The following is a 57,671-nucleotide window of genomic DNA, read 5'->3' on the forward strand; positions in this document are numbered from 1 at the left end:
AAATGGCACAAGAAAACCTTTGTTTATTGCTTCTGCCAAACCAATCTCATACGGAACATTGTAATCACATAACGCAAAAATGTCCCGCCCATCCATTCTTTCAGGCGTAGCAGTCAATCCCAGCAAAAATTTCGGCTGAAAATATGACATTATCCTCTGATAATAGTCCGTAACTGCATGATGAAATTCATCAATCACAATATAATCAAATGCATCCCTTTCAAAATATTCTGGTGCAAGATATTTTTCTTGCCCCAATGTAGCCACTGACGCAAAAATCAAGTCGCTGGATGTGTCTTTAAGACTACCCATAAAATAACCTCTGGTCTTTTCGCTATGGACATGGCCAAAAGATTCTACTGCCTGATGTAATATTTCTTCTCTATGCGCTATAAAAAGCACCCGCTTAAATTCTCTTGAATCAAATGCGGCTAAATAGGTTTTTCCGATGCCTGTTGCTGCTTGAACTAAGCCCTTGCAACCGCCATCCTGCCGCAATTTTTGAAGTGCATAAAGTGCTTCTATCTGTGCTCCCCTGGGTTCATATAACGGTATTATGGTATTGCCCTCATGTTCAAAACGCTTGAAATCCTGATAAATAGCTGGTTTATGCCAGCTTTTTGAATATTGAAGCAATCTTTCATCGTCCAATTCATAGCTGTGCTCATTCCACAATTCTTGAAATGTGTCCTTAAACTTTTTGAAATTTTCCGGCTCAACATCACTTCTAAAATTATAGTTCCACTCTATTCCGTTAGTAAGAGCCGAACGGGAAATGTTTGAGCTACCCACAAAAATTATACAGCAATCATCAAATTCAAACATATAGGCTTTAGGATGGAAGGAGCGAGTATTATCATCATACATGCGAAGCTCCACGTAATCTCCTAATTTTTGCTTAACAATATAAAGGGCCTCCGGCTGGGTAATATTTAAATACCGCCCTGTAAGAATCCTAATATTTACGCCGCGCTCAGTTGCCTTTTTTAAATCATCAATTATCAACTTTATACCCGATGTCATAAGAAATGATACAACTATATCAATTTTATTGGCATTTCTGATACACATCTTTAACTGATATAGGAGCTGATTACCCACTCCATCTGCTCCTGTACTTACATTTGAATATGTTACCTCGGCTGCTTCTTTGACCAGATATGTTTCTGTTGTAAGCATTTTACCCATGTACTCACCGCCAGCTTTGTAATCATTAAATACCATTACGCATTTACTTTTTTGTTATTCTACATAAGATAAAATAAACCTTTAATTAAATGTAATTATAAGATGGATATTTAATAAAAAAAGAAAAGAACGTACGCTAAGTACGCTCTACTTTAAACTATATTACTTAGATATATTTGGAATGATAACAATATTTCTATCATTCTTTTTTCTCCAAAGGAATTTTATAGATGACTTCGGTGCCTTCCCCCTGCTTGGAGTTAAGCTCCAGAAGTCCCCTGCCGGCATACAGGTTGGCAATGCGCTGGCGGACATTGGACAAGCCAATGCCACCTGTCTTTTCCTGCATAAGCTTTTCACATTCATTCTCTGTCATGCCAATGCCATTATCAGCCACCCGCACCACCAGCTTATTATTTTCAGCCTTTATGCTGATATCCAGCTGACAGTCCGCCGGCTTGGAAAACAGCCCATGGAGCAGGGCATTTTCCACTATAGGCTGCAGTGAAAAGGTGGGCAGCAGATAATAGTCTACCGCCGGGTCCACATCCAAATTCACCGATAAGCGGGAACCGAAACGGACCTTCAATATCTCAATGTACGCCGCCACGCTGGAGAATTCCTCCTCCACCGTCACCTTGTCCTCATGCTTGGCAAAGCTGAAATGCAGCATATCCGACAGCTCCTCCAGCAGCATCCGGGCCGTGTCCGGCGCCGTGCGGCAGAAGGACATAATGTTGGACAGGGTATTGAAAAGAAAATGAGGATTTATCTGGGCCCGCAAGGCCTTTAATTCCGCCCGTTCCGCCAGGGTCTGCTGCTGGTCCAGCTCATGAATGGCCAACTGGCGGGATAAGAGCTGAGCCAAATCCTTTACCAGCTGCACCTCAGATACTGACAGGCTGTTCTTATGGCTCCGATACAGCTTCAGGGTGCCCACAGCCTTGTCCTTGGGCATCAAGGGTGCCACCACACCGCATACCAGCGGACAATTTGGCTCCGGACATTGTGCCCCATCCTGAAACACCACAATTTCCCCTGTGGCAAGGGCTTCCGTGGTGGCCGGGGACAAAATATCATGCCCCGGCATGTGATGATCACTGCCTGCACCAATGAAGGCCAAAATCTTTTTGTCATCGGTTATGGAAACAGCATCCACCTTGGTCAGCCGATATATCAGCTCCACCACCCGTTGGGCGCTGTCATTGGACAGTCCCGTCCGCAGCCATTTCATGGTCTGCCCGGCTATGGTCAGTGCCAAATGGGCTGAACGGGCTCCACTCAGCTCGGACTGGAGCTGCATATCCTTTAAAATCATTACAAACAAGGTAGTGCCTACGATAGTCACCATAGTAGTAGGAACCGCCGCCGTCCGTTCAAAGGCCAGAGCCGCCTCAAAGGGCTTGGCAAAGGCCAGAGTCAAGCCCTTTTGAATAAGCTCCGCGGTTAGGGCCATGCCTGCCGCCATACACCAGTCCAAACGATGAAAGCCCACCTTTTGACGGAGCAGACCGGCCAGGATGCCTACCGTAAAGGTAGCCACCGCACAGGAGGAAGCCGTAAAGCCCCCCAGACTGTAACGATGCAGGGCACCAACCAGCCCCACACTGGCTCCCACCCAGGGACCGCCGATAATACCACCCATAAGGGTTCCCACTATACGGGTACTGGCCAAGGCCCCCTCAATACGGGTGCCGTAATATGATGAAATAATGGATAACAGGGAGAATACTGCCGTAAACACCGCCCAGGACTTCCACGTCACCGGCTCCATGGCCATGGTCATGGCCTTGCGGTTGCGGCCCAGCAGATAAGCTACTACCGTGGAAATGCACACATCTCCCAGCAAATCAAACAATAACTCCATGCTGTCACTTCCAATCCCTTGGGTGCTTCTATTTTATGCCCAAGACCTGTCGTACCTCTGGTATATGCTTGCGGCTGACCGGTATTTCCGTACCGGCTCCGTCCTTCATGCTCAATACATAAGAGCCATGAAACCACGGAATAACCTTGGCAATGGCCTCAGTGTTCACTATATATTGCCGATGTACCCGCAAAAACAGCTCCGGGTCCAGCAGCTCCTCCAATTCCGCCAGGGTCATGGACAGCTGAAAATCCCCCTCCCGTGTACGCAGGAATACCAGCTTTTCCTTGACATAGGCCAGCAAAATATCCCGCTGCTGAACTGGAATAAGGGCCTCACCCTTCTGCACACTAATAGGATGATAATGATGTATCTCTGCCGCCGTCACAGCCGGCGCCATTTGTTCATTCTTTTCCACCAATGAAAACAGGGACCGCACCTTTTTAAGAGCCTTTGTCAGCCTCGCCTGCCCCAGGGGCTTGGTAAGATAGGCCACAGCAGAGGTTTCAAAGGCCGGCAGGGCGTATTCCTCATAGGCTGTGACAAAAATAATCATAACATTTAATTTTAAGGTGCTCAGACACTCGGCAAATTCCAATCCGTTCATGCCCGGCATTTTTATATCCAAAAACAGGAGATCACAGGGATTTTGCTGCAGATAGGCCAAGGCCTGCTGGCTTTGCTGAAATGTAGCCACTACCTCCACATCGGGATGGGCCTCCAGCAAATACGCTATATCATCGCAAATAGGCTGCTCGTCGTCAACTATCACTGTACGTAGCATCTATCCTCACCCTTTCCTGTACAAAAAAACTACCTGTGCACCCACCTTCATTCTATCATTTGCCACAGTGCAATTCAATTAACTAAAGGGAGAAAGCCCAGCTTCCTCCCTTGGTTAAAGTTATCCTATATTATGCTTTCATTGCTGCTTCGGCAGCCTCCCAGCCAACCTGCAAAGCCTTCATATTTTGTTCCACAGTATGGGGTGGAACGCGGCTGGCCACAGATTCCTTTACAGTATCCAGCTTCACGGTGCCGGTAATATGTACCAGGGCCCCCAATGCCACAATATTGGCAAATAGGGTCTTGCCCACCTTCTCCACCGCCAGTCTGGTAATCGGTATTTTGACTATATGGGAAAATTTAGGCGGCTCCGGCACCAAATCCTCATCCAGCACCAATATACCATCGTCATGCAAATCCCCGTAATATTTCTCTGCTGCCTTTTGAGTCATAGCCAATACCACATCAGGCACATCCACATGCGGATGGAAAATTGGCTGGTCATCAACGATAACCTCAGACTTGGAAGCACCGCCACGGGCCTCTGGACCGTAGGACTGGGACTGTACAGCCTCCTTGCCCTCGGCAACAGCTGCCTCGGCGAAAATAATGGCGGCGGTAATTACACCCTGGCCACCGGACCCGGATAATCTAAGCTGCTTTCTCATTTATCAGCACCTCCTGCAATCTGAATAACCTCGTTGTATGCAGTTGCATAATCTGTTTCGCTTTCATTGTAGAAGAGGCCGATAGGGAATTTTTCCTCCGTCTTCTTGTCATCAGGCAGCTTGTCCCAGGCTGCCTTCATAACAGCGTTGTCACGCATCCACATCATCATCTTGGCCGGATCAGCCATCTTGTTCTTGCGTCCATAGGAAGTAGGACACTGGCATACAGCCTCCACGAAGGAGAAGCCCCTGTTGTCCAGACCTCCGACAATCATATCAGTAAGATGCTGAACATGGAAGGCTGTTGAGCGGGCTACATAAGTTGCACCAGCTGCCTCAGCCAAACGGCAGGCATCAAAGTTACGGTCAATGGCACCATAAGGGGCAGTAGTAGCCTTCTTATGGGTAGGCGTCATTGGCGAGGCCTGACCACCTGTCATGCCATAGATGCTGTTATTAAAGAGAACAACTGTCAAATCTACATTGCGGCGGCAGCCGTGAATGAAGTGATTGCCACCGATGGCGGTGCAGTCACCATCACCGGTGATAACAATAACATTCAGCTCAGGATTTGCCAGCTTGACACCAGTGGCAAACGGGATAGCACGGCCATGGGCGGTGTGAAGCGTATCAAAATCCATGTAGCCGGAGGCTCTTGAAGAGCAGCCGATACCGGATACGATTACGGTTTTATCCTGGTCCAGCCCCTTCTTTTCAATGGCCTGGACAACAGCCTTCATAACAATGCCGTTGCCACATCCCGGACACCAGAGGTGTGGCAGGCGATTCTGACGAAAATACTGTTCAAAAGATCTTTCCATTATGCCCTACCTCCTGCTACAAGCTCATCAATGCCCGCTTCAATTTCAGCCGGCTCAAATATAGTCATGTCATATTTAGCACAGAGCTCTACAGGGCACTTGCCAGCCACAACACGTTCAACCTCACCAACCAGCTGACCATAGTTCAGCTCAGCCACCAGAATCCCCTTTACCTTCTCAGCTACCTTTTTGATAGCCTTGTCAGCAAACGGCCAGATGGTAATGAGACGAACCATGCCAACCTTTATGCCCTTCTTGCGGGCGTTGGCAACAGCTTCATAAGCAGTACGGGCAGTACCACCAAAGGCAACAACGGCATATTCAGCATCATCCATGAAGTATTCCTCTACATGGGTGATTTCATCCCGTGCAATATCAATTTTCTCGTGAAGACGCTTGGTAACCTCACGGGTGATCTTAGGACTGCCAATCGGGAAGCCGGTGTCATCGTGGATAAGGCCAGTTACATGAATGTGATAGCCTTCGCCGAAGTTGGCGGTATTTGGCACCAGATCCTTGTCAGGGGTAAATGGCTCATAGCCCTCTGCACGGCTGCAGGATGGCTTGCGGCGTGGATAAATCTCTATGGCCGATGCTTCAGGAAGCTCCACCTTTTCCCGTAAGTGGCCGACGATTTCATCCATAAGTAGAATAACCGGAGTGCGGAAGCGTTCAGAATAATTAACCGCCATAACAGCATTATCGAACGCCTCCCGGACACTCCATGGAGAAAGGGCAATCATCGGATGGTCACCGTGGGTACCCCAGCGGGCCTGCATAACATCACCCTGGGAAGGGGCTGTAGGCTGACCGGTGGACGGACCCACACGCTGAACATTTACAATAACAACCGGAATTTCAGCGGCAGCAGCATAACCGATAAGCTCCTGCTTTAAGGAAATACCGGGACCGGAGGAAGCGGTAACCGACTTTTTGCCGGCCAGGGATGCTCCCAATACAACACCCATGCTGGCAATTTCATCCTCCATCTGTACAAACTTACCTCCAACAGTTGGCAGCAGCTTGGCCATACTTTCGGCAACCTCTGTGGAAGGTGTAATAGGATAACCACCAAAGAAACGGACACCAGCGGCCAATGCGCCCTCCACGCAGGCCTCATTACCTTGCATTAATCTTGCTTTACTCATGCCTTCACCTTCTTGTCTACAAAAATTGCATAATCCGGACAACGGAGCTCACACTGCCCGCAGGCGATACAAGCTTCTTCATGCAAAACGCGAATCTTCCCCAGCTCACTGACTGCCAAAACCTGCTTGGGGCATAATGTCGCGCAAATTCCGCAACCCTTGCAGCGCGCTTCCTTGATGGTAATATTGACGTTCATCTTCTCTCCTCCATTTGACACACATCTATCTTAGAAAATACCCAAAAACCGCCAATAGGTCTGTGAGAACAACAACAGCAGCAGGTAGCCGATAATGGTAATTGGCAAGCCTACCTTGATGCAATCCTTGGCCGTAAATGTCTCCGTAGCAAAGGCCAGAATACCCTGTGGCGAATTAACCGGCAAAATAAAGCCGAAGCTAACTACAAACTGCAATACCATGGTAATACCCACAATGTTCAGCAGAGGATTATCCAGGCCCTGCAGTACTGCAATCATTATTGGAATCATGGAAGAGGCTACAGCTGTGGCGCTGGCAAAGCCTATATGAACAACGATAAGGAACAGAGCCAAAATGGCAAATACCATAAATACACTCATACCGGCCAGACCAAAGCCCATGGAGAGCTGATTGGCCAACCAGGCAGCCGCCTGTGTGGACAGCAGGGCTGAACCCATGCTGATACCAATACCGAACAGTACCAAGGTACCCCAGGAAATCTTAGCCTGAGCTTCCTTCCAGCTCATGATGCCGATTCCCGGCATAAACATCAATGTAATTGCAATTACAGTAGATGTGGTAGTATCCAACGGATGGAGAATTTTTTCAGTTACCCAGAGAAACAGCAGACCGATGGAAATCAGCATCAGCTTCTTCTCAGAGGCCTTCATTGGACCCAATTCCTTCCGTGCTTCCTTAACTGTGGCATCCCCGCCAGCCACCTCGTTCATCTCCGGTGGCAAAATCTTCCAGCAAAGGAAATACAGAACTACGGACATAATAGCGGCATAAGGGGCCGCTGCGATAAACCACTCAGTCCAGGTGATGTTGGCTCCCAGCTGCTTGTCGATAAAGCCAAGAGCTACCATGTTCTGGGCCGCTGCGGTCTTGATACCAATATTCCAGATACTGGCCGCATGCACCGTTGCAATCATCAGCAGTGCGGCAAAGCGGCTGTTGCGCTCCATCTTAAAGGCGGCGATAATACCCAGGACAATCGGAACAATACAGCCTACACGGGCTGTGGTACTAGGAACAAAGAATGCCAATACAAAGCCTACGAAAATCATGCCTGCCAGAATTCTGTTTGTTTTTGCTCCTACCTTGGAGAGAACAAACAGGGCTATCCGCTTGTCCAATCCTGTGTGCATCATACCAGCGGCCAAAAACAGGGCCGCACCTACCAGAACCGTTCCGCTGGCACTAATTCCTGTAAAAGCTGTCTTAATCGCACCGGAAGTACCCACAAGAGTTGTCGGATCCTGTGGATTCGGGGACAGCCCCAGACACAGGATCATTAAAGTGGCGATAATCGTTGCACTGACTGGATACGACACCGTTTCTGTAATCCAGATAATAACCGCAAACACCAATATACCCAGCATACGATGCCCCGCAGTAGTCAGGTCTGCCGGGGTTGGCATCATAAATATTCCGGCCATTGCCAGGAAGCCCAGCAACAGACCATATTTTTTCAATAACGACGATACCGATACCGGATGAATTTCCATGTTTCTCATTTCATGCGATAATTCCATACATCACACCTCCTAAATATAATTTCAGTTTCCTTTCGTAAATCAGTGCACCTCTCTTATAGGTAGTATAAAATTACGGCATAGTATAAACGATAAAAATCCGCCCATTGGTCCAAATTCGCCCCCGAATGACAAAAAAGAGGCGCTGAATTTTCTTCAGCTGCCTCAATAAATGTACCTATATTATTTTGATAACTCATTAAACAGTAAAATGTTAATCCATAATCTTTGCAGGATAATTTTCAGAATCATGGAAAAGACCAACTACATCGCCCAGATCCTAATGCTCCAGATGAAATGGATTTCGAATTAAATAAACAATTTCCTGATGGAATGTTCAGATTTGAAAAACGGATACTATAAAAATTATTGGGACTTGCACCAGCAGGTCCCTTTATTACTTTTAGGGGTGATAGTCGAGGGCTGGGCAACGTTATTTTACAGAAATTAAAACCCCCGGCTCTGGTTAACCCAAAGCCGGGATGAGTGTGTTACAGAGGGCTCAGCTTACCTTATCAAGAATATTAATGATAGGAGATTCTGGAGATGTTACGACGTCTACGACATCAACCGCAACATCATCTACAACGTCCTCAACACCATCTACAACATCATCCACTACATCCACCACATCATCCCAGAAGCCACCGCCTGCTACTTTTTCCAGCTCATAACTGGTAAGTTCCATCTTCTTCAACATTTTCATTACCCCCTTCTGTAATTTAGTTGACTTTATCATCTTTGTCTATATATACGAGTGACAGCGTTTTCTATTACAAATATTTGAAGGAAAAATAAAAACAGGCCTCCAAAATCATTGGAAGCCTGCTCTCTTAAGCATCGCTTTTATTAATGGTGGTCCCCCAGATCCGCCTGAAGGCTACCAGCTCCATATTACCGACGCTTCAGTTTTAATGCTTTCGCAGTTGACTCTACATCGAGAGTGTGGAGTACATCACCCTTTGGACCGGTAAGATAGATTGTTTTCTCATAGTGGTTATAGTTGTGCTGCACCAGCTTTAACATTGCTTCTTCTGCGGTTTTTCCGGTATAAATCTCGTCCTTACCGGTGTTAAGGTTACGCATCTTGAAGGTAACGATTCCATTACGTACGGTCTTATCAATTCTTCCGTAGGTGTAGCCACCAGCCACGTTATCCAGCTCGTCATCGGCCATGAGCTTGTTTTCAACCAAACCAGTTACTACCATGTTTTCCATTTCGTCCATCCATCCGTTGAGCTTCTTTACAGCAGTCATTTTAATCTCCTCCTTTGAATTAGGTTGTTGTTTTTATTTCTTCTTGTCCTTTATATCCCTTACTTAATAAAAGTGTTATGAAATTTATTATATTTTTAAAAAAGTTTTTAATAACAGCCAGTGTTCAAAACAATTGGAGGTTTGTATGTCAAAGTAAAGCCCCGACTCTGGTGGTTACACCAAAGCCGGGGATATGGTTGGAAAAAGCTAAACAATTGCGTTATAATCATTTTGGGTGTTGTTTAGCGGTTTATTTGCCCTCTTTATAAGGGGGTGATGCCCATGGACGATAGTATTGTGGTACTACTACTGGTTCTGCTAATCGTGATGGAAACAAAAAATAACCGCTCCTAGTCCGGCAAGACCGAGCGGTTATCTTGTAGAAATATAACTTAATCGACGAGGGCAAGCCGCTAGGCGGCACCCTTTTCTTGTGTTTAGTATAGCACTTGTCTGCATTGTCAGCAAGTGCCTTATTTTTTGCTTTTTATTGCTTCGCAACCAACTGATGCTACTTTTTCATCAGCTCTATCATACTGTTAAATTTCTTGATTAGAGCCAAGAGAAGCTCACTTACTAAGTCTCTCATTTACGGCTGAGATACACCACTTCCCCGCCTCATTTTATCACAGGAGGGATGATTTTATTAAGTGGTACAAGACTTTATAAAAGTTTCATGTGTAAACTATTGATTTCTGAATAATTTATAAGTTATAATTAATTAACAAAGCTATTGCTTTTGTCTCATATTCCTTTCCATGTGGTGTGGTTTATTGTCCGCACCATACTCCTTTCTTGCGTGGGCTATTGTTTCCCATTTATTCAATAGCCCATACACACAATGGTTTAGGGCTGCACTTAGCAGCCCACATTTTTTGTCCAGACGTAAACCGGGATATCTTAAAACCTAAATCAATACAAACTCATACGACACTTACACTTTATTCCGGTTACTGGGGCTGCTGATGCGGCCCTTTTTATTTTGGGCATAATAATAGCCCTGATATATATTGATATCAAGGCTGAAACTGTTTAGTTGAACGACCATCCAAATTCAACGGGTCGTATTGGTTAAACTAATTAATGGTTTGAAGCAGGGGTATTTTTGGGGCCTAAAATCTTCTTTGTGGCCATGGAAATCCAGCTCTTGTGCCAGAATAAATGTAGCAATAGTCCAACAGCCATAAAATAACCACTGTAAATATGGATGTTTCGGTAAAATAGCCTTGCTTCTCTGCCACCAGAAATAAGGTGAAAATCAAGCATTAAACCGGTAACAATGCAAATTAAACCACTGATAAAAAGAAGCCAGGCAAGACCATAATTCTTTTTCATAATAGATAACCCCCTCGCTATATTTTGGATATATTATATGGCTTAAATCTAAATTGGAAATAAACAAATTATAAAATAAACCTGAATTATTCATAAAACAACATTCAAAACCAGCTAAGCCTCATCAAATATGAGTTTAGCTAAAATATTTCTTTCACTTAAGTTGAACGACCCGCCAAATTCAGCGGGTCGTATTGGAAAAAGAAAACATTGCTTGTAACCAATTTTGAAGAAACTAAAAGAGCTCCTAACGGTATGGATGCCTTCGTGCGTTCCATACCTACTGCTGACGGTACGACTTCTCCGTCAGAGCAGGAACCCTTTGTTGTTTAAGTTATATCATTCGTGGAACAAAAATAAAAGGAGTTGATGCAAATTGACTTGAACGGCCCTCCAACTATAGATGATTAAATCGACGGTAAAAGCTAATCAATTAAAAGATTTTCCTCGACTTCTATTTATGTGTCTGTTAAACTTGTATCAATAGGAGCAGTTCCTTTTTTGCAAAACCGACTTATGCTCGGTTTGGTTTGGAACTGTTCCTATTTTTTATTTGGGCGGGTAGTACGCCGGTGATGCGGCTGCTCTTTTTTATGCAGCTGCAGCTCCGGCTGGCGGGGGCGACGCAAGCGAAGCGAGCTAGTACCCGAAGGGTAGGTCGCGTAAGGGATAGCTTACCTGCCCATTGTTAATAACTTGTTTTCGTCAAGTGCTACTGTCCGCAAAGCCCCGGCTCTGGTGGTGAACCAAAACCGTGGATATGGTTGGGAAAAGCTAAACAATTGCGTTATAATCATTTTGGGTGTTGTTTAGCGGTTTATTTGCCCTCTGTATAAGGGGGTGATGCCCATGGCGGAGTTAATCATAGCATTGCTTTTGATTTTGCTTATTGTTATGGAAGAAAAGAAATAAACCGCCCTAGCCGGTCAAACTTAGGCGGTTTAATATAAAAGATTCAACTTACTGAGGGCAAGCCGCTAGGCGGCACCCTTTTCTTGTGTTTAGTATAGCACTTGTCTGTATTGTCAGCAAGTGCCTTATTTTTTGCTGTTTATTGCTTCTATACCAGCTACTGATACATTTTCATCAGCTCTATCATACTGTTAAATTTCTTGATTAGAGCCAAGAGAAGCTCACTTACTAAGTCTCTCATTTACGGCTGAAATACACCACTTCCCCGCTTCACTCTATCACAGAAGTACAGTTATATCAATTCATTATTGAAATGTCTATATTTAATCTCTCCAGCAACCACCGCGACGATGACGGCCTCCGTAACAGCCACCCTGTCCGTCATCTCCATAACATCCTTGTCCGTCCTGATAACAATACCCGTTTGGACAGCCGTAATATTCGCTGTTATAGCTATCAGCAGCAAAAACCTGTACGGAAGCTGTTGTTATTACAGCAATTATCATAAGAGCAATTATTTTTTTCATACTATATTCCTCCGTTATATAAGTCTGTGGAGTAATTATATCATGATGCAATAGCCCTTACCAACAAATTTTCTTACTAATTGGCCTATGCTGGCGGGGGCGACGCAAGCGAAGCGAAGCTAGTACCCGAAGGGTAGGTCCCGTAAGGGCACCCGTGAGGGATAGTAGCCTCGAATGGCTGGTCAGCTTTTGATAAGTGTGATTATCGGAATAACGCCCACACAGTTCATTAAATTGTATACTCTATTACTTAACACTGGTAGCGTACAGGTGAATAAGGCTTATTATGTCATCATACTTGTCATAACCCACTCTTAGAATTATGTTGCTCTGATTCGGTCTGAATATCAGGTATTTTACATAGGTCATCTTTTCATCAGAATCCTGTATTGGTTCAATTCCATATTTCTGCTCAAAATGCTTAATCAGACTTTTTACATTGCTGCCTACAGTAAAGCCAGCGGGCATGCGGATTCCATTATTTTCATTTGTTGTAATACTGGTAACGCATCCCTCTGTAAAGTTAATCAAAAAGGAATCATCATAAAACCATTCCTCCACAAATTCATCACGCGTCTTGGTTGGATCGCCACAAATATTTTTGACATCATCCCTGCTCATGCCCAAAGCTACTCCACCCAAGGCACATTCGTCGACAACAGAAGCCTGGCAGATGTTAAATGCAAAGCATACCAGCAGCATCATGAAGATACAGGATAATTTTTTCATTGATATTCACCCCTCGTTCAGAATAATCAATAATCTTTCTTTAATTATAACGCCATTGTTCAAATTTTTCTTCTTTAAGAAGAAAAATCTTCCAATTAGCGTTTCCCTAAAGGACTAACTCACTTCGTTCGTGTCGCAACGAGCTGGGAGATATGCTCGCCAGCTGTTGTAGTTTGTTTTCCCCCACCTAAAGAGGTGGGGGACATCTTAAAGCTCGTTATATTTTTCAATTAAAAATATGTCATTCTTTTTTTCAAAATCTCTAAACGCTTTTGGCTGTTACCCTATGAAGGCAAATCCTTTTTCTCTGTTTCTTTTAACCATAACTAAAATGAATTATAAAATAACTAAAATAAATGATATAATAGATCCATAAGATATATGGGGAGAGGGGGAACTCGTATATGTCTGGAAAAAATACAATTGCGGCTTTTTTCGGTGGGCTCTTTTCGGGGAAGATTATGAGTCACATCCCAGATGAAAGCCCTAGCTCCGCCGATGGGCGGGACCATGATTTATCACATCAGTTTAATCAGGAAATCGAGCGATACCAGCTGGAAGTACAACGGTTCAATGCTATCCAGCAGCACCATAGGGAAATTCAGGACAAGCAGGATAAAATCATGGCCGATGTGAATTATTAATGAAAACCTTCACTATAAAACACTCCTTTTATTATGGACTATTGTCAATTCCTTCCCAGTAGTCCCAATGTATTACGGGCTGCCTCTGGCAGCCCGCTTTTCTTTTTTAGTAGTTAGCTGGGATGAAAGGGCACTCTCCCAGTTTCCCAATGAATTGCGTCAAGTACTCAACAGTAGAAGGTTACCTTATTTAAGATGCTTACCGGCAGCTTTGGCAATATCAGAAACAGCTCCCGGCCATTTTCCTTCAGCCACTTTGTGTGCAGTTTAAAATGCTGATCGAAACGTCCCACCAGCCGCCAAAATCTTATGGAGTGGTTCATTTCCTGCAAATGGGCGAGCTCATGAATTACCAGATAATCAATAACATCGTCAGGCGCCATCATGATACGCCAGTTAAGATTAATATTCTTAAGGCTGGAACAACTTCCCCAGCGTGACTCCTGGTCCTTGATAATTATTTTATTATATCTGACTCCCATTTGTTCCGCCCAAAATGCCGCCCGCTGCGGCAGATATTCCTTGGCCCTGTTGCGGTACCAACGTACCAGGGGCACCTGTACCGGAACCTTCGGATGGGGTGTATAGAAATTTACAGTCAGGCTGTCTCCCCTGATTTGTACCGTAGGCTTATCCAGAGTGCTCGTTATTTTCAACTTATATGCTTTCCCCCGAAAGGGCATGTCGTAGCCCTCCGGCAGTGTTGCTCTTGCTTTTATCATATTAACCTCAATAACATAAATTGCTTATACAGACTGCATCATTATTAGGTTACCAATGCGACAGGCTTTCCGCAAGAACTTTATGGATGCAGTTAAGACCATATAGCATTATTTACGATAAAAAGGTAACAGGATTTGTTTCCAGCAACCTATGAAGGGAATGACACGCTATGGCCATGGTAGTAAAAAATAATATGTCGGCAATTAATACTTTGAATGTTCTAAATAAGAACAGCAAGGACTTTGCCAAGCAGCTTCAACAGGTGTCTTCTGGAATGAAGATAAATAGTGCCGCAGATGATGCGTCTTCTTATGCCATCAGTGAGCGGATGCGGGTGCAGATACGGAGTCTTGATGCGACCCTTACCAACACCCAGAACGGTTCCAGCATGATGAAGGTGGCAGAGGGTGCCGTGTCTTCCACAGTGGATGCCCTCAGGACCTTCAAGGCCAAGGCTATTGACGCGGCCAATGATACCAATACTGACAGCGATCGGGCTATAATCCAGAAGGAATTGGACCAGCTCATGAATCAGATAGACGATAATGCGTTGGTGACCTTTAACGGCAAATATCTGATAAATGGTTCCTTGGGAGGCAATATCGTGGCGGACCAGCAGGATGCCATTGTTTCCTTTATGAGTTTCCTGGACAGCAACAAATTTGTTTCTTCCACGGATTCTCTTGATGAAGCCATAAGGTTTGCCTCCAGTGGTATGTTTAAGGATGAGGCGTCCCTAATTAACAGCTGTGTAAACGATGTTAAGAAATATGGCCTTCTGGAGGCCTGCGGCATTGATTTAAATAACGATGATACGGGCTCTATCACTGGCTTAGATGCCGGGGGTGAGAAGACGAAAACAGCTGTTACTGTGGTTCCAGAGGAAAAGACTGCCTTTGGCGGAAACCCAACTGGCAGCTCCTATATTCGTGGGTTGCAGGTCAACTGGCCGGATACTGCTGGTGATGCAATGAAGCAGGCCATCGCCGCGGCCTTGGATAATGAATGGCTTACCAACTGTATGCAGCTGGTGGATGAATCCTTTGCCATTAATTTCTGGGAAAACGGCACATCAGTAAAATCCATTAATGTACAATTTAGGAGTGCCGCTGATAACGTATTGGCTGATGTGGTACAGCACTATGACGGTGAGGGTGTAACAACAGGTCTTGATCTGAGAATAAATATGAATTATTATAATAATCTTGACCTGACGGATAAAAATGGTGCCGTTGTGGGGAACCCGGACCAGCTTTATTTGGACCGTACGTTGGCTCATGAATTGACCCATGCCATTATGGCTGCCAATATCAAGAATTTTGCTACTTTGCCTAAATATATTACGGAAGGCATGGCAGAGCTGGTTCACGGTATTGATGATTATCGCAAGTCGGGCATACAGGCTTTGGCCAATGACACAGACACCCTGAAGTCCATTTTGGACGGCTCCACAACACCAACTGATGATTCAGCTTATTCCGCTGGCTACATCGCCTTAAGATATTTAGCCAAGCAGGCGGCAAATTCAGAACCGGAAAAGAGTGCTTATTTCCAGATTGGCACCAAGGCATCACAGACTATCAGCATTGGATTGGCAGACATGCGTTGCGAGGCTCTGGGTCTTGTTAAGGACGACGGCACAACAGTTAGTGTAGCTACCCAGAAAAAAGCCACTTCTGCCATAACGGTTATTGACCGGGCCATCAGCCGAGCCTTGAAGCAGCAGACCATTATTGGTTCCATTGAGAGCCGTTTGGAATTCACAGCCGCCAATATCACTACAGCCCATGAGAACGTAACCTCTGCTGAATCAGTTATTCGTGACGCAGATATGGCCAAGAGCTTTACGGCATATACCAAGGCCAATGTTCTAATGCAGACCGCCCAGTCCATGCTGGGACAGGCCAACCAGAACAGCAGCTCAGTATTGTCGTTGCTGCAGTAAACAGCAAAATAAATATACCAAGCAAAAAGGACAGCTCCAAGAGCTGTCCTTTATTATTGCTGTTCTTTATTAGTTTAAATCAGGCTTTATTGAATTTGTCCTTGCCTTGCTTGCAGCGAGGACATTTCCAGTCATCAGGCAGATCCTCAAAGGCTGTTCCCGCAGGAATGCCATTTTTCGGGTCACCTACAGCCGGATCATATACCTCTCCACATACGGAGCAGACATAGCGGCCGGTAGCCTGTCCCTGGGCGATTTCAGTTGGTGGAATGGTCTTTGGTGGATTATCGAGGTCCACGGTGCGTTTTGCCTCCAGATTCTCATAGCCCAATGGCGTATGGGTGGAGCAATATACCGTAGGATTGTTGCGAATAAACTCCCGTACCTTGTTCAAGGTATCACGGGCCGCCTCTTTATCCTCGAATACCACTGACAGTTTATTTTCGTAAAGAGCCTCATCAGTATAGGTTACATCACCATGCATCATATAGAAAAGACCGTCGGCTTCGGCAATGATGATGCTGTTGCCAGTGGTATGCCCCTTGGCCGGCAGCAGATAAACACCTTCGGCTATTTTCTCCGAGGCAGGGAAATTATGGTATGGACCGTCCTTGTACTCCACGCCGATTACATTATCGCCCTTGTATTCCGTAGCTTCCTTTTCTTCCGGTGACATGTAGATTTTTGCATTCGGGAAGCTCCGCAGCTCGCCGGTATGGTCCGCATGCTTGTGGGTTACGAGGATTTTTGTCACCTGCTCCGGCTGGTAGCCCAGGTCCTTTAATGCCGATACATAGTCCTTAATCCGGGAACCAAGAAAAATCTTTGTATTTTCATCCACCACCATATCCGGTGCCTCCGAAGGCATACCGGTATCCACCAAGATGATTTCATTGCCGGTATCAATGACAAAGTTTTGGAGTGTGGACCGATAACGCACACTGGCATCGAACTTTTCCGGCCCATCCTCACCACCTAAGGCGAAGGGCTGGAGCATAAATCCTTTTTCATAAAGTTTTACAGCCTTGATTTCCATCGCATACTCCTTTCATCTATTAACGTACACATTACACTGTTTTGCTATTTCTACAAGACCGTATCATATTCCTTCCATACTCAAAATTTTACCCCGTACTTTTAAAAAGGAGCCTACCCTTCCGCCAGGACCTTACTATAATTGTCCTTATCCGTATCCCCCTCCGTGCTTATCAGCAGTATGCGGGATTTTTCATCAAGTCCCAGCTTCTGACGGTAGCCGGACAGCTCCCCATCCTGCATGAGATGAACAAGAACCCCGGTAGTTACGGCACCGGACTCGCCGGAAACAACGGCAGTATCCTCTCCCCGGGGATAAGCTAGAATACGCATACCCTCGGCAGAGTAATAATCTTCACAGGATATAAAGGCACTGCCCAATTCTTTTAAAATGTCCCATGCAATCGGTGATGGCTCGCCGCAGCATAGCCCTGCCATCATGCTGTTCATGGCACCGGTGACAGCATGGATTTTCCCATCCCCAGCCTTGGCCGTGCGATAGAAGCAGTCAGCCTGGGTCGGCTCTACGACAATAATTTTTGGACATTCCTCCTGCCAGAGAGACGCCAAATATCCCGCAATGGCAGCCGCCATGCTCCCCACACCAGCCTGCAAAAAGATGTGCGTAGGCTTTGGACAGCTCCCCTTCTGCAAGGCCTGATCAATTTCACATGCCATGGTAACGTACCCCTTCATGATATCCTGCGGTATTTCCTCATACCCCGGCCATGCAGTATCCTGAACCAGCACCCAACCATTCTGTTGGGCCATATCATTGGCATAACGCACAGTGTCATCGTAATTCCAAGGCATAATCTCAGCATGGGCACCCAGACCAAGAATATTTTGCAGCCGTTCCTCCCGTGTACCCTGAGGCAGATATACCCAGGCCGGACAGCCCAGCAGCTTCGCCATCCATGCCACACCACGGCCATGATTGCCGTCCGTAGCCGTAACAAACGTGAAATTCCGAACCTTTTCACGGTATTTTTCCGAGGTAAGCTCCGCAAATGTATTCTCGTCCAGAGCAAGCTTCAGCTTCTCACACAGATATTTTGCTATGGCATAGCTCCCCCCAGTGCCTTGAAGGCATTGAGCCCAAAGCGTTTTGACTCATCCTTCAGCCATATCTGCTCCACACCGATGTGGCTGGCCAGGGCTGAAAGGCTCACCAGGGGTGTCGGCATATAGTCCGAAAGCCCCTTATGGAAAGCAAAGGTATTTCCCACCTCATCCGTTGATACACAGCTTTTTTTCTTCCAGGCATCCGCCTGAATATCCTGCGTGGCCATAAAAAATCATGGTCCATTTTCCTCTCCTCCAATCTTGTTTTTATGCATTAATTTTATAAAATATTGCAAAAAATGTAAAAAATATTTTGTTACATCATTTATTATATTATGCTACTATAAGTTTTTTTATACAAATTAATCATGTATCTTATATATAACAAAATACCTAAAATGTTATTGATTATTAACTAATTGCTATGGTAAAATTCCATGTAAATGTTGCTAATCCTCTGTTTATTTATGCATCACCATAGGGGGGCAAGTTATATGGCAAGCATTGAGGCTATGTTGAAAGCGGTATCACAAAAATACATATCCATGCATATCATTGATATTATTGCTGATACCTATGAAGCCATAAAATCTACAAAAAATATTGATGCACTCGTCCAGAGTGCAAACGGTGCACAGCAGGCCATTCAAACTGTTATGGATAAATTGGCCCAGGTGAAAACACGTAATATTATTAAGGAATTTACTACCTTTTCTACCTTGGATGAGCGGCTACGGGACAACCAAATCATCCGATGTACGTTCCTGACAAGAGACAATGGTTGGTGTGAAGCATCATTTATCCAATGTGACGATGACTGCCAGGATTCTGTTCGCACCGTAATATTTTTAGTAGAAGATATTAACGAACAGGTTCGCCGCGAGCATATTATGCGGGAACAGGTCAGGAAAGCCGAAGAGCAGGCTCTGAGGACAGAGGCTCAGGCTATTCGTGACCCATTGACAGGTCTTTTAAACCAGGCCGGTATAGAACGCTCCATAAATGATTTCATAAAGATGTGTCCCGAGGCCAGCTGCGTGCTTATGACCCTGGACATCGACAATTTTAAGCTTATAAATGATGTATTCGGTCATTGTGTCGGCGACAATGTATTGAAAACTGTGTCCGATATTCTAAATAAAAAATGTCCCAAGCCTTGTTTTCTTTCCCGCAATGGCGGCGATGAATTCATGGTATTTTTTACCAATACGACACTGGAGGAGGTTCGTCCCTTCTTTAAATCCTTCGTCAAACAAAAAAACATCTTTATGCACGATGACGAAGCTCATGAATTTTCCTTGTCCATGGGAGCTGCGGAATATCCTTTTCATTCGAAGGATTACGGAAAATTGCGGGAAATGGCAGACACCGCCCTCTATGATGTAAAACTAAATCATAAGGACGGTTTCAAATTCTATCATGACGGCATGGAGAAAAGAAACAGAGAGCAGCTGGGCTTTAATACGGATGATTTTATTCAGGGACTGCCGGGAGCTTTTATTGCATACAAGGTGGATACTGATGGTCATATAATATTTGCCAACGACGATGCCATCCGGCTGTTTGGCTGTGACAGTATGCAGGATCTCATGACCGTTTCCGAGGGAAAATTTATCAACATGATTCATCCCGAGGATTTAAAGCATGTACTCCGCTCAGTTTACGAGCAGTACCGTATTATCAGGAAAAACAAGGCAGCAGCAGAACGTACGAATGGATTTGTAAAATTCCGCATTGTAAACAAGCAGGGCCAGGAGATAAACGTAGAATGCTCCGGCCGCCGTGTCTGCAATAAATTGCACGGTGAAATAGTTTACGTATTTATTCAGGAAAGCCGCCTCAAGGAGCAATACTTAAAGCTTGCCGAAGGTATTTAACCTGTTAACTGCATAAAAACTTTAATGGGCCTCCAAAAAATTGGAGGCCCTATTAAATGGATTCCTTTATTCGGAATTTATATTTTGCCTTAGAATCGTAAGCCTTGAACAGTTTTCAGACAGCAATCCCTATCACTAAGCCATTTCAATACTGGAAGTACCACCAGGACGGATGGTTACGGAATATACACGGTACAAGTCAAGTCCATACCAGTAATCCTCTACGCCGTTATCATAAACTACCTTCAGATCCCAATACTGAACGCCATCTCTTGGGCTAAAGCCAATGAAGATATCCTGTCCTGGATAAAGAACATTGTTTGGTCCCAGCTCGTCCTGATAAATCCACTCAGAACTGGAAGTTGGGCTGATATAAACATAAACGATGGTTTTACCGGTACCATTTACCAGCGTAAAATCCTGACTGCCGGCCATTGCCGTACCACCAGAAATGGACAAGGCCATAACCAAGGTCAACAGGAAAATTTTTAATGCCTTTAAATGCTTCATACTAAATTTCCTCCTTTTACCAAAAAGTTAAACCCTAATACTGCTTACGACTTCTAAAGATATCCGGCTTCTGTTCTTTATATCCCCATTATCCCGGAAGTGTTATTATATTCTGATTTATTCTACACTACCTGTCGTTTTTCCTGCTAATATCTACTTCAATTATCCCATTAAAAACCCGATTATTGTACATAAACAGCAGGGCTTGAGGCCGGGAGGCCAGAAATGATGTGCCTTCAGGGGCATCCACTACCACATCGAAGACCTCGATGTGGTATTTTTTGTTGAGCTCCCGCCAATTGGTGAATCTAAAGCCCTCAATAACGGCAGAAGCACCCTGGCCAGATGGCAGCTGGTCCCGCCAGAAGGCAGCCGTCTGCTCCTGATATTTCTCGCGGTTCCAGTGCAAAAATTCCGGCCGGTTCTGTCCGCTGTCAGCGGTGAGAGCATCATAGCGCATAAGATTGTCCATAATCAGATATGAAGCATCCTGCTGCACCCTGTCTGTCCCACTGGCAGACTCCGCCACAGACCTGAAAAAAGCCCACAGATAGCCGTAGAGATTTTTGGCACTGACGGCCCGCTTGTGATTCCCCAGCTTTTCCCAATAGTCAGTAAAGCGGGAATAAAATTCAAAGGCATTGCCCTCAAAGAAGGTCTGAATCATATACTCGGAGGCTTTCAGACACCGTCCCGCATTGTGGTACAGCTCGAAAACCTGCTCAAAAATATGGAGCCAGCGAATCTGTCCATAATCCATCACATTATTGGACAGCACCTCATAAGGCCCGATATCCATGTACTTATAGTCGTATTCTGCCACCAGCTTCATCATGGCGGCCCCTTTGAGGAACTTCAAAAAGCCCAGCTGCAGCATATCCGTGTGGAGGGCGTACAAATCGTTGAAGGAACGTCCGAAGGAGGCCAAATCCTCTCCCGGCAGACCAATAATCAGGTCAGTATGAATATGCATATTGCCATTCTTCTGGAGGGCACTGATATTGCGGCAGATATCCTCCCAGTGATTAACCCTGGCAATGCGTTTCAAAACATCCTTGTTAGTGGTCTGAACCCCAATTTCCAGCTGCACCCGGCCCTTTGGCATGGACTGCAGCACCTCAATGGTTTCCTCATCCAGATAATCCACTGCCACCTCCAAATGAAAGTTGGTACGGCAGGAGTCCGGCAAGGCCTTTATATACTGAATAATTGGCAGAAAATGGGCCTTTTTCGCATTAAAGGTCCGGTCCACAAACTTAACCTGCCGCACATCATGGCCCACAAAGAAGTCCAAATCCGCAAACACCTCATCAAGAGGACGGAACCGTACTCCCGCTGTGGCACAGGACAGGCAATAGGCACAGGAAAACGGACAGCCTCTGGATGTTTCGTAATAAAGGATTTTGTCCTTTATTTCTGACATTTCGTCATCAATATAGGCAAAGGGCAGATGCAAAACCGACGGAGCCTCACTATCCATGCAGGTAACTGCCTGTCCATCATGAATAATGGTGTCCTCCCGCCAGGCGATACCCGAATTTTCAGGGGCAATTGTCAGCCTGCGGTTCCCGTCCAGAGCCTGTTGATTCACCACCAGCTCCATCAGCTCCTTGACGGCCTCCTCACCTTCTCCCCGGACCACGAAATCCACTGCCGGGTTGGCTGTCATAAACTCAGCCACCTCATAGGAAACCTCCGGCCCGCCGCAGATAATGACACACTCTGGCAATACCTTCCGTACCAATGGCAACACCTGCTTTACCAGCTCAATATTCCAGATATAGCAGGAAATCCCCAAAACATCAGGCTTATGGTCGTAAATTTCGCTGAGGATATCCGGAATGTAATTATTGATGGTAAGCTCCAGCAGCTCCGATTCAATATTAATTTCTGCCGCAGCCTGCCTAAGATAGCGGGCTGCCAGGGATGTATGGGAAAATTTGGCATTAAACGCCAGCCAGACAACTTTCTTCATAATAAAGCTCCAACACTAATATAGAAACAAAATTTTTTTCTCGGCAGGTACCAATATATATGTTTCTTTGGTATAATATGGAAGGATATGCACCGTTCTGAACGATACAGAGGACGGAATATGATAAAAAGGAATGTGATTTATAATGATACCAGAAAAGTTTATGCAGATTGGTGCTGCTATCATGCAGAACCCTGAAATGCTCCAGAAACTCAGCGAAGCAAAGAGCCCTCAGGAGGCCTATGAAATCGTAAAGGGCCTGCTGGGTGGCATGACCATGGAGGAATTCATGGCTACCGCTGCAACCCTGGCACCTCTTATCCCTGCTGACCTTACCGATGAGCAGCTGGCTGCTATGCCTGCCGGCAACATCATCAAGGCCTTCAAGGGCTGGGTTAAGGATCTGCCACAGGCTTGATTCCATCTGCATTTTAAAATGTCTATTATTAAAGGGACTGCAAAAGCAGTCCCTTTTTTGTTGCATTAATAAAAAATTTCCAAAACCTGTGGAACGGTTTCAATTTTCAATGGCAGCTTCGGCCCTATTTCACCATCGATATCGCTGGTGAGCTCCTCGGAGCATTCCACCTCAAAGGAAGCCGCCTGACGGTAGATAACCTCCTTGCGCTGGGAAATATCCTTCCCCGCCAACAGCTCAGTGGTAACAATCATCAAGTCCGCCACATTGCACTGCTTCATGATAATCAGATCCAGCACCCCGTCCTGAACACTGGCCTGTACCGCCGCATTTTTAAAGCTGGCCACCACGCTGGAATTAACTACCAAAAAGAGAAAAGCCTTCTCGTGGAATTCCTCCTTTTCCGTCCGCACCGTCAGATCAAAGGCCCGGAACTGTGGCAGGGTCTTCAGCCCATGAACATAATATGCCATCTTGCCAAAGGCATTCTTTAGGCGGGTATCCACCTCATGGGCAATGGATGTAACCATGCCGGCGCTGGCCACATTGATGAAGTAGTTGTCCCCCACCTTGCCCAGGTCAATTTTCATGGTATTGCCCGCCGCAATGCGGTCAAAATATTCATCAGTATCAAGGTGCAGATATGTGGCAAAATCATTGGAGGTGCCGGTACCAATAATGCCCATTGGCAGCTCCAGCTTTTCCTTCATTATAAGGTTAACTATCTCATGGACGGTGCCATCACCACCGGCAGCAATAATTCCATCGGGAGCCGCCAGCCTGATAAAGTCCACCAAATCCTTATTTTCCGGGGTAGTCCGATAAGGAATCACCATGCAGCCCCGGCTCTGGAGCTTATAGATTATTTCATCAAGGCGTGTTTTGAATACCGCCTTGCCGGAAACCGGATTATATACCAAAACAAGTTTTTTCATATTGTTTTATACAGTCCTTCTGCGCAAATTATATGAATTATTAAGCCTTAATCCTTGTAAACACCCAGCTTGTGCATAGCCTTGATACCAAAGCGGCCAATCATTGGAATGCGGGCCATATCCTCCTCCATCATGCCACCGATCATCAGCAGCACCGTGAGATAAACCACACAGCCCACCAGACAGGCCCCGAAGGTGGAAATAATACTGCTGCTCCAGGCTGCCAGGGTGTAATCGTAGAAATACCATACGGAGGCCGCCATAACCACGGCAGCAACTGCCGTCTTTAAGAACTGCGGTATCTCCATGCGATAGCCAATATATTTATAGATAAAGAACATATTAATAACGGCTGCCACACCCATGTCAGCTGCTGTTGCCCAGGCCGCACCCATGATACCCAGCCAAGGCTGAGCAACCAGGGTCCAGTTCAGGAAAACCTTGGCCACAGCCGCAATAATCATGTTGACCATAGGAATAGATGGATGGCCAAGACCCTGCAGCACAGCGGTGGAAACCTGATGAAGTCCCAGCAGCACAATGCTTACAGCAGAGACCATAATAGCCGGGCCTGCATTTGGTGCATTGTATATTAATGAAGCAATCGGAGTAGCCAAAACGAAGACTATTACAAAGGCCGGGAAGCATACCGCATTGGAAATGCGGATTCCGGAGGCCGTCTGACTGAATACCAGCTTGGCATCGTTAAGGGCCCGGGCCTTGGAAATGGCCGGAACAAGGCTAACCGCCAAAGAAGCTGTTATGATGGTAGCCAGATTTACCAATGGCACTGCCATACCAGTGAGATAACCAAAGAGCTCAGTAGCTTCGTTGACACTGTAGCCTGCCACCTCAAGGCGCTGTGGCACAATGGCCAGGTCCAGATTGGACACTACAGGCAGCATAATGCTGGCCGCCGATACTGGCAGTGACAAAGCGAAAATACGCTTGATAATGCCCCAGTTGGAGGTCTTTTCCGTATCCGGAAGGGGCTTCAAGTCATGGCCAAACTCATTGACGATATCCTGCTCCAGCTTCCAGTGGAAATAAACCAGCACAATGAGACCGGTTACCGCACCGGCAAAGGCACCCAGACTGGCACCCGCCGCAGCGTAATCCAGACCATAAGGCAGGAACAGGCTGGCGAACATAATCATAGTCACAACCCGGAAAATCTGCTCCACTATCTGGGAAACAGCCGTCGGGGTCATGCGCTGCCAACCCTGCAGATAACCACGGGAGCTGGCCAAAAGAGTAACGAAGAAAATGGCCGGTGCCAGGGCCACTACGGACCAGTAGGCACGGGCATCACGGATAAAGTGGAAATCAATGAGCCACTGGGCACCAAAATAAGTCAGCAGCGAGAACACGATACCAGTCACAAACATCAGTGACATGGATACCTTGAACACCCGCTTGGCACCCAAAATATCCTTCAGAGCCACACGCTCAGCGGTAATAATGGAGATTGCCACCGGCACGCCGGCAGTGGATACACTTAAGGCGAAAAAATAAATTGGGAAGGCCATCTGATACAAACCGATACCTTCACCGCCCAAAATTCGGGAAACAAAAATCCAGTTCAAGGAGCCAATAACCTTTACGACGATACCCGCCACCGTAAGGATCAAGGTTCCCTTCAGCAGGGATTCACCCTTATTACTTTTATTATTTTCGGAAACTTCCTGAGTACTAATCTTGCTCACACCCTCATAGGTAATAAATTATAGTTGTAAGCTACCCTGTTATTGTGCTTTAATAATAACTGTAGCTGTTTATTCTTGTATTATGGCACACTTTGCCATGCTAAAATATTGTATCACTTACAGTCATAGACTGCAAGCACGCGAGGAGTCTATAACATGGATATAAATATCATCGACTTTAACACATCCATCGGCGTGAAAAAGCCCCGTACCATTCAGGGCATGGCCAACACTCCTGACTGTCCCTTCTGCGACGTGGAGCATCTGGTGGATATCATCGACACGGATGACAATATCATACTATTGAAGAATAAATACAACGTAATGGAGCCCTCGGACCAGCTGGTGCTCATTGAAACGGACCAGTGCAAGTCCGACATTCCCGATTATTCCAAGGAGCAGATGCGCCGGGTAATCCACATGGGCGTTAAGCACTGGATAGAAATGCTGAACTGCGGCAAGTACCGCTCCGTTATTTTCTTTAAAAATTTTGGTCCCATGTCCGGCGGCACCATACAGCACCCTCACATGCAGCTGGTGGGCTATCCTGAGCTGGATCCGGATCTGATGTTTGACCCGGTGGAATTTGAAGGCCTGAAAATATATGAGGATAAGGGCGTGGAGCTTAACACCTCCACCAATCCCCGCATCGGCTTTTCCGAATACAATCTGGTACTGCACCATGAGGCCTATGGCTCCACCGACTTAAAGGACAAGGTGGCCCTGATGCCCCAGAAGGACAGCCTGGATTTGCTGGCGGACCTTATAAAGGAAACCGTAACCTTTATGAAGGGCTACTTCAACCGGCCAAATTTCAGCTATAATCTCTTCTTTTATAATGTAGAGGGAAAAATGCGGGTAAAGGTCATGCCAAGGTTTGCCACCCCGCCAATGTATGTGGGCTACAACATTCACCTGCGGCCTACCTCCATTCCGTCCTTTGCGGATAACCTGAAGGCTCACCTTAAGGAGCGGGGTTACAGTAAATAACCCAAAATATTAAATTAATTTCATCAATTTTCTTAATTATTAAAACCGAAATTGCCTTCACCAAAGGTAATTTCGGTTTATTTTGTTCAATGTCTATTTAGATTAGTCTAATGTACATTTTGGCGATACATTATTATGTGTAAATTATACATATTTGTCCGACTATTTTTGATTTTTTATTCCTAGAAGCAATACAAATGGCATAAATACTGGATTTTTAAAAATTGTTCCGTGTTTTGAATCATGTTACAAGTTTACACATTTTCATGGAGAAATGTCTTTCCTTTTTATTTTTAGTGTGTTATAATAACGCTCGTATACTAAAACGAAAAGAGGTTTTGATCATGGAATCAAGAAAATCCTTTGGTGGATCATTTGGATTTGTTCTGGCCGCTGCCGGTTCCGCAGTTGGTCTTGGTAATATCTGGAGATTCCCTTATCTGGCAGCAAAGGACGGCGGCGGATTGTTCCTGCTGATTTACTTTGTACTGCTTCTGACCTTCGGTTTTGCATTGCTGACAACCGAAATCGCTATCGGCCGTAAGACCAAGCAGGGTCCTTTGACCGCCTACTCCCGCATCTGCAAGAAATGGCGTTGGCTGGGTCTGCTGGCCTGCTTAATTCCGGCAATTATCATGCCATACTACAGCGCTATCGGCGGCTGGGTTATCAAGTACTTCCTGACATTTACCACCGGCAGCTACGTGGAAGCAGCGCAGGATGGTTATTTTGTAGGCTTTATCACCGCTCAGCATGAGCCACTTGTTTACATGTTCCTGTTCCTTATGGCTTGTACAGCAATTATTCTTTTAGGTGTAAACAAGGGTATTGAGGCATCCTCAAAGATTATCATGCCGGCCCTCATTTTATTGATTATTGCCATTGCAATTTATTCCCTGACCATCACCCACACCGATGCCAATGGTGTTACCAGAAGCGGTATGGACGGTCTGGCGATTTATCTTATTCCGAATTTTGAAGGCCTGACCTTCAGCCACTTTATGAGTGTACTGGTGGATGCCATGGGTCAGCTGTTCTTCTCCCTGTCCGTTGCCATGGGTATTATGGTAGCTTATGGCTCCTATGTAAGTGACAAGGCCGATGCCGTTTCCTCTGTAAACCGCATTGAGTTCTTCGATACTCTGGTATCCTTCCTGGCAGGTCTGCTGATTATCCCTGCTGTATTCACCTTCATGGGCAGTGAGGGTCTGTCCGCTTCCGGCCCGGGCCTCATGTTCATCTCCCTGCCAAAGGTATTTGAAAGCATGGGCACCGCCGGCATTATCGTAGGCATCATGTTCTTCCTGATGGTACTTTTTGCAGCTGTTACCAGTGCCGTATCCATCATGGAGGCTGTAGTAGCCAGCTTCATGGACTACTTCCACATCACCCGTGTAAAGGCAGCTCTCGCTGAGTTTGCCATTGCCCTGGTATTTGGTACCATCGTATGCCTTGGCTACAACGTATTGTACTTTGAACTGCCACTGCCAACCGGCAGCACCGGCCAGGTTCTGGACGTAATGGACTACATTTCCAACAGCATCTTCATGCCGATTATTTCCATCGGTACCTGTATCATGATTGGTTGGGTTGTAGGGCCACAGGTTGTTATTGACGAAATGGAAAAGAATGGCGAAACCTTCAGCCGTAAATACATTTACATTGCAATGATCAAGTACATTGCACCGGTTCTTCTTTTCATTCTCTTCCTGAAGTCTTCTGGCATGATCAGCTTCTAAAATTGCATTTTAAAAGGACTGCTCACAACGAGCAGCCCTTTTTTATTTGTCAGTATCCGCTTCAAAGACATCCACACAATCATGAAAATCGCAGGCCGCCCCTTTTACGGATATGCGATTGCCATCTTCAAAAAAATGCTCCAGCCATATATAAAACATCTCCGTGGAATCAAATTCCCAGGATTTAGCATCCAGCCATTCCCGCAGCCGATGATTGCTGGTAAAGTTCTTCTCTATGCGCATCCAAACCACCTCCGGATAAATTTCTCTCCTATGATTCCTAATATTTTCTATAATTGTACCAAAAATCCTGCCTAAAATGCAAAAATCAAAAAATTCTGTTGCATTCTATTGATTTATTCCTTGCAGTAAGAAAAATCCCTTGATAATATAATCTTATTATCCAAGCACAAGGAGTCACACAATTATGAGGACAGAACGAATAAACTCCATAGATATTTTTCGGGGGCTGACCATTTTCGTAATGATTCTGGGGAATCTGTCTCCCGATTCCACATATACCTACCCGACACTGCTCCACCGCGACTACACCGGGGTCAATATCATCGATATTGCCTTCCCCACCTTTATCTTTATTATGGGAGTGTCAACTGTATTTGCCCAGTCCCTGCAATATGCAGACTGGCTGGGAATGGTCCTGAAAAGAACCATAATACTTATTATATTGGGACTGCTGGTAAATCATGTGGCTCTGCTGTGGACTGTCCTGTTCACACCGGATTATACCGTGGCCCAGGCCACCAGCGATTTTCTGAATTATTTTCGCCCCTTTGGCGTATTGCAGCGGATTGCCCTGGTATATCTTATAGGCACCATTATCTATCAGAAATTTTCCCATCCATGGACCCTCTTCATTATTTCCATTATTCTGATGGGGATGTCCACCATGGGATACCATCTGTACAATCCAGCTGACCCCTTTGGGGAATTGAACAATATAAGCCTTTACGTGGACCAGCACCTGCAGGGAAGCCAGCATAATTATCTGCAGGCCGCCAGCGACCCGGAGGGTCTGTACGGCACCATCAATGCCACCGCCACCATGCTTTTGGGCTGCTTTGCCGGCTTAATGATAAAATCCCGTCAGGAATTCCGCCTGAAGGACAATAACACACGGAAAAAGCTGTTTGCCACAGGAATTCTCCTGATTCTGGCCGCCTGGGGCTGGTCACAGTGGGAAATCATCAGCAAGCCCCTGTGGACAGCTCCTTATGTCCTGTCCATGGCCGGTCTGGACATGATATTGCTGTCCCTTATGGAAGGCCTCACCGACAGTGCCCTCTTCCGTTTTTTGCTTCACCCTCTAAAGGCACTGGGGCGAAATCCTATTTCCATTTACCTACTGGCTGAATGGGGATTGGCTTTACTTTGTGCTGTGCCCTACATGGGAGAGTCATTGTATATGTACATCTACCACAGCTGTTTCTTCTCCCCGGAAACACCATATTTCAGCACCTTCGGCTACACCCTGATGTGGGATGTTGCCCTTGTAATGCTGGCAGAAATCATGCACTGGAAAAATGTTATCATAAAAATCTGAAAATAACTTAAATGAGATTAAACGAAAAGAAGACTTCCAGAATCCCAGGATTCCGAAAGTCTTCATTTTTATTGTCTTTTATCTTGTATGTTTTACAGAATTTCTACCAGTTCAATCTGGAAATTCAGTTCCTTGCCAGCCAGCTCGTGGTTGGCATCAAAGGTAATCTCTGTATCGGTCTTTTCGGTAACGGTTACAGGGAAAGGCTGTCCCATAGGATTGGTAAGGAATACCCGCTGACCCTTTTCCAGATTCTCAGCCCCCGGAACCTCAGCAATCTCCACGGTCATAATGGCATTAGGATCTGCCTCGCCATAGGCATCCTTTGGCTCCATGTGGGCATCCTTGATCTCTCCCACCTTCATATCAGCCACAGCCACATCAAAGCCGCGAATCATCATGCCGGCACCGCATACAAATTCCAGCGGCTCACCGCGGTCATAGGAGGAATCAAACTGGGTACCGTCGTTGAGGGTCCCCTTGTAATGAACCCGAACCTTCTTGCCGACATTAGGGCCTTCAATGCCCGGAACCGTATGGGAACCACAGCCGCCGCAGCCCTCGTGGCCGCCACAGCCACCTTCCTCATGATGGCCGCAGTCATGGTCCTCACCGTGATGGTGATCACAGTTTACACCGGAATTTACCAGCTCACCGGCCAGATAGGCCTCCACAGCAGCATCCACATCCCCGGAAGCTCCGGCACACAGCTCAATGCCTGCATTGGCCAGCGCCTGCTGGGCACCGCCGCCAATACCACCACAGATAAGCACATCAATGGAATTATCTGCCAAAAGACCAGCCAAAGCGCCATGCCCACTGCCATTGGAGCCCATAATCTCTGAAGATACTACCTTATTGTCCTCAACCTCAAAAACCTTGAAGCTCTCAGTCTTGCCAAAATGCTGAAAAACATTGCCATTATCATATGTTACTGCAATTTTCATCTATATACGCACCTCTTTTGAAATATCCAAATTATCAAATCACATCTTTCCATATGATAATATAGGCCACCATAAAAGTCAATAAGTCAAGCTATACCTCAGTTTTCACAATAACCATCTTGGCGGAGCCCTCGGCGCTGATGGAGCCATCCTCCAAAATGATTTCCGACTTCATTTCCACCACGTTGCGCTTACGGCTTTCCACCCAGCCACGGATGGTAAGGGGCATACCTACAGGAGTAGGCTTGCGGTATCGGATTTCCAGCTTTCCCGTAAATGCCGGCTCCCCTATGGTAAACAGGTAGCCTCCCATGGCCTCATCCAGCATGGTGGAAATAATGCCCCCGTGGACCACCCCACCAAAGCTCTGGTAGTTCTTGTCCACCGTGGTTTTGGCAATATACTGGTTGGAAATTATCTTAAAATCCAGCTTTAAGCCAATAGGATTATTCTTGCCGCAGGCAAAGCAGTTTCCCGTATCCTCCATTTTTCTCAGTTCTTCATCTGTTGGCATTACCGCACCTCCGAAATTCTATTGCAGTTTTACATATATTCACATATCACATCTTTTCATATATTAATATAGGAAAAAATAACAGTCAATAAAGGGATTTTCTGCATAATTCGGCAAAACGAAAAACCGCTGAGCAAATGAGACTCAGCGGTTGAATTTTTAGCAAATGAGCTGGGAGCTTATACGGCCTTGAAAGCCTGGTCAAGGTCGGCAATAATGTCGTCAATGTGTTCAGTACCGATGGAAAGACGGATGGTGCTACGGCTAATGCCCACATCAGCCAGCTCCTCATCAGTGAGCTGGGAATGGGTAGTGGTTGCCGGATGGATAACCAGGGACTTCACGTCAGCTACATTGGCCAGGAGAGAGAAGATCTTCAGGCTGTCAATGAACTTGAAGGCTTCCTCCTGTCCACCCTTGATTTCAAAGGTGAAGATGGAGCCGCCGCCATTAGGGAAGTACTTCTGGTAAAGAGCATGATCCGGATGGTCGGAGAGGCTTGGATGATTAACCTTGGTTACCTTAGGATTCTTTACGAGATAATCAATAACCTTCTTGGTGTTCTCTGCATGACGCTCCAGGCGGAGGGACAGGGTCTCAGTACCCTGCAGGAGCAGGAATGCAGCAAATGGAGAAATGGTAGCACCCTGATCACGGAGCAGAATTGCACGGATATAGATAGCAAATGCTGCCTTGCCGGCGGCCTCAGTGAACTTTACGCCGTGATAGCTTGGGTTTGCCTCGGAGATCCATGGATACTTGCCGCTCTTGGCCCAGTCGAAGTTACCGCTGTCCACGATAACACCGCCCAGAGTAGTACCATGACCGCCAATGAACTTGGTAGCGGAATGTACCACGATATCTGCACCGTGCTCAATTGGACGGATAAGATACGGAGTACCAAAGGTGTTATCAATTACCAGTGGCAGGCCGTGCTTGTGGGCCAGCTTGGCAATAGCATCAATATCCGGAATATCGGAGTTAGGATTGCCCAGGGTCTCAATGTAGATAGCCTTGGTATTCTCCTGAATAGCTCCCTCAATTTCCTTCAGGTTGTGGGCATCCACAAAGGTAGTCTCAATGCCATAAAGTGGCAGGGTGTGTGCCAGAAGATTTGCAGAACCGCCGTAGATGGTCTTCTGAGCAACAATATGCTCACCGGCCTTTGCCAGAGCCTGAATGGTATAGGTAATGGCTGCGGCACCGGAAGCCAGGGCCAGACCGGCTACACCGCCCTCCAGAGCTGCGATTCTTTCCTCAAATACGCCCTGGGTGGAGTTGGTCAGGCGGCCGTAGATGTTACCAGCATCTGCCAGACCGAAGCGGTCAGCTGCATGCTGGGAATTGCGGAATACATAAGAGGTAGTTGCGTAAATTGGCACTGCTCTTGCATCAGATGCTGGATCTGGGTTCTCCTGACCTACGTGAAGCTGAAGGGTTTCAAATTTATAGTTGCTCATAATAAAATCTCCTTTTCAATCCAATATTATTTAATGATAATTTCTCAATAATTTTCAGCGAAATCGTAGCAAATAAAAACGGGGGCTTTATCCAAGCTCCCGGGCACATGGCTGCACAATCAGCTGCATTCCAAAAAAGACGGACGCATCTGGCCATCATTACATGCCCGGGAGTAGCACATTCGACAAACCCATGCTGCTGTCTTACAGGTGTTGTTTACTCCATACATAGCATCCATCTCCTCTCTTCCAGTATTAGTCTTTAATCTTCAATCTTTGTTGCTCAATTTCGATGTCTTAATATTAAACCTATATGCCTACTATGTCAATAGGTAAAAATAAAAATTTGAAAAATCCATTTACCATAGGGTAAAATAGGTTTAAAAGGAGGGTGTCGTATGATTTCAACAAAGGGAAGATATGCAGTAAGATTTATGATAGACCTGGCCCAGCAGCCCGATGACAAGCCGGTAACTCTGGACGATGTGGCACAGCGTCAGGAGATTTCCAAAAAATATATGGAGCGAGTGGTAAAAATGCTGGTAAGTGCCGGACTGGTTAAGGGTACCAGTGGCAAGGGCGGCGGCTACCGTCTCCTGAAAAAGCCGGAGGAATACAATGTTATGGAAATTCTTCAGATTACCGAGGGACGCCTCACCTCAGTAGCCTGCCTCCAGGAGGGAGCAGAACAGTGTCCCCGGGAGGCAAATTGCCTGACAGTGCCTATGTGGAGGCTCTTTGACGAAATGGTCAGTGATTTCTTCACCAATATAACCATTGCCGACCTGATCAGAGGTCATGAATAACAAATAACAAGTAAACAAAACAAAAAGCAGAAACCGCGTAACAGCGATTTCTGCTTTTTAATTTCTGCACAACTGGTGCAGCCATATTATTTTTTCTTGGACGCCTCGTATTCAGGAACAATCCTGTTCTTGGCAATCTTGCCCGTAGAGGTTCTCGGCAGGGCCTCCACCTCATGAAATTCACGGGGAATCTTGTAGAGGGCCAGATTTTTCTGGAGATACTTCTTCAAATCACGCTTATTGACGGTCTCCCCCTCATTTACGGCGTAGAAGCAGGCTCCCGCATTGCCCCGTAGCTTGTCCGGCACACCCACCACGGCACATTCAGTAATGCCCGGATAGTGATATACCAGCTCCTCAATTTCCCGTGGGTACACGTTCTCACCCATGGAAATAATAATATCCTTAATGCGGTCCACCACATAGAGGAAGCCCTCCTCATCCTCACGGACCACGTCACCGGTGTGGAACCAGCCGTCCTGCATGGCATCGGCCGTAGCCTCCGGCAAATTCCAGTAGCCCAGCATGACATTGTCACCCTTGACCACCAGCTCGCCAGCCTCACCAGGAGCCACTTCCTGGTTATCACCGTTCATGATCTTATATTCAATGCCCTTTACCACCGGCCCGATGGAGCCGATTTTGGCGGTAGCCGGGGAATTCATGGTAACCACCGGCGCGGTTTCTGACAGGCCATAGCCCTCGCACAGGGTAATGCCAAAGTTATTCTTAAAGTCCTGTGCTATCTTCAATGGCAAAGTAGTGCCGCCGCTTACTACCATCCGCAGGGACTTCATGTCCTCCGGCTTGGCCAGCTTATTTAAAAGGGCACAGATACTAGGCACCACATGGGTATCGGTAACCCCATATTCCCGAATGGTCTCAATGGTCTCCTTTGGAGTAAACTTATCCAGAATAACCATCCTGCCCCCCACATAAAGCGGATACATGACGGACAGGGTCCAGCCAAAGCAGTGATACATCGGCAATACGCACAGCTCCACCAGATCGCTGGTGCCATGGGCTACCTCATGATACTGCTCATCATTGGCAATAATATTTCTGTGGCACAGCACAGCTCCCTTTGGATTGCCGGTGGTGCCGGAGGTGTAAATAATTACACATGGCTCCGTATCCTTGAAGTCTTCCGGCAGCTTCGGTGCAGCCGGGCAATTCTGGTTCTGGTAGCAATATCTAAGGTCATGCTGCCGGAAATTCCCCTGATAATTCAGTTCCTTCAAATCCTCGTCTATTTCCAGCTCCTTGTAGGTCAAAACGTGGTCAATGCCTGCATCCTTGACGATATAGGCAATCTCACGGTTACTGAGCTGAAAATTAATCGGAACAGCCAGGGCTCCCAAAGACACAATGGCCACATAGGCAAACAGAATATCCGCCGAATTGCGGGAAAACAGGCCAACCCGGTCCCCCTGCCTTACCCCCAGACTATACAGATAATTGCGGTATTCATCCACAATATCCTGCAAATCCTTATAGGTAAACTGGCGATCCTTATCTATAACAGCAATTGCATCGTCCTTGCCACGATATGGTAAATCATGTATTAACATATAGCTTTTACACTCATCCTTCTACTATAATCTCTCACTATCTCTTTTTGTCTAACTGATATAGTATAACAGAATTTCATCACATTGCCAATTAATTCATATCAAATATGACTGACAATTTCAAACATCAAAATAAAAAAACTCCATAAATAATATTAGCTACAAACGATAATAAAACAGCATAGATTGTGATATAATACTATAGAAAAAAGGAGGGTTTTATTTGAATGATTTAACTATTCGCCAAAAGCTATATATGGTATTTGGTTTGTTGCTGCTTATTATCACTGCAACCAACCTCTTTTCCGGGTATAGTTTAAACAGCATTAACAATGGTGCCATGCGAATTGCTACAGAGCATCTTAATGGTGTTTTGGCTGCATCCAATAGTAACCAGACCTTGACCGACTACCGTCAGGGTGAATATGGCATTTTCACAGCAACTACTCTGCCAAATAGGATTTATGCCATGCAGCAGACAAAAAAACTGGGGGATCAGCTGGACATTGCCTTTAAGGATATCGAACCAACCCTTACTGGTGAAAACGCAACCCGTTTCCAGACCATTGTCAGCAACTGGCAGACCTATCGGAAAAACTCCGAGGCTATGATTAATCTGATTTCAGAGGGCAAACAGGCTGAGGCTGCTGTTATGCTTGATAAATCCAAGCAGGACTATCAGGTTATCAGTAATGATCTTACAAAGCTCCTGGATTCACAGAAGGATTTTATCCACGCTGAAACAGCAGACGCAGAAGCAAAGTATGCTGCTACCAGAAATACTTTAATCTTTACTTTTATAATAATCCTTGTTCTGTCCGCATTTATGGGCTGGTATCTCAGCTCCACTATTCAGAAGTCTATCACCTATCTGATGAATATCTCCAAGGAGATTGCTGGTGGTAATCTGACAGTGGATGTTTCCGCCAAAACCAACGACGAATTCGGTGAGCTGACAAATTCCTATAAAGACACAGTTCATAATCTCCGTACCCTTATTGGACATATTCATAAAACAGCGCAGGACGTTTCCGGATTTGCCAAGCAGCTTACGGAAAATGCTGAACAGTCTGCCCAGGCAACCAATCAGGTGGCTATGTCCATCACCAATGTGGCAGCCAATGCCAACATGCAGGAAAGTGCCGTAACCAATTCCTCAAATGATATCAACCTGCTGGCTGAAAATCTTGAGGGCTTTGCAAATAAGGCTTCTGCCTCCAACGAAGCTGCCCACAATGTACAGGACATTGCCAGCCATGGTGCAGAATCCATTGCTGATGCAGTTCGTCAGATGGAAGAAATCTCTGATGCAGTTATCAAATCATCTGAGGTTATTAAACAGCTGGCTGAACGCTCCAACGAAATTGGTACCATCAGTGATACTATTGCAAGTATTGCATCCCAGACAAATCTGCTGGCTTTAAACGCTGCTATCGAGGCTGCCCGTGCCGGTGAAGCTGGCCGTGGCTTTGCTGTAGTAGCTGAGGAGGTTCGCAAGCTGGCTGAGGAATCCAACACTGCCGCTTTACGTATAGCAGATCTGATTTCCGATATCCAAAAGGATACGGATCATGCTGTTAACCGTATGAATCGGGGCACCGAGGTTGTGAAGGCTGGTCAGGAGGTTGTCACCAACGCCGGTGATGCTTTCAATCAGATTGTTAGTGCTGTTGAGAACCTGGCTGAGCATTCCCGTGATATTCTTAACGAGGCCACCAGCTCCTCCTCCAACGCCGCCAACCTGGTTAGCAACATGGCTGCACTTGAGAAGACTGGCAGAGAAGTGGCCTCTGAAACCGAATCCGTATCTGCAGCTACTGAAGAACAGGCAGCTTCCATGGACGAAATTGCCAATGCCAGCCGCAAGATGGCAGAGCTCTCTGTTGACCTGCAGAATGCTACTGACAAATTTAAGATTTGATTGTCAAAAGGAGAGAATATTAAGTGAAAAAAATAATCGCTTTAGCATCACTTTTACTTCTTGTAGCAGCCTTTCTGGTTAGCGGATGCGGTTCTGACAACGGTTCCAACAAGAAAGTTGCTATAAGCTTTGCCAATTCATCTGCCAGCTGGCAGAAAAACGGCAACAGCGTGAAGGAAGATCTGGAAAAAGAGGGCTTCCAGGTTGATCTGCAGTTTGCTGATACCGAGGATCAGCAGATTGAACAAATAAAGAAGATGATTCAGGACCGTCCTGGCTGCCTCGTTATTGGCGCAGTAAATGGTGAAAAACTCACCGAAGTTTTAAAAGACGCAAAGGCGGAAAACATTCCTGTCATTGCCTATGACCGTCTGATTATGAATACTGATGCTGTATCCTACTACGCTTCCTTCGATAATGAGGCTGTTGGTAAGGCCATGAGTGAATATCTGGTGGCAGCCCTTAACCTCAAATCCGGTGCTGGTCCTTACAACATTGAGGTATTTGCCGGGGATCCAAAGGATAACAATGCTCACATGTTCTTTACCGGTTCCATGGAGGTGCTTAAGCCATACTTCGATAATGGTCAGCTTGTAAGCCGCAGTAATGAAACCAGCTTTGAGCAGGCTGCCACCAAGGACTGGGACGGTAAGAATGCTCAGGCCCGCATGGACAAGCTCATCAGCACCTACTATTCCGATGGTAATCTGGCTGCTGTTCTTGCTCCAAATGATGGCTGTGCCGCTGGCATCCGTGCTTCTTTACAGGCAAATTATCATGGTGCTTGGCCACTTATTACCGGCCAGGATGCCGAAGCCAGTGCCATTGAGGCCATCCGCTCTGGTACTCAGGCTATTACCATTTATAAATCCTCAGATGACCTTAATGCTAAGTGTATCCGCATGATTAAGGCCGTAGTTGAGGGAACTCAGCCTGCCATCAACGACAAAACCACCTACAATAATGGTGTTATGACGGTTCCGGCTTATTTGTGTATTCCAATGATAATCGATAAGGACAACACAAATCTCGTAAAATAATAATCTGTTTTGTACGTAGAAAACGCCTTGACTCAGTGAGCCAAGGCGTTTTAAGTTTGTCATCGTTGTTTATTTTTGGAATTAGTCGCTGGAAACAGTGTTCTCAATGGAAACATACTTCAGCATAATATGACCGCTGGTTCTGTTGGTAGCCAACGGAACATTATGTACGTCACACAGTCTCAGCAGAGCGTTGATATCCGGCTCATGAGGCTGGGAGGTAAGCGGATCGCGGAGGAAGATTACATAATCTATCTCACCGGTAGCAACCTTGGCACCAATCTGCTGGTCACCGCCCAGAGGACCGGACATCATGGTCTCAACTTCAATGCCATACTTTTCCTTAATCTTGGTACCAGTGGTATTGGTAGCAATCAGATGGCAATCCTGCAACAGATCAATATGCTGCTCCACGAACTCCAGCATTTCTTCCTTCTTCTTATCATGAGCAATCAGTGCAATAGTATGCATGTAAATCAACCTCTTTTCTTGTTCCTTTTTGTTTCAGCGACAATTCTAACCCCAATACATGAAAATACCATGTAAAAACATCAAAATTGCCCCTGCAGTTAATTATACATCAGATAGTCTCCTAATTGCACTGTATTCTTTATATTTCTCAGTCCATTTTAAAGCTCTCAACTGCCTTGAGCATATCCTGGGCCATTTCCGCCAGAACGCCACTGGAGCTTTCGATCTCACTCATGGTAGCGGTAAGCTGCTCGGTAGCCGCCGATACGCTCTCCGCCTCGGCAGAAACGGAAGAACTCTTTACCGATACTGACTGGATGGCAGCACCTATGGTCTTGGTATTTTCATTAAGGGAGGTGACAATATTGTTCATCCGCTGGGATTCGTCAGCCACATTGCGGACCATTTCCGCAATCTCACCAAAGCTGGTACCGGAATCCTGTACCACCTTGGTGCCGGCCTCCACCTGGCTTACACCCTCCTTCATTACGGCTACAGCTCTTTGGCTCTTGGCCTGAATGGAGGTAATGAGTCCCGCAATCTCACCGGCAGACTCACTGGACTGCTCGGCCAGCTTTCGTACCTCATCTGCTACAACCGCAAAGCCACGGCCATGCTCACCGGCCCGGGCTGCCTCAATGGCGGCATTCAGGGCCAACAGATTGGTCTGGCCTGCAATGGAGGAAATTGTGTCAACAATCTTGCCAATGCGGTCAGATTCCTCACCCAGCTCAGTAATAACATCGGCGGACTGCATAACAGAATCGTGAATCAGCTTCATCTGGTCCACGGCCCCTTCTACGGTCTTGGCCTCGCTGACAGCCTTTTCCTGGGTGGTCCGGACTACCTCACTGGACTGCTGAATAGTAGTCACGAAATTGGTCATGTGCTGACCCAGATCCTCAACCTGTCCGTTGGCCGTCTCTATTTCCGTAAACTGCTCAGAGCAGTTGCCGGCCACATTTACCATGGAATTGGCCACGGAATGGGATACCTCGGCAGACTGACGGGCGCTGTTGTTCAGATGGGAGGCCGAATCAGTAACCTGATGGGCTGTAGAAACAACCTTTTTCATCATGTTGCTGATATTATTCTGCAGGGTGGTGAGGGCCTGCCCCATTTCACTGATTTCATCATCAGTATCATATACATCGCCGCCGCTTCGTCCCCGACGGAAATCACCGGTAGCCAACACCTTAAGACGATCTGTAACCTGCATAATAGGCCCTACGATACGGTTGGCAAACACATAACCAATGCCAATAAAAATCATCTGGAGAACAATCACAAAAATGCCCATTTTAACGAGGCTGGCTCTGAGAGCCGCATTGGCCTCCACTTCCTGCTGGGCCACCATAGTATCAATATAATCAATCCAGACACCAGTGCCCAGTACCCACTGATAAGGAGCAAAGGACACGGTATAATTACGCTTTGGCAACGGAGTATCCTCACCTGGCTTGGCGAACATCAGGTCAGTAAAGCCGCCGCCGTCCTTGCGGCCGTTCTTGATCATTTCCTCAATAAAGCGGGTACCATTAGGGTCAACGGAATCAATGCGGCTCTTGCCCTCAGTAGGACGTCCCAGCAATACCACATTGACACCCTCATAGGTATCAATCCAAAAATAACCGGCACCATTATCGTATCTCATGGCCCTTACCCGGTCAGCAGCCTCCTTCCTGGCCTGTTCTTCTGTCATAAGGCCCTGCTGCTGCAAGCCGTAAACATAATTAATTACGGATACAGCACTTTCCGTCTGGTCCTTCAGCTGCTTCTCAATATCCTGGGTCAGGGTTGCCCGATAAGACTCAACCTGTCTCTTGGACTCGTCTACCATGCTGTAGACCATCATGGCACCGATGCAGAATGTAGTCAGCAACGAAATACTGACAACAACAAAAATAACCTTGTTTTTCAACGAAAGTTTCATAGTAATACCTCCCCTAAAAGCTTTCCAAATAAACCCCTATCTTCATAAGCTCGAACCAGCAAGCGTCATAAAGCAATAAAAAAATTTCTCTTAATTGTCTTATGAATTCTAGATTTACTAAAAATATCCTTCTTTAAATTATTTTTATTAATGTATTTTTAAATTAATTTTTGATATATTTTTTATCAATTTAAAAAATTATTTATTTATTATAGCAATTAAATTTTATAGGTCAAACCTTTAAACGCCTGACATCATACCATTTGTTGGAAAAATTTGTCGTATTTCCCATTTTTCCCCATAAAATTTGCAAAAATAATAGCAATTTTCAACCAAATTGTTTATAATGGTCTTATAAATTTTGAAAATATTTTTTACCTTAGTAGGACAAAATAACAACAAGGAGTATAAATGTTATGGATGAAGTAAAGGAAGAAAGTGGAAAAACATTAGTTGAAGTTACCACTGACAGAATTATCGATTATATTACTTCCAGACAGTTAAAGCCTGGTGACAAGGTGCCAACGGAAGCCGAATTTCTTGACAAGTTCGAGGTCAGCCGCGGTACCCTTCGTGAAGCATTTAAGGTTTTAATTGCCCGTAACATTCTGGAAAGCCGTCAGGGTGCCGGTACCTTCATTTCAGAAAAGCAGGGCATTCCGGATGACCCGTTGGGACTTACCTTTATCTACGATGACCAGATGCTGGCCCTGGATATGATCGATCTGCGTTTGATGATTGAGCCAAAGGCAGCCCAGCTGGCTGCAGTAAACGCCACTGAGGAGCAAAAGCAGGCCCTCATCGACATGATGGCAACCCTGGAGGACAAGATAAACAAGGGTGAATCCTATGTGACAGAAGACGGCAAGTTCCATCAGCTCATTGCTGAATCCACCGGCAACAGGATTATCGGCAACCTCACCTATATTCTCTTTTCTTCCATTGAGAAGAACATCGCATTGACCCTTAACAACCTCAGTGTTTCCAATACACTTTATTATCACCGTCGGATTCTCAAGGCGATTCTGGAAGGCGAAATCTTCGATGCCTACAATGCCATGACCAACCACCTGAGCCTCATCCGGGAGTATATGATAAAGGCCCACGAGGAAGAAATAAAGGGACAGGCTGGTGAAGAAGCTTAATACTCAATTACAAAAGCTGGAAGCTGCGGTTTCCGGCTTTTATTTTTTCTGTTATTCACGGACTGGAAAAATAAGATTATTTTCGTTAAAATAGTAAAAGAAATCTACGTAAAAGGACATATAATATGACTTTTCAGTTACCAGCCAATTTCAACAGCATAATATTTGCCCAAAAATTTATTTCCAGTCTGGGCTTTGTTCCCGTCAATTTTCACTTTCCCGGCATAAATCCCCACTCTGACAGCTGTATCAGCTTTGGGCTGAAAAAATTCTCCGGCTTTAAAGGCATGGAGGAGCAGATTCTGTTTTACTATGACGATGGGGATATGAATGCTCCCAACAAGGGCTTTTTGCTGACCACCAAGGGTATGCACCTTTTGGGATATCCCTGGTTTATTCCCATGGAGCGGTTTATGGGCAGCAATCTGCAGCTTACCAGATCCCAGGTCGGCTTTGATTTGACCATGTACTATGCCGAAGGCGTTACCCCGGCATCAGATACGTATAAAATATACGTGCCCAATGATATGCTGATTCCTGTGCTCCGAAAAGTGTTCCAGCAGCTGGGCTCCGATAATCCCATGGAGCCACTTAAGCAGGATATGCCAGAGGCCCCGGCATCAGCAGCTGCTGTTTCTTGCCCGGCCTGCAATGCCCCAGCCAGGGAAGGGCAGAAATTCTGCACAAAATGCGGATCGGCTATCCCTGCCGAGGAAACTAAGGTCCGCCTAAAAAAATTCTGTACCAACTGCGGCAGCAAGCTCCTGGGCGGGGCAAAATTCTGCCAGAACTGCGGCACCAAATTATACGATTAACTGTTTTATAAATTAAATTTAGGCATCAAAAAAGCGGCTCAGCTTCGAGCCGCTTTTTATATTATTAATGTTTTTTGCTATCAAGGGAACATCAATGGGTCGTCACCATACTGGTTTGGGCCTTCGGTACCCCTGCCGAACAGCAGATAGAGGCTGACGAAAATATTTACGATTGGAATCAAAGTACCAATAACCAGCCAGCCCGGCTTATCCAAATCATGAGCACGTTTGATGCTGTTCATAAAGGACAAAATCATTACAGGCAAGCAAACAATATAACCCAGGCCCTGACTTGCATCAGGATCAAAATCCATAGCCAGGCCTATAAAAGTACCAATCATGGCGAGAACAGCTGCTACAACACCCAGCACCAGACCGCGGAGGAAATATCTCAGACGGTTAAGACGACCGGTATAGGTGGTCCACTTGAAGGCCTGAATAATATTTTCCGGCTTTGGCCCCATATTGTAGCCGCCATACTGAGGCTGCTGCTGGAAGCCTTGCTGCCCATAAGGATTATAGCCATTATTGTAGCCGTTGTTCATTGGCTGCTGTGGCTGTGCAGGCTGATAAGGATTCTGCTGCATAGGCTGCTGAGGCTGAGCCTGCATTGGTGGCTGCTGCATTGGCTGCTGAACCATCTGCTGTGGCTGAGCTGCCGGCTGACTCTCCATATTCAAGTTCTGGCCGCACTCAGGACAGAACACTGCATTATCCTCTACCTTCTCACCGCAATTAGGACAAAATTTAGACATAACATCATCTCCATCTAAAAAAATAACATATCTATTCTAGCACATTAATCCGCGAGACTTCTCTTGATAATTAGTCCCATTCTAGGGGCCACCAGATTCAGCTTGGCCCGGATAATACGCCGGACAGACTCATTAATCCGCTCCTCTGATATTTTACCGCTATTTACCGCTGTCAGCAAGGCCTCCGCCGTTTCAGCCTGATTCCTGTACACATGACAGCTCATAACAATATCAGCCCCGGCCAGTACAGACTGTACTGCCGCGTCCCCCGGGGTATAAAACCGTGACACGGCCCCCATGGCCATATCATCCGTTATTATAATTCCTTTATAGCCCAGCTTTTCCCGCAGCAGCTTGGTCATAATATCCGGAGAAAGGCTGGCCGGCATCTGGCCACCAATTTTCGGATACACAATATGGGAAATCATGATCAGCTGCCTGTCATGGGTATTGCGGTTCAGCACCCGCACAAAGGGTGCCAAATCCGTATCATTAAGCTGCTCAAGGGTGGCATCCACCACTACACGGTCCACATGGGTATCTGCCTTGCCCCGGCCGATTCCCGGAAAATGCTTCAAGGAGTATAGCATGCCGCTTTCCTCATAGCCCATAGCCGCCTGGTCCACAAAATCCGCCGCAATTTTTGGATTATTGCTGTAATGACGGTCCTTGAAGGATCCCAAATCCGCCACCGGCGCAAAATTCACATTAAAGCCCAAATCCTTCAGCTGCCCGGAAATCTTCACGGCCCATTCCTTAGCCAGCTCCGGACGTCCGGTCTGGGCAATGGACAGCTGTGAAGGCGGCGGTGGTACTATATGACGCATACGGGCCACCTGGCCCCCCTCCTCATCCACGGCGATAAAGAGAGGCAGCTTCCCCTGGGTGGTGTCCTGCAGCTGCTGATTCAGCTTCCACACCTGTTCCCTTGACTCCAGATTGTAGTCAAATTCCACCAGCCCTCCAAAATGGTAGCGCTCAAACATGCCCCGGGCCTCAGCATCAAACTCCGTGCCGGTAACCCCGGCACAAATCATCTGGCCGATCTTCTCCTCAAGGGTCATGCCCTCAAGAATCTCCTCCACCTTCTGCCCCTGGGACAGGCTGCCGTCGGCGGCAATAATCTTGAAATCCCTGTTCCTGTTGCTGCTGCAGCCGCTGATGAACAGGGACAGGACCAAAAGCAGAAGCCCCAGCCCCAGCAGAGACTTGCCGTGCCTATTAATACTCATCTTCCCCATCATCGAATTCATCATAACCATCCTCATAATAGCGACGTCTGAATTCTTCCTTTACCAGCTTTTCCAGACTTGGGTCTATATCGAACAGCATTACCGCATCCACCAGATTATCAAAAACCACATCCGGCACCAGCGACATAATGCCCTTGCCATCCACATAACGGACAAATTCCTCCGTGGCAGCCGGATCCTCCACCAGACTGTCAGCAATGGATTCCAGCATATCCGTACGTTCCCGGTCGCTCTTTAACCTCTTGGAGACGGATTCTGCCGTTTCAAACACCTTGCCCAGCTCGTGGTCAATCTCCTCCTCGCTGAAGCCCTGGCTTTCCATCCATTGGGCGTGCACATCGCAGCGGAAATCATCCAGCTCCGGAATGGATTTACGACGGTCCAGAGTAATGTTCAGCTTGCTGCAAAGCCCACTCAGCAACGCCTCCGTGGCATCATTGCGTACCCGGATGGTCATTGGCCGCCCCTGCTTCATAATGACACTCATCAATGACTTGGTGATATTGCCATAAAGGTCCTTATCCGACAGGCTGGTTTCCATGAAAAGCAGCTCACCGCTGGCCTCGTCAAATACCGCCAGCATCTCCGGGAAATAAGGTGCCTTGATGGCCTCCCCGAACTCATTCATTTTGGCATCCTCGTTAATAAGCGCCTCTGGCAGGGTACCCTGATCTGCCACCCAGATAGCCCCGGTTTTCTTGGCCTTCTTCATGCGGGCCACCTGCAGATCATTCCACTTCGGCTGATAATGCTTTGGCTGACTGTCCGTCACCACAGAAGCCACATCGGTGGCATATGTGCTGCCATCGTATACCAGGGCCGGAATTGCCAGCTCCCTGTCCTGCACATGATGACGCAGATCCAGAATATATTTGCTGGTATTGGAGGCCTTCAGAATATCATTAATCCGTTTCATGACAGCCTGCAGGCAAAGCAGGGTATCATCCACATCCGCCTTGTCACGATACATCCAGGCACGATGCTGGGCCGTAGTCACCCGAAAAACAGGATAAAAGCCGCTGCCGCTTGGCTTCAGCTTCTTTTTCGTCAAATAATCCTGTATTTCGCCTATCTCGGAAGGAGCCAAGGCCGCCTTGTTCTCAAAGGTAAGAATATAGGCCTCCTGCTCCACCAGATATGCCACCTTGGTGTAGAAATTAACCTTTTTGGCATGAACCATGCGCAAATAGGCCTGAACGCTCTCCTCACTGTTATGGATCCACAAAGCCGGCTTTCCGGTGCCTCCGCCGAAAATCTGACAAAAGCGCGGCCTGCCGTCAGGCAGTATCACCGAAAAGAACTGGGCCGGATGCATTTTTTTCCACGGCTTCAGGGACTTAAATTCAAAAGCCAGATCAAACAATTCATCTGGTATCATTGTCATAGCTGATCTCCTTATAAATCAGAATGCCATTCAAAATATTTTCCTTAAAGAAAAATTTCTTAATATCTTTATTATTATATCATAAATGTTTAACTGAGGCCTGTATTTTAATGGCATTACATAAAATTAAGTAGCCAACTATTTTTTACGATATAATCTATAGAGCAGGAAAGGAGGGTCTTCTATGGCTTTTATCGATAACAGCATGGAAATACTGATGCAGCTGCACAATCTGGCCAACAACAGCCGGATAGGCAGCGTCAGCAAAAGTCCAAAAAGCAAATCCACAGATGAAACCAGTGACACCAAGTCCTTTGCAGACGTCTGGAGCAAAATCCAGAAGGAGCAGCAGGAATTTGATGCTATTCTCGACCAGGTGGATCTGGCCCAGTACAAGCTGTCCCTGCAGGATGCTTTCTGGTCCAGCCAGGCCGATGCCATGAAGTACCTACGGAATTACACCCAGCGACATCAGCGGGCCTACACCCAGGAAGCTCTTGGCACCATCACCACCGGTGTGCTTAAGCTCCACCAGTTAAATTCACTCTATAGCTACAATATGGATCCGGAAATAACCCAAAACCTCAGCAAGCAGCTCCAGACCGCCCTGACCGAGGCCATGATGGCCAACATCAAGAGCACCGGGAGCTGGCTGTCCTATTAAAAATTTCATAATGCAGGAGAATGACCATGAGCAAGAAAAAGAACAGTGCAACCACGTCCTTCCTCTTTAACATCTCCCACAAAATGCTGACTCCCCTGAACGCCATGGCGGAGCTCACCAACACTCTGGAGAATAATCTGGATGACGAAGAAAAGGCACGGGAATGCATCAAAAAAATCAGGGAATCCCACACCTTCATGCAGAACCTCATCAACAACGTTCTGGACACCGCCCGTCTGGAAAGCGGTATCGCCGTTGTAGAGGAAACCTACGGAAATATCAATGTCCTCATGAATTCCATTGCCAAGGAATTTAAGGGGCTTATGAAAAGGAAAAACATTCGTTTTTCCACCAATATCGACATAAAGCACCCTGATGTCATGGTGGATTTTACCAAGGTCAAGGGTATCCTGCTGAATCTAATCAGCAATGCCCACAAATATACCCCTGAAGGCGGCAAGATACACATAAACGTGCGGGAGCTGAACTGTGATAAGCCGGATTATGCCCTTTACGAAACCACCATCTCAGATACTGGCAGCGGTATCCCACAGGAAGCCCTGCCTCATCTTTTCGATGCCTTCTCCAGTGGCGGTTCATCTTCCTCCGGTGGAATTCTCAGCACAGGTCTGGGCATGCATATCGTAAAGGAGCTGGTAAATGTTTTGGATGGCACCATAACGGTGAAGACCCGTGAAGGTGAAGGCACCGATTTTATCGTCACCCTTCCTCACCGCTTAAATACCCAGATTACCCATGATATGCGGATTCTTCTGGCCGAGGACAATGAGCTTAACGCTGATATTGCCATTGCCCTGCTGGAGGACAGAGGCTTCAAGGTGGAGCGGGCAGTTGACGGCGTGCAGTGTGTGGAAATGCTGCGGGGATCGGAACCTGGATATTATGACATCATTTTAATGGATGTAGAGATGCCACACATGGACGGCCATAAGGCCACCAAAATTATCCGCCGCCTGAAGGATTCTGTCCATAGCACCATACCGATTATCGCCATGACCGCCAATGCATCGGATGAGGACAAGCGGAAAACTCTGCTGGTAGGCATGAATGCCCATGTGGCAAAGCCATTTGACGTGGACAAGCTCTATGCCACTATCTTCAATGTGCTGGCACATAAAACCTATTACATCCAGACTGACGGCCTGGAAACCTTCCGGAAGAAGTACACCAATCTGGGCTGCAAGTGCGGCTTCTTCATCTACTATGTGGACTGGGATGAACAAATCACCTACGCCGATCAGGGTACAGCAGAGATATTTGGCTGTGCCAATGAAGCAGAATTCCTCCAGCTGGTGGGCGGCACCTTCAAGACATTGGTTCACGCCAATGACATTGAGCAGGTCCAGAAATCCATCACCCAGCAGCAGGAATCCTCCTCCATGAATCTTGATCTGGTGGATTACGATGTTATCCGCAAGGACGGCCAAATCCGCCACCTGGCCGACATCGGCTACAAGGTATTCGACGGTGAGCGGCTGGTTTACTTCGTATACATCGCTGATATTACGGATATTAATAAAAAGTAACATTATTTAAATACTAAAATAACATAATTTTACCCATAAAAAAGCCGGGCATCCATTGGATGTCCGGCAGTTTTGTTTTTTTACTCCAACTCAGCCCTTGCCGATTATTTCACTCCACAAAGCTTCAGACACCTCATCCTTGGTCAAAAAGCCGTGAACCAAGGTGTAGTACTCCGGCAGACGGTCCGTGGTCCATTGGATATCTATAGAAAACACGTCCTTGGTGATATCCACTATCTTAAAGCCAAAGGCATCTATGGCGTAGCGCATCTTGTCCGGCTGACAGCACGGCAGGCCCGACTTGCGGGTACATTCCTCACAAAGATTGCAGGCCGTGGCGGACAGGGTAATACTTCCCGGAACCGATGCCTCCAGTTGACGCAGCCTGTCATCCATATCCAGCTTCACTGCGGACATTATATCCCAGCCAATATCGTTGATATTTTTCGTCCCAGCGGTTGACTGAATCAGGCCACTATCCAGATTTATTTTGGAGCATACCAAATACGCCCAGGAATATTGCCCCAAAAACTCCTCCACATCTATGGATAAGGGCGGACAAGACCATATTTTGTCGTATCTCGGACACTGACGGCAATAGCCAAGGTGCTTATCACGATCCTGGTATTGCTCCCGCATAACCTGCATTGGCAGATGTTTTATGTAATGTTTAACCGAATAATCCATACCCTTACCCTTTGGCCTGGTCCTGCCATTCCTGCTCCTTAAAGCCCACCAGTACAAAATCCTTCGCCACCAGTATTGGCCGCTTTACCAGCATACCATCAGTAGCCAGCAGGGCATACTGCTCATCATCGGACATGGCTGGCAGCTTGTCCTTCAGCTGCAGCTCCTTGTATTTCAAGCCACTGGTATTAAAGAACCGCTTCAGAGGCAGGCCGCTGAGCTTGTGCCACTGCCGCAGCTCCTTCTCTGACGGATTATTCTCCTTGATATCCCGCACCGTTACCTCAATACCATTCTCCCCCAGCCATTTCTCCGCCTTCTTGCAGGTTGTGCACCGCGGATAGCACACAAAGGTCAGCTTACTCATAATGCACCTCCGAATTATTATTAAACCGCTATACCGGCTCATATTTGATAACCTGCTTTTTAATGTTCGGCAACTGAAGCAAAATCTCCTGCACCCTTCTCATACATTCCATGCCGATTGCAATAGGCAAATATCTTCTTCACGCCTCTGATTTTAAACCGCCCTTCCGCATTTCCCTCCGGATACAGCTTCACAAACTGTATTTCCTGGTCAGACACAGCGGCAATAAAAGATATGTAATGCTCCTTGGACATAGGATGAGCAAGATGGACGAAATATTCATCCTCCACCACCTCCACACCGATCCGGTGGTCCTCATCCATATACTCCGGCACAAGGGCCGGAAGCGTAATCCCACAGCAGCTGACCACTGCTTCGCCAGTGGCCTGTATAACATTGCCACAGACCGGACAGACGTAAAACTTTACCTTCTTCATATTGGAAGCCCTGTTTTCATTGCGAATATCCGCCCCGGCCAACAGCTCAATAACCGAAATATTAAGGGCCCTTGCCAAGACTTCCAGCAGGCTGATATCCGGAAAGCCCTGCCCGGTTTCCCACTTGCTAATTGCCTTGCTGCTGACGGAGATTTTCCGCCCCAGCTCCTCCTGGGTCATTTTCTGTTCCTCACGAAGCTTTCTTATCACGGCACCAGTAACATATTTATCCATATTTCCGCCTCCCATGCCCTAATCCTATCACAATTAAATGACGGGCACTACCCACGCTGCGTAGAGTTGCCTTAATCGTACACTTGCAGACAGAAAAAGACTGCCCACATTTTCATGTGCGGCAGCCTTCTGTAATTCATAACATTTCGCTATGCCTTTTCCACTCTGTTTTTCTGCTTAGAGCCCCTTTGCGAATTCCTTGATTTCATTCATCTTGGCATCGGACTTATTTTCCTCACCGCTGGCCGTAATAATACCAGCCACCTCAATATTGGCATAAGCCATATAGGCCTTGAACTGGGTAATGGAACCTTCATGGCTTCCAGGAGAAGCGGCGGAAAGAAGCAGGGCCGCCTTCTTGGCCTTAAGCGGCTTGCCAATGCAGTAAACACGCTGAATGGCAGCCTGCATCTGGGCAGTCATGGTGAAATAATAAATTGGAGAAGCAAATACCACCATATCCGCCTCTTTATAGGCCGGCAGCAGCTTTTCAAAATCATCCTTTTGCACGCAAGTGCCCTCACCCTTGGTGTGGCAGTACTCGCAGCCCAGACAGCCAGCTATTTTCATCTTGCCAACATGGTACTCCTCTACCTCATGACCGGCTGCCTTGGCCCCCTCGCTAAAGGCCTGCACCATAGCTGCCGTATTTACCTTTCTTGGACTGCCGTTAAAAATTGCAATTTTCATTTAGTATCCTCCTATACATAACACACAATACACACATATAGCAGTTTTCGACTTGCCTTTTGGTTGTTTCTACAGCCAGCAGTAAATTTCCTGTAAAGAAAAATGGCATTTTCTATCACGTCATCTATCCCATTTCGCTATTCCCATTTAAAAATATCGTGCCAATGCCGTTTATCATCCCCTGTTAAGCCTGCTACGTCATCACTGGTCAGGCCGGTCCTGGAATCCGTGTAATATATGTTTAATCTCGATGTTGGGAAAAGACTCCTGTCATCATCCAGCACAACGTAATCAGCCTCACCTATCTCCCGTAGGGCTATGTAAAGCTCCACAGCTTTTCCCCTGTTTGCACCGCATTCATCCGATGTGGTGCCAGCTATTTCAACCCCATGAGATCTCAAAACCTCCAATAATTCCCGTACATAGGAAGCATGGTTTCCCTCATGACTGAAGCCTGTTTTCCATGAAGAGGTCAATACAACTGCCGCGCTGTTTTTCTTCTTTTTGTAGTAATCCAACAATGACAGGAAGTTGTTGACACACTTCTTATTGAGTGTAAAAGGTCTTTTCCAGTCAACCTCTTTATTTAAAACTCCGTCGATGTCCAAAAATATATAAAACATAGCAATACCTTCACCATCAAAATGCTGATATTCCACATCTTTCTGTAAACTGCCAGAAAATCATCAATGAAACGTACAAGAACCCCTGTTATGAGTCTGGTCAACTTGCATCACAGGGGCTCTTTTTTTGTGAATATGGACCTCATATCCTTTAATCACCATTTGCCTTGTCAAAATTGTACTCCATATATAAATGCATGACAAGCTATTGCACATTTAATTATTGGTGCTAAATAAGGCTGTCGCATTTTGGGGCAACTCTTTTTTCGCTAAGATTAGTCCCCTGGCTGGGCACAGGCGATATAAGTACAAGTCCGATAATAATCTAATACAGAATTATGAAACGCCTTTCTCAAAATATTAATAAATATACTTGATAATCTGTAATTATATTAATATAATATAATTAAAATCCTAATCATTTTTATATAATTGCATAATGATAGCTAATATGCTATCATTAAATAAAGCAAGAGAAGGTGCTTGTCAAATGTTTAGAGTTGAATTCTATGAAAAAGCGGATGGTACATCGGATGTCTGGGATTTTATGGAATCACTACGACTTAAAGCCACAACAAGTAAAGATGCCCGCATTCAACTTAAACAACTAAGATTATATATCCAATTGCTGGCTGACAATGGCACGTGGCTTCCGGAAAGTATAACCAAGCACATAGTAGATGATATTTGGGAACTGCGCCCCGGCAATAATAGGGTGCTGTATTTTTACCAGAAAGAGGACACTTTTGTTTTGCTTCACCAGTTTAGAAAGAAAACTCAAAAGACACCTAAATCCGAAATTGAACGTGCCCGTAGAGAAATTGCTGATTACATAGAAAGGATGGGGAAGTAGATGAAAACATGGAATAATTATAAAGAATACATAAAAAATACTTCTCCTCAGGGAGAAAAAGAAATAGAGGAAATAGAAGCATTGTCTCAAGTTATTTCGTCTATTATTGCACGCAGAAACGAATTAGGAATCTCGCAAAGGGAGCTCGCTGCCCTTTGTAATATGCCTCAATCCTCTGTAGCACGTATCGAGAGCTATAAGACAATACCTAAATTGGATACACTTATAAAAATCACCAGCTCACTGGGTTTGAAATTAATCGTTGATTCGATAAATTAACCCGCTCAGCCTCTGTAAAAACTGACGCCAGTCTGAACCCAGACTGGCGTTTCTTTATGCTTCATCTAAACAGCACTTTCATATTTTTTAAGTTTCTCTACCAAACTCAAATCAGCAGGCAACCATTCAACACTATCAATTTCTGATAGCTCTAGCCATCTAGCCGCTTGGTGTTCTTTTAAAACTAGGTCTCCATCTACTATATTTGCCCAAAACACCTGCATAGAAAGGTGGAACTGGGGATAGTCATACTCCACAGTGTCGATTAGCTCCCCAACCTGAATTGTAGTATCTAATTCTTCCTTTATTTCACGGCGTAAGGCATCCTGTGGTGTTTCACCAGTTTCAATCTTTCCCCCAGGAAATTCCCAGCCGCCTTTAAATTCGCCATATCCACGCTGGGTGGCAAATATTTCATTATCCTTCCTAATTACAGCAGCAACAACATTTACAGTTTTCATTACTAGTCCTCTCATCATTATCAACTATTATCCCATTACATTTCTCCCGAGAGCAATAACCTCTTTGGCAGAAATTGGTCGTTCCAATTTCCAAGTAATATTCATTGGTCGACTTCCTGTGTGCTTTACATATTTCACTGGACCCACAAAAGTATAAGGTGTAGTGCCCATTTCATTCTTTTTATAATCTCTGACAAATAGTAATATTGTGCTCCCTTGCTCCTTATGATGAATATAGCGCTGACCTGTTCTTGAAGTATCAGAGGTGGTACTCTGACTTTGCCAGTGAAAGAATTCATCACTGATAAAATAATCATCATACATGGTAGATGGTGAATATTCTTTATCAGATTTATTGATGGTCACCAAAAACAAGTCCGTATTTTTATCACTTATATACAAAACACCTTGTCTCATAGATGATATTTTAAAGTAATCCATAGCGACCAAAATCTGATCCTTGGTATAGGCACAATGCAAATCTAATGGGCAATTAAACTTTAATGGAACTGCCTCATCCAAAAAATCTATCTTGTCTAAATTATATTCCAAAATCTCCATTATTTCCCTTAGCATCATCGGGCTATCAGCCAATTTATTGAGATTTATCTTTACCTCCGGACTATTCTCGTCAAATGTACCCACACTCCAAATTGTCACGTAAAACATCCATACCAGATGCTTTTCATAGCTACTTAAACTATTTATGTCAGTATGCTTTATATTAGACAGGTAGCGAAGTAAGAATTTTATCCATCGTCTCGAGTTAATTCCAACCAGCCGCGGAAAGGCTTTGGCAATTAGTAGCTCCTCAACTGGCTCATCGTATTTCTCTATCACACCGGCATCTTCACACAAACGGTAAAAGCCGTAGCGCTTATATATTGTAGTGATAGGTTGATGATAATATTGTAAAAAATTACTTATGTTAAGCTCTTTGCCAGACTCATCCACAAAATCCTTTATCCTAGCTACAATGGCATTTCGATTATTAAATGCCTGGCTGATGTTCTTAAGAACATATTCCTGAGTCTTTTTCTCTAATTGTATAAAACATCCCTTCGGAACAGATGGAAAGCCTTTATCTATTTCAGATTTTACACTATGTCTTGTGTTGGAGAGTAATGCTGCAAATTTTTCTTCAAAATTATATTTTTTGTTTGCCTGTCCCACAAACTCCAATACTGTAAGGCAATCCTTGCCCTCAGATAACCGTAAGCCGCGTCCTAATTGTTGCAAAAAAACTGTCAATGACTCTGTTGGACGTAAAAATAATACTGTGTCTACCTCTGGAATATCCACACCTTCATTATAAAGATCAACCACACATATTATCTTAATCTCACCAGAAACTAACCTTGCTTTGGCGGTATTTCTTTCTTCATCAGATGATGAAGCATTTAAGGATATGGCCTTTAAACCATGTTTATTAAAATACTCTGCCATAAAATCTGCATGAGCAATCGAAACACAAAATGCCAAACACTTCATGGTTGCGTCATTGGTGACATACCGACCTATAGAATTTACAATATGACCAGCTCTTTTTTCGGCAATCCCACGTTCTATAGTATAAACGTTACTAAGCTCTGTCTTATCATAGCCGCCCTTATTCCATTTTAAATTGCTAAGATCAACCTCATCGGCCACACCAAAATATTGGAAAGGACATAACAGTTTCCTATCAATGGCCTCCGGCAAGCGTATTTCCGCCGCTATTCGTCCATCAAAATAAGATATAATAGATTTTCCGTCTGCCCGTTCTGGAGTAGCAGTTAATCCTAACAGTATTTTGGGGGTAAACGTATTTAATAAATTCTGATATGATTTAGCCGCCGCATGATGAAATTCGTCCACCACAATAAAATCATAATAGTCCGCCGGTATATTATCATATATTTTCCTGGACTCTGCGGTCTGAATTGATATAAACAAATTTTCAGCACTATCCGGCTTATAGCTCCCCACTAATAGTGCACCAAAATTTGGGTCCTTCAACACACCACGAAAAACATTGAGACTCTGTTCCAAAATTTCTTCCCTATGGGCAACAAATAGGAGCTTTGCTCCTCCCTTGTTTTTTCTCCTAAAATTGCGGTAATCAAAGGCCGAAATTAAAGTTTTTCCTGTGCCGGTTGCCGCTACTACCAGATTTTTATAATAACCTCTTTCCTCCCGCTCCACCTGTAGTTTATCCAATATTTCCTGTTGATATGAATACGGGTTAATATCAAATATATACTCTCTTTTCTTAGCAGGACCGATATACTTTTCCGCCATAATAGCCTTAGTCAACCGTTCCTTATCGTCGTGAGTATATGATTCAAATTCCTCAGTACACCAATAGTTTTCAAAGGTAGCTTCTATCTTTTTTATGTTATTAGGCTGGTCCTTATTGGTAAGCTTTACATTCCATTCCAAACCGCTTGATATAGCTGCATTGGATAGATTTGATGAACCAACATAGGCCGTAGTAAAGCCTGTATTACGATAAAACACGTATGCCTTAGCATGAAGTCTTGTCCTGTTGGTGTCATAAGATATTTTAATATTTGTATTTCTAAGGTCAGCCAAGGCCTCTATTGCTTTTACATCTGTAGCCCCCATATACGATGTGGCTATAATACGAAGCTGCCCACCTTTTTCAGTAAAGTCTTTCAATTCTTCCAAAATTAGGCGTAAGCCGGTCCATTTAATAAAAGATACCAGCATATCTATCCTGGTTGCTGTTTTAATCTCTTTTTTTAACTCAGAAAACATTGGTGGCTCCGTTCTGGAACCAGTAAACAAACTGCTTTCCGCAATAGATGTCTCAGGACGTTCTATTATTTTCTCTATTTTCTTACCTATTGCCAATTCAGCATTATTTTCATCAAGCAGCCCTAATAGCTGTTCCCCTTTACCCGTGATTGCTTTTTCTTCATAGTAATCATCACTGGTGTAATTCTTTATAAGTTCGATTATTTTATTAGCCAACTCAACCTGACTTTCAATACCTTTTTTCTTATCTAATAAATTATCTAAACCCGCCTTAATAACACCCTCTGTATATTTTGCAATTATGTTTGACGCTTCTTCCTCATCTATGGCTTGTATGTTCTTGCATTTATCCGGACGCTTATTTAACTCTTTAAGCATTCCTTTATTTATTAAAGCTTCATATATTCCCGATTCCATGTGCGTCGCTCCTTTGGGGACTTCATTTTATAGAACACCTTATCCACTAGCACTTAGTAAGGGTCTAGGTAACAATTTTTTATCTAAACATTTTAACAACTATGTTAATATTTCTTTTTCTAATCTAATAATCCTGCAAAAATATACCAAACTACTATTGCACCTAGCTCTAAGTCATAATCCACCTAATACTTCGATATAAAATATTGGTGTCATCATCAACATCCACACAAAAAGAGGCTTTTATCATACCAAGGAACATTACACGCTTCCTGTACTGCAAAAGCCTCTACTTTTGTTGATTTTTTTAAGACGTTACCACTGTGACATATCAGCAACAATCTTTTTAAATTCTTCAGTAGTTTATTTCATTTCCATCAGTCAACCCCAGGAAAAGCATCTACAAATTTGATTTTGATGTCTGGAAAGCTCTCCACAAACTGAATGGTAAAATCCTCGCCATGTTCAACAAACTGCCACTCCCCAATTTTATCAGGAAATGCATCAACGGTTTTCACCCCTATATCCGGAAAAGAATCCACTACTTTGACCTTGATATCCGGAAAATGGTCTACAATTCTTACCTTCCCATTGAGCCTGATACCTTTATAAGTCATATACTCTCGCCCACATTCATCGCGGCTCTTTGACATCAAAGCATAGTTATATATTTAGAGAAATCCTCTTTTGGAATACCTATTGCTTCCATGGCCGCCTCGGCAGAAAGCTTCATATTTTCCATAAGGCTTTTTATCGATTTAACTCGCCCTTCCATTTCGCCCTTTTCCAAGCTCAGTTTTTTCTCTTTCTCTATTTCCAATGCCAAAGTCATATACTCTCGCCTCCATTCATCACGCTGCAATTCTATCGCATTCTGTAAGCTGGTCAATGTCGTGTGAATGCAGGCTGGGATGTCTTGGATTTTCTGACAGCAACTTCAAGGCCTTTCCCCATTTTTTATATAATGCAGCATCATTTTTACTGATAGTTCCAGATTTGTAATCTTCCCGCAACTTATTCCATAGTTCTTCCATCTCTGGAATTCCCATTCTAATCATAAATGCCATAATATTTCTCCATTAAAAGTCTGAAAGGTCTATAGGCTCAGAAACCATACCAGACTTAAAATTGGCAATTGCCTTATCCATGTCCTTCAACGTTCTTGCAGAAATATCCTTGGGAATAGAAAGTTCTCTGGGCTCCAGGATAATGCAGCCATTCTCATATTCCTTGACATTATAATAATGATATTTTGCGCCTCTTAGTGTCACTCTTTTTTTGCTATCGATATGAACATCATAATCTCTCCATACTTTCATAGTAATATCTCCATTTTTCAATGTGGGAATTCCCACTATTTTTCTCAAGATTATATTTTATAAAATAATATGTCAAGTGTTTTGTCAGGGGGTTGAGTATTAATATTACATGCTCTTGCAGTTTTTGCAGAAATTAATACCCCGACTCTGGTAATTAAACCAAAGCCGGGGTGGGTGTGTTGCAGGGGGCTCAGCTTACCTTGTCAATAATAGTAATGATC

General features: G+C 45.4%; 59 protein-coding genes and 1 pseudogene (2 of these 60 cut by a window edge). 17 read left to right on the plus strand and 43 right to left on the minus strand.

The window, feature by feature from the left end:
- The 13 genes from D081_RS07310 to D081_RS07370 form a co-directional block, all read right to left on the minus strand.
- Positions 1–1,224: the 5' end (the start) of a DEAD/DEAH box helicase family protein gene (locus D081_RS07310; RefSeq protein WP_233127454.1), read on the minus strand. Its footprint begins 1,323 nt before the window's first position; only the first 1,224 of its 2,547 coding nucleotides appear in the window; the start codon lies at positions 1,222–1,224; the stop codon falls past the left edge of the window.
- A gap of 163 nt (positions 1,225–1,387) precedes the next feature.
- On the minus strand, positions 1,388–3,055 hold the full coding sequence (locus tag D081_RS07315; protein ID WP_085023537.1) for a LytS/YhcK type 5TM receptor domain-containing protein: 1,668 nt from the start codon (positions 3,053–3,055) through the stop codon (positions 1,388–1,390).
- A gap of 28 nt (positions 3,056–3,083) precedes the next feature.
- Positions 3,084–3,839 carry a LytTR family DNA-binding domain-containing protein gene (locus D081_RS07320; RefSeq protein ID WP_085023538.1) on the minus strand — a complete coding sequence of 252 codons (756 nt, stop codon included), beginning with the start codon at positions 3,837–3,839 and terminating at the stop codon, positions 3,084–3,086.
- A 130-nt stretch (positions 3,840–3,969) separates the two neighbouring features.
- Positions 3,970–4,509, minus strand: a complete 540-nt coding sequence (locus tag D081_RS07325; protein ID WP_085023539.1) for a 2-oxoacid:acceptor oxidoreductase family protein — start codon at positions 4,507–4,509, stop codon at positions 3,970–3,972.
- Positions 4,506–5,330, minus strand: coding sequence for a 2-oxoacid:ferredoxin oxidoreductase subunit beta (locus tag D081_RS07330; protein WP_085023540.1), 825 nt, complete (start codon positions 5,328–5,330; stop codon positions 4,506–4,508). The genes D081_RS07325 and D081_RS07330 overlap by 4 nt, the downstream gene beginning before the upstream one ends.
- Positions 5,330–6,478, minus strand: a complete 1,149-nt coding sequence (locus D081_RS07335; protein WP_085023541.1) for a 2-oxoacid:acceptor oxidoreductase subunit alpha — start codon at positions 6,476–6,478, stop codon at positions 5,330–5,332. Before D081_RS07335 ends, D081_RS07330 begins: the two co-directional genes overlap by 1 nt.
- Positions 6,475–6,675, minus strand: a complete 201-nt coding sequence (locus tag D081_RS07340) for a 4Fe-4S binding protein (RefSeq protein ID WP_085023542.1) — start codon at positions 6,673–6,675, stop codon at positions 6,475–6,477. The genes D081_RS07335 and D081_RS07340 overlap by 4 nt, the downstream gene beginning before the upstream one ends.
- A 30-nt stretch (positions 6,676–6,705) precedes the next feature.
- Positions 6,706–8,214, minus strand: coding sequence for a DASS family sodium-coupled anion symporter (locus tag D081_RS07345; RefSeq protein WP_085023543.1), 1,509 nt, complete (start codon positions 8,212–8,214; stop codon positions 6,706–6,708).
- Positions 8,215–8,716: 502 nt separating this feature from the next.
- Positions 8,717–8,953: a hypothetical protein gene (locus tag D081_RS07350; RefSeq protein ID WP_143272154.1), complete on the minus strand. Its 237-nt coding sequence runs from the start codon at positions 8,951–8,953 to the stop codon at positions 8,717–8,719.
- 155 nt (positions 8,954–9,108) lie between these two features.
- Positions 9,109–9,471, minus strand: coding sequence for a hypothetical protein (locus D081_RS07355; RefSeq protein WP_085023545.1), 363 nt, complete (start codon positions 9,469–9,471; stop codon positions 9,109–9,111).
- Between the two features lie 1,080 nt (positions 9,472–10,551).
- Complete coding sequence (locus tag D081_RS07360) at positions 10,552–10,806, minus strand: DUF4405 domain-containing protein (RefSeq protein WP_085023546.1); 255 nt, start codon at positions 10,804–10,806, stop codon at positions 10,552–10,554.
- A 1,235-nt stretch (positions 10,807–12,041) separates the two neighbouring features.
- Positions 12,042–12,245 (minus strand): hypothetical protein, encoded by a 204-nt coding sequence (locus tag D081_RS07365; protein ID WP_085023547.1) that lies wholly within the window; start codon positions 12,243–12,245, stop codon positions 12,042–12,044.
- A gap of 246 nt (positions 12,246–12,491) precedes the next feature.
- Positions 12,492–12,974: a hypothetical protein gene (locus tag D081_RS07370; protein ID WP_085023548.1), complete on the minus strand. Its 483-nt coding sequence runs from the start codon at positions 12,972–12,974 to the stop codon at positions 12,492–12,494.
- Between the two features lie 404 nt (positions 12,975–13,378).
- On the opposite strand from D081_RS07370, the gene D081_RS07375 reads away from it, so the two are divergent.
- On the plus strand, positions 13,379–13,618 hold the full coding sequence (locus D081_RS07375) for a hypothetical protein (RefSeq protein ID WP_085023549.1): 240 nt from the start codon (positions 13,379–13,381) through the stop codon (positions 13,616–13,618).
- 167 nt (positions 13,619–13,785) lie between these two features.
- Here D081_RS07375 and D081_RS07380 read toward each other — a convergent pair whose 3' ends face one another.
- The gene (locus D081_RS07380) at positions 13,786–14,340 is read right to left on the minus strand and encodes a M48 family metallopeptidase (RefSeq protein ID WP_085023550.1); all 555 of its coding nucleotides are present in this window, start codon (positions 14,338–14,340) and stop codon (positions 13,786–13,788) included.
- 170 nt (positions 14,341–14,510) lie between these two features.
- Here D081_RS07380 and D081_RS07385 point away from each other — a divergent pair.
- Both D081_RS07385 and D081_RS12930 read left to right on the plus strand, forming a co-directional pair.
- A pseudogene (locus D081_RS07385) lies at positions 14,511–14,930 on the plus strand (flagellin); the annotation flags it as partial.
- A 1,011-nt stretch (positions 14,931–15,941) separates the two neighbouring features.
- Entirely contained in the window at positions 15,942–16,286 is a 345-nt protein-coding gene (locus D081_RS12930) for a flagellin (protein ID WP_233127458.1), read from the plus strand.
- A 79-nt stretch (positions 16,287–16,365) separates the two neighbouring features.
- Here D081_RS12930 and D081_RS12940 read toward each other — a convergent pair whose 3' ends face one another.
- From D081_RS12940 to D081_RS12825, 3 genes are all read right to left on the minus strand, one after another.
- Positions 16,366–17,322 carry a rubredoxin gene (locus D081_RS12940; RefSeq protein WP_085023551.1) on the minus strand — a complete coding sequence of 319 codons (957 nt, stop codon included), beginning with the start codon at positions 17,320–17,322 and terminating at the stop codon, positions 16,366–16,368.
- Positions 17,323–17,435: 113 nt separating this feature from the next.
- The gene (locus D081_RS07400) at positions 17,436–18,383 is read right to left on the minus strand and encodes a diaminopropionate ammonia-lyase (protein WP_198941977.1); all 948 of its coding nucleotides are present in this window, start codon (positions 18,381–18,383) and stop codon (positions 17,436–17,438) included.
- Positions 18,380–18,613 (minus strand): hypothetical protein, encoded by a 234-nt coding sequence (locus tag D081_RS12825; RefSeq protein WP_198941968.1) that lies wholly within the window; start codon positions 18,611–18,613, stop codon positions 18,380–18,382. The genes D081_RS07400 and D081_RS12825 overlap by 4 nt, the downstream gene beginning before the upstream one ends.
- Positions 18,614–18,880: 267 nt before the next feature.
- On the opposite strand from D081_RS12825, the gene D081_RS07405 reads away from it, so the two are divergent.
- Positions 18,881–20,263 (plus strand): diguanylate cyclase, encoded by a 1,383-nt coding sequence (locus tag D081_RS07405; RefSeq protein ID WP_158087597.1) that lies wholly within the window; start codon positions 18,881–18,883, stop codon positions 20,261–20,263.
- Positions 20,264–20,398: 135 nt separating this feature from the next.
- On the opposite strand, the gene D081_RS07410 is transcribed toward D081_RS07405, so the two are convergent.
- Together D081_RS07410 and D081_RS07415 are read right to left on the minus strand one after the other, a co-directional pair.
- The gene (locus D081_RS07410; protein WP_085023553.1) at positions 20,399–20,773 is read right to left on the minus strand and encodes a hypothetical protein; all 375 of its coding nucleotides are present in this window, start codon (positions 20,771–20,773) and stop codon (positions 20,399–20,401) included.
- A gap of 127 nt (positions 20,774–20,900) precedes the next feature.
- A complete protein-coding gene (locus tag D081_RS07415) occupies positions 20,901–22,748 on the minus strand; it encodes a B12-binding domain-containing radical SAM protein (protein WP_085023554.1) in 1,848 nt (615 codons plus the stop codon).
- Between the two features lie 145 nt (positions 22,749–22,893).
- On the opposite strand from D081_RS07415, the gene D081_RS07420 reads away from it, so the two are divergent.
- The gene (locus tag D081_RS07420) at positions 22,894–23,166 is read left to right on the plus strand and encodes a hypothetical protein (protein ID WP_085023555.1); all 273 of its coding nucleotides are present in this window, start codon (positions 22,894–22,896) and stop codon (positions 23,164–23,166) included.
- 65 nt (positions 23,167–23,231) lie between these two features.
- On the opposite strand, the gene D081_RS07425 is transcribed toward D081_RS07420, so the two are convergent.
- Positions 23,232–24,101 carry a diacylglycerol kinase family protein gene (locus tag D081_RS07425; RefSeq protein WP_085023556.1) on the minus strand — a complete coding sequence of 290 codons (870 nt, stop codon included), beginning with the start codon at positions 24,099–24,101 and terminating at the stop codon, positions 23,232–23,234.
- 47 nt (positions 24,102–24,148) lie between these two features.
- Positions 24,149–25,807 (minus strand): polysaccharide biosynthesis protein, encoded by a 1,659-nt coding sequence (locus D081_RS07430; protein WP_085023557.1) that lies wholly within the window; start codon positions 25,805–25,807, stop codon positions 24,149–24,151.
- Between the two features lie 156 nt (positions 25,808–25,963).
- Between D081_RS07430 and D081_RS07435 the strand changes: the two genes are divergently transcribed.
- The gene (locus tag D081_RS07435; protein WP_085023558.1) at positions 25,964–26,797 is read left to right on the plus strand and encodes a DUF4931 domain-containing protein; all 834 of its coding nucleotides are present in this window, start codon (positions 25,964–25,966) and stop codon (positions 26,795–26,797) included.
- A gap of 344 nt (positions 26,798–27,141) precedes the next feature.
- On the plus strand, positions 27,142–28,536 hold the full coding sequence (locus tag D081_RS07440) for a sodium-dependent transporter (protein WP_085023559.1): 1,395 nt from the start codon (positions 27,142–27,144) through the stop codon (positions 28,534–28,536).
- Positions 28,537–28,578: 42 nt separating this feature from the next.
- Here D081_RS07440 and D081_RS07445 read toward each other — a convergent pair whose 3' ends face one another.
- Positions 28,579–28,779 (minus strand): hypothetical protein, encoded by a 201-nt coding sequence (locus D081_RS07445; RefSeq protein WP_085023560.1) that lies wholly within the window; start codon positions 28,777–28,779, stop codon positions 28,579–28,581.
- A 184-nt stretch (positions 28,780–28,963) separates the two neighbouring features.
- Here D081_RS07445 and D081_RS07450 point away from each other — a divergent pair, with 184 nt between their 5' ends.
- Positions 28,964–30,097: an acyltransferase family protein gene (locus D081_RS07450; protein WP_085023561.1), complete on the plus strand. Its 1,134-nt coding sequence runs from the start codon at positions 28,964–28,966 to the stop codon at positions 30,095–30,097.
- A gap of 92 nt (positions 30,098–30,189) precedes the next feature.
- On the opposite strand, the gene D081_RS07455 is transcribed toward D081_RS07450, so the two are convergent.
- The 3 genes from D081_RS07455 to D081_RS07465 all read right to left on the minus strand — a co-directional run bounded on the left by D081_RS07455 (position 30,190) and on the right by D081_RS07465 (position 33,018).
- Positions 30,190–31,044 (minus strand): FKBP-type peptidyl-prolyl cis-trans isomerase, encoded by an 855-nt coding sequence (locus D081_RS07455; protein WP_085023562.1) that lies wholly within the window; start codon positions 31,042–31,044, stop codon positions 30,190–30,192.
- Between the two features lie 91 nt (positions 31,045–31,135).
- On the minus strand, positions 31,136–31,558 hold the full coding sequence (locus D081_RS07460; protein ID WP_085023563.1) for a PaaI family thioesterase: 423 nt from the start codon (positions 31,556–31,558) through the stop codon (positions 31,136–31,138).
- A gap of 179 nt (positions 31,559–31,737) precedes the next feature.
- Positions 31,738–33,018 carry an O-acetylhomoserine aminocarboxypropyltransferase/cysteine synthase family protein gene (locus D081_RS07465; protein WP_085023564.1) on the minus strand — a complete coding sequence of 427 codons (1,281 nt, stop codon included), beginning with the start codon at positions 33,016–33,018 and terminating at the stop codon, positions 31,738–31,740.
- Positions 33,019–33,416: 398 nt separating this feature from the next.
- On the opposite strand from D081_RS07465, the gene D081_RS07470 reads away from it, so the two are divergent.
- Entirely contained in the window at positions 33,417–33,824 is a 408-nt protein-coding gene (locus D081_RS07470) for an Rrf2 family transcriptional regulator (RefSeq protein ID WP_085023565.1), read from the plus strand.
- An 86-nt stretch (positions 33,825–33,910) separates the two neighbouring features.
- Here the strand turns inward: D081_RS07470 and D081_RS07475 are convergent, their stop codons facing one another.
- Entirely contained in the window at positions 33,911–35,395 is a 1,485-nt protein-coding gene (locus tag D081_RS07475; RefSeq protein ID WP_085023566.1) for a class I adenylate-forming enzyme family protein, read from the minus strand.
- Between the two features lie 223 nt (positions 35,396–35,618).
- Between D081_RS07475 and D081_RS07480 the strand changes: the two genes are divergently transcribed.
- Together D081_RS07480 and D081_RS07485 are read left to right on the plus strand one after the other, a co-directional pair.
- Positions 35,619–37,316 (plus strand): methyl-accepting chemotaxis protein, encoded by a 1,698-nt coding sequence (locus tag D081_RS07480; RefSeq protein WP_085023567.1) that lies wholly within the window; start codon positions 35,619–35,621, stop codon positions 37,314–37,316.
- 23 nt (positions 37,317–37,339) lie between these two features.
- A complete protein-coding gene (locus D081_RS07485; protein ID WP_085023568.1) occupies positions 37,340–38,356 on the plus strand; it encodes a sugar-binding protein in 1,017 nt (338 codons plus the stop codon).
- Between the two features lie 81 nt (positions 38,357–38,437).
- Here the strand turns inward: D081_RS07485 and D081_RS07490 are convergent, their stop codons facing one another.
- A complete protein-coding gene (locus D081_RS07490) occupies positions 38,438–38,827 on the minus strand; it encodes a methylglyoxal synthase (RefSeq protein WP_085023569.1) in 390 nt (129 codons plus the stop codon).
- Positions 38,828–38,975: 148 nt separating this feature from the next.
- Positions 38,976–40,760, minus strand: a complete 1,785-nt coding sequence (locus D081_RS07495) for a methyl-accepting chemotaxis protein (RefSeq protein ID WP_085023570.1) — start codon at positions 40,758–40,760, stop codon at positions 38,976–38,978.
- A 416-nt stretch (positions 40,761–41,176) separates the two neighbouring features.
- Between D081_RS07495 and D081_RS07500 the strand changes: the two genes are divergently transcribed.
- A complete protein-coding gene (locus tag D081_RS07500) occupies positions 41,177–41,905 on the plus strand; it encodes a FadR/GntR family transcriptional regulator (protein WP_085023571.1) in 729 nt (242 codons plus the stop codon).
- A 125-nt stretch (positions 41,906–42,030) separates the two neighbouring features.
- Positions 42,031–42,720, plus strand: coding sequence for a zinc ribbon domain-containing protein (locus D081_RS07505; RefSeq protein ID WP_085023572.1), 690 nt, complete (start codon positions 42,031–42,033; stop codon positions 42,718–42,720).
- A gap of 80 nt (positions 42,721–42,800) precedes the next feature.
- On the opposite strand, the gene D081_RS07510 is transcribed toward D081_RS07505, so the two are convergent.
- From D081_RS07510 to D081_RS07520, 3 genes are read right to left on the minus strand one after another with little or no spacing between them, the layout of a single operon-like run.
- A complete protein-coding gene (locus tag D081_RS07510; protein WP_085023573.1) occupies positions 42,801–43,475 on the minus strand; it encodes a DUF805 domain-containing protein in 675 nt (224 codons plus the stop codon).
- Between the two features lie 44 nt (positions 43,476–43,519).
- A complete protein-coding gene (locus D081_RS07515) occupies positions 43,520–44,731 on the minus strand; it encodes a glycoside hydrolase family 3 protein (protein WP_158087598.1) in 1,212 nt (403 codons plus the stop codon).
- Positions 44,697–46,112 (minus strand): hypothetical protein, encoded by a 1,416-nt coding sequence (locus tag D081_RS07520; protein ID WP_085023575.1) that lies wholly within the window; start codon positions 46,110–46,112, stop codon positions 44,697–44,699. Before D081_RS07520 ends, D081_RS07515 begins: the two co-directional genes overlap by 35 nt.
- A gap of 184 nt (positions 46,113–46,296) precedes the next feature.
- On the opposite strand from D081_RS07520, the gene D081_RS07525 reads away from it, so the two are divergent.
- Both D081_RS07525 and D081_RS07530 read left to right on the plus strand, forming a co-directional pair.
- Entirely contained in the window at positions 46,297–46,776 is a 480-nt protein-coding gene (locus D081_RS07525) for a hypothetical protein (protein ID WP_085023576.1), read from the plus strand.
- Between the two features lie 26 nt (positions 46,777–46,802).
- Positions 46,803–48,323 (plus strand): ATP-binding protein, encoded by a 1,521-nt coding sequence (locus D081_RS07530; protein ID WP_158087599.1) that lies wholly within the window; start codon positions 46,803–46,805, stop codon positions 48,321–48,323.
- A gap of 90 nt (positions 48,324–48,413) precedes the next feature.
- Here the strand turns inward: D081_RS07530 and D081_RS07535 are convergent, their stop codons facing one another.
- The 5 genes from D081_RS07535 to D081_RS07555 form a co-directional block, all read right to left on the minus strand.
- Positions 48,414–49,010, minus strand: a complete 597-nt coding sequence (locus tag D081_RS07535) for a DUF2284 domain-containing protein (RefSeq protein WP_085023578.1) — start codon at positions 49,008–49,010, stop codon at positions 48,414–48,416.
- 4 nt (positions 49,011–49,014) lie between these two features.
- A complete protein-coding gene (locus tag D081_RS07540) occupies positions 49,015–49,377 on the minus strand; it encodes an arsenate reductase family protein (protein WP_085023579.1) in 363 nt (120 codons plus the stop codon).
- Between the two features lie 59 nt (positions 49,378–49,436).
- Positions 49,437–50,048, minus strand: coding sequence for a helix-turn-helix domain-containing protein (locus D081_RS07545; protein ID WP_085023580.1), 612 nt, complete (start codon positions 50,046–50,048; stop codon positions 49,437–49,439).
- Positions 50,049–50,225: 177 nt separating this feature from the next.
- Positions 50,226–50,738, minus strand: a complete 513-nt coding sequence (locus tag D081_RS07550; RefSeq protein ID WP_085023581.1) for a flavodoxin family protein — start codon at positions 50,736–50,738, stop codon at positions 50,226–50,228.
- A 137-nt stretch (positions 50,739–50,875) separates the two neighbouring features.
- Positions 50,876–51,361, minus strand: a complete 486-nt coding sequence (locus D081_RS07555; RefSeq protein WP_085023582.1) for an HAD domain-containing protein — start codon at positions 51,359–51,361, stop codon at positions 50,876–50,878.
- A gap of 490 nt (positions 51,362–51,851) precedes the next feature.
- On the opposite strand from D081_RS07555, the gene D081_RS07560 reads away from it, so the two are divergent.
- Together D081_RS07560 and D081_RS07565 are read left to right on the plus strand one after the other, a co-directional pair.
- On the plus strand, positions 51,852–52,214 hold the full coding sequence (locus D081_RS07560) for a type II toxin-antitoxin system RelE/ParE family toxin (RefSeq protein WP_085023583.1): 363 nt from the start codon (positions 51,852–51,854) through the stop codon (positions 52,212–52,214).
- A complete protein-coding gene (locus D081_RS07565) occupies positions 52,215–52,493 on the plus strand; it encodes a helix-turn-helix domain-containing protein (protein WP_085023584.1) in 279 nt (92 codons plus the stop codon).
- A 65-nt stretch (positions 52,494–52,558) separates the two neighbouring features.
- On the opposite strand, the gene mutT is transcribed toward D081_RS07565, so the two are convergent.
- The 7 genes from mutT to D081_RS12650 form a co-directional block, all read right to left on the minus strand.
- The gene (mutT, locus tag D081_RS07570) at positions 52,559–52,954 is read right to left on the minus strand and encodes an 8-oxo-dGTP diphosphatase MutT (protein ID WP_085023585.1); all 396 of its coding nucleotides are present in this window, start codon (positions 52,952–52,954) and stop codon (positions 52,559–52,561) included.
- Positions 52,955–52,981: 27 nt separating this feature from the next.
- Positions 52,982–56,131, minus strand: coding sequence for a DUF3427 domain-containing protein (locus D081_RS07575; protein WP_085023586.1), 3,150 nt, complete (start codon positions 56,129–56,131; stop codon positions 52,982–52,984).
- A 377-nt stretch (positions 56,132–56,508) separates the two neighbouring features.
- Complete coding sequence (locus tag D081_RS07580) at positions 56,509–56,748, minus strand: hypothetical protein (protein ID WP_143272156.1); 240 nt, start codon at positions 56,746–56,748, stop codon at positions 56,509–56,511.
- Between the two features lie 35 nt (positions 56,749–56,783).
- Positions 56,784–56,963: a hypothetical protein gene (locus D081_RS07585; protein ID WP_085023588.1), complete on the minus strand. Its 180-nt coding sequence runs from the start codon at positions 56,961–56,963 to the stop codon at positions 56,784–56,786.
- A gap of 19 nt (positions 56,964–56,982) precedes the next feature.
- The gene (locus D081_RS07590; RefSeq protein ID WP_085023589.1) at positions 56,983–57,198 is read right to left on the minus strand and encodes a hypothetical protein; all 216 of its coding nucleotides are present in this window, start codon (positions 57,196–57,198) and stop codon (positions 56,983–56,985) included.
- A gap of 12 nt (positions 57,199–57,210) precedes the next feature.
- On the minus strand, positions 57,211–57,450 hold the full coding sequence (locus D081_RS07595; RefSeq protein ID WP_085023590.1) for a hypothetical protein: 240 nt from the start codon (positions 57,448–57,450) through the stop codon (positions 57,211–57,213).
- Between the two features lie 190 nt (positions 57,451–57,640).
- Positions 57,641–57,671 carry the final stretch of a hypothetical protein gene (locus D081_RS12650; protein WP_085023591.1) on the minus strand. It continues 155 nt past the right edge of the window, so only the last 31 of its 186 coding nucleotides appear in the window; its start codon lies off the right edge, out of view — the gene reads right to left on this strand; it ends in the stop codon at positions 57,641–57,643.

Source organism: Anaerovibrio sp. JC8, assembly GCF_002100115.1.
In the GTDB taxonomy this organism is placed as follows: Bacteria; Bacillota; Negativicutes; order Selenomonadales; family Selenomonadaceae; genus Anaerovibrio.

Coding starts and splice junctions, on each gene's coding strand:
- D081_RS07405 (WP_158087597.1), top strand. CDS start 18,881: ATGGCAAGCATTGAGGCTATGTTGAAAGCGGTATCACAAAAATACATA.
- D081_RS07540 (WP_085023579.1), bottom strand. CDS start 49,377: ATGAGTAAGCTGACCTTTGTGTGCTATCCGCGGTGCACAACCTGCAAG.
- D081_RS07475 (WP_085023566.1), bottom strand. CDS start 35,395: ATGTTAATACATGATTTACCATATCGTGGCAAGGACGATGCAATTGCT.
- D081_RS12825 (WP_198941968.1), bottom strand. CDS start 18,613: ATGGCCACGCAGGATATTCAGGCGGATGCCTGGAAGAAAAAAAGCTGT.
- D081_RS07455 (WP_085023562.1), bottom strand. CDS start 31,044: ATGAAAATTGCAGTAACATATGATAATGGCAATGTTTTTCAGCATTTT.
- D081_RS07360 (WP_085023546.1), bottom strand. CDS start 10,806: ATGAAAAAGAATTATGGTCTTGCCTGGCTTCTTTTTATCAGTGGTTTA.
- D081_RS07345 (WP_085023543.1), bottom strand. CDS start 8,214: ATGGAATTATCGCATGAAATGAGAAACATGGAAATTCATCCGGTATCG.
- D081_RS07470 (WP_085023565.1), top strand. CDS start 33,417: ATGATTTCAACAAAGGGAAGATATGCAGTAAGATTTATGATAGACCTG.
- D081_RS07350 (WP_143272154.1), bottom strand. CDS start 8,953: ATGATAAAGTCAACTAAATTACAGAAGGGGGTAATGAAAATGTTGAAG.
- D081_RS07365 (WP_085023547.1), bottom strand. CDS start 12,245: ATGAAAAAAATAATTGCTCTTATGATAATTGCTGTAATAACAACAGCT.
- D081_RS07415 (WP_085023554.1), bottom strand. CDS start 22,748: ATGAAGAAAGTTGTCTGGCTGGCGTTTAATGCCAAATTTTCCCATACA.
- D081_RS07320 (WP_085023538.1), bottom strand. CDS start 3,839: ATGCTACGTACAGTGATAGTTGACGACGAGCAGCCTATTTGCGATGAT.
- D081_RS07340 (WP_085023542.1), bottom strand. CDS start 6,675: ATGAACGTCAATATTACCATCAAGGAAGCGCGCTGCAAGGGTTGCGGA.
- D081_RS07520 (WP_085023575.1), bottom strand. CDS start 46,112: ATGACAATGATACCAGATGAATTGTTTGATCTGGCTTTTGAATTTAAG.
- D081_RS07315 (WP_085023537.1), bottom strand. CDS start 3,055: ATGGAGTTATTGTTTGATTTGCTGGGAGATGTGTGCATTTCCACGGTA.
- D081_RS07425 (WP_085023556.1), bottom strand. CDS start 24,101: ATGAAAAAACTTGTTTTGGTATATAATCCGGTTTCCGGCAAGGCGGTA.
- D081_RS07325 (WP_085023539.1), bottom strand. CDS start 4,509: ATGAGAAAGCAGCTTAGATTATCCGGGTCCGGTGGCCAGGGTGTAATT.
- D081_RS07500 (WP_085023571.1), top strand. CDS start 41,177: ATGGATGAAGTAAAGGAAGAAAGTGGAAAAACATTAGTTGAAGTTACC.
- D081_RS07420 (WP_085023555.1), top strand. CDS start 22,894: ATGATACCAGAAAAGTTTATGCAGATTGGTGCTGCTATCATGCAGAAC.
- D081_RS07440 (WP_085023559.1), top strand. CDS start 27,142: ATGGAATCAAGAAAATCCTTTGGTGGATCATTTGGATTTGTTCTGGCC.
- D081_RS07510 (WP_085023573.1), bottom strand. CDS start 43,475: ATGTCTAAATTTTGTCCTAATTGCGGTGAGAAGGTAGAGGATAATGCA.
- D081_RS07585 (WP_085023588.1), bottom strand. CDS start 56,963: ATGACTTTGGCATTGGAAATAGAGAAAGAGAAAAAACTGAGCTTGGAA.
- D081_RS07375 (WP_085023549.1), top strand. CDS start 13,379: ATGTCTGGAAAAAATACAATTGCGGCTTTTTTCGGTGGGCTCTTTTCG.
- D081_RS07465 (WP_085023564.1), bottom strand. CDS start 33,018: ATGAGCAACTATAAATTTGAAACCCTTCAGCTTCACGTAGGTCAGGAG.
- D081_RS07410 (WP_085023553.1), bottom strand. CDS start 20,773: ATGAAGCATTTAAAGGCATTAAAAATTTTCCTGTTGACCTTGGTTATG.
- D081_RS07355 (WP_085023545.1), bottom strand. CDS start 9,471: ATGACTGCTGTAAAGAAGCTCAACGGATGGATGGACGAAATGGAAAAC.
- D081_RS07580 (WP_143272156.1), bottom strand. CDS start 56,748: ATGACTTATAAAGGTATCAGGCTCAATGGGAAGGTAAGAATTGTAGAC.
- D081_RS07445 (WP_085023560.1), bottom strand. CDS start 28,779: ATGCGCATAGAGAAGAACTTTACCAGCAATCATCGGCTGCGGGAATGG.
- D081_RS07555 (WP_085023582.1), bottom strand. CDS start 51,361: ATGTTTTATATATTTTTGGACATCGACGGAGTTTTAAATAAAGAGGTT.
- D081_RS07550 (WP_085023581.1), bottom strand. CDS start 50,738: ATGAAAATTGCAATTTTTAACGGCAGTCCAAGAAAGGTAAATACGGCA.
- D081_RS07535 (WP_085023578.1), bottom strand. CDS start 49,010: ATGGATTATTCGGTTAAACATTACATAAAACATCTGCCAATGCAGGTT.
- D081_RS07565 (WP_085023584.1), top strand. CDS start 52,215: ATGAAAACATGGAATAATTATAAAGAATACATAAAAAATACTTCTCCT.
- D081_RS07560 (WP_085023583.1), top strand. CDS start 51,852: ATGTTTAGAGTTGAATTCTATGAAAAAGCGGATGGTACATCGGATGTC.
- D081_RS07505 (WP_085023572.1), top strand. CDS start 42,031: ATGACTTTTCAGTTACCAGCCAATTTCAACAGCATAATATTTGCCCAA.
- D081_RS07575 (WP_085023586.1), bottom strand. CDS start 56,131: ATGGAATCGGGAATATATGAAGCTTTAATAAATAAAGGAATGCTTAAA.
- D081_RS07530 (WP_158087599.1), top strand. CDS start 46,803: ATGAGCAAGAAAAAGAACAGTGCAACCACGTCCTTCCTCTTTAACATC.
- D081_RS07435 (WP_085023558.1), top strand. CDS start 25,964: ATGGATATAAATATCATCGACTTTAACACATCCATCGGCGTGAAAAAG.
- D081_RS07495 (WP_085023570.1), bottom strand. CDS start 40,760: ATGAAACTTTCGTTGAAAAACAAGGTTATTTTTGTTGTTGTCAGTATT.
- D081_RS07590 (WP_085023589.1), bottom strand. CDS start 57,198: ATGGCATTTATGATTAGAATGGGAATTCCAGAGATGGAAGAACTATGG.
- D081_RS07330 (WP_085023540.1), bottom strand. CDS start 5,330: ATGGAAAGATCTTTTGAACAGTATTTTCGTCAGAATCGCCTGCCACAC.
- D081_RS07525 (WP_085023576.1), top strand. CDS start 46,297: ATGGCTTTTATCGATAACAGCATGGAAATACTGATGCAGCTGCACAAT.
- D081_RS12930 (WP_233127458.1), top strand. CDS start 15,942: ATGCGTTGCGAGGCTCTGGGTCTTGTTAAGGACGACGGCACAACAGTT.
- D081_RS07380 (WP_085023550.1), bottom strand. CDS start 14,340: ATGATAAAAGCAAGAGCAACACTGCCGGAGGGCTACGACATGCCCTTT.
- mutT (WP_085023585.1), bottom strand. CDS start 52,954: ATGAAAACTGTAAATGTTGTTGCTGCTGTAATTAGGAAGGATAATGAA.
- D081_RS07515 (WP_158087598.1), bottom strand. CDS start 44,731: ATGATGAATTCGATGATGGGGAAGATGAGTATTAATAGGCACGGCAAG.
- D081_RS07595 (WP_085023590.1), bottom strand. CDS start 57,450: ATGAAAGTATGGAGAGATTATGATGTTCATATCGATAGCAAAAAAAGA.
- D081_RS07490 (WP_085023569.1), bottom strand. CDS start 38,827: ATGCATACTATTGCACTGATTGCTCATGATAAGAAGAAGGAAGAAATG.
- D081_RS07370 (WP_085023548.1), bottom strand. CDS start 12,974: ATGAAAAAATTATCCTGTATCTTCATGATGCTGCTGGTATGCTTTGCA.
- D081_RS12940 (WP_085023551.1), bottom strand. CDS start 17,322: ATGGAAATCAAGGCTGTAAAACTTTATGAAAAAGGATTTATGCTCCAG.
- D081_RS07545 (WP_085023580.1), bottom strand. CDS start 50,048: ATGGATAAATATGTTACTGGTGCCGTGATAAGAAAGCTTCGTGAGGAA.
- D081_RS07335 (WP_085023541.1), bottom strand. CDS start 6,478: ATGAGTAAAGCAAGATTAATGCAAGGTAATGAGGCCTGCGTGGAGGGC.
- D081_RS07450 (WP_085023561.1), top strand. CDS start 28,964: ATGAGGACAGAACGAATAAACTCCATAGATATTTTTCGGGGGCTGACC.
- D081_RS07460 (WP_085023563.1), bottom strand. CDS start 31,558: ATGCCAACAGATGAAGAACTGAGAAAAATGGAGGATACGGGAAACTGC.